The organism is Streptomyces sp. NPDC050264, from assembly GCF_040655895.1.
Lineage (GTDB): Bacteria > Actinomycetota > Actinomycetes > Streptomycetales > Streptomycetaceae > Streptomyces.
This window is the reverse complement of record NZ_JBFAKV010000001.1, coordinates 292,492-349,253: the sequence shown is the minus strand read 5'-3', so window position 1 is coordinate 349,253 and position 56,762 is coordinate 292,492. Positions and strand designations below refer to the sequence as shown.

Here is a 56,762-nt window from a genome sequence, read left to right as displayed (position 1 = left end):
GGCCCGCCCGTCGCCCCGCCGCACGCCGCCAAGTCGCTGCGCTGGGCCGAAGCGGCGGTCACGCTGATGCGGGGCGGCCTGCTCCCGGCCGAGGGCGTCCTGCACTGCACCGAGCACACCCAGGCACTGGTCCTGCTCCAGCCCGAGGAACTCGTCGACGACCTCACCCGGCGCGCCCTCGCCCCCCTCGCGCAGTGCGGGCCCACCCACGCCCGGCGCCTCGCCGAGACCCTGCTCGCCTGGCTGGAGACCCGCGGCGGTGCGCCCGAGGTGGCCGCCCGGCTCGGCGTCCACCCGCAGACGGTGCGCTACCGGCTGCGCCGGATCCGGGAGCTGTGGGGCGCCGAGGTCGACGACCCGGACCGCCGCTTCGAACTGGAACTGGTGCTGCGGGCCCGGCGGCTGCGTGGCGAGCTCGGCTCCTAGATCGGGCGCGGGCGGCTCTGAACTGGGCTTTCGGTGACCCCATTGCCCGGTCAACCCCGCTGTGCGTAGCCTACGTTCGTGATACCGACCGTCTGTTGAAATATCGAACATAGGAGGGGGCCGGTCGTGGGACGCCTCGTACCCGCCGTGACCCGGGCTCTGGACATTCTGGAGCTCTTCCTGGACGGGGACGGCGTGCTGTCCGCCCCCGACATCGTCCGCAAGCTACAGCTGCCGCGCACCACGGTCCACGAGCTGGTCACCACGCTCGCCGCCCGGTCGTACATCGTGCAGGTCCCCGGACAGCCCGGCCGCTACCGCCTCGGGGTCCGCCCCTACCAGCTCGGCAGCCGGTACGCGGAGCAGCTCGACCTGGCCGCCGAGGGCCAGCAGGTCGCCCGTACCGTCGCCGAGACCTGCGACGAGACGGTCCACGTGGCGATCCTGGAGGGCGCCGACGTCATCTACATCGCCAAGGTCGACTCCACGCACGCCGTGCGCATGGTCTCCGCCGCAGGCCGCAGGCTGCCCGCGCACTGCACCTCGGTCGGCAAGATGCTCCTCGCCTCCCTGCCCGAGGCCGAGCTGGCCGCCCGCGTCCCGGCCGACGCCGAGCTGATCGGCATGACGGAGAACAGCATCACCGACCCGGCCGCCCTGCACGCGCACCTGGCCGGCATCCGGCAGCGCGGCATCGCCGTCGAGAGCCGCGAGTCGAACACCGATGTGTCGTGCGTCGCCGCCCCCGTGCGCGACCGCGCCAACCGGGTCGTCGCCGCGCTCTCCATCTCCGTACCGATGATCCGCTGGAGCGACGCCCGCGAGGGCGAGCTGGCGCAGCTCGCCGTCAAGGGCGCGGCCGATCTCTCGGAGCGGCTCGGTCACCGGGGGCAGGCGTGAGCGTCGAGGTCGCCGTACGGGAGTCGGCGCAGCTGGGCGAGGGGCCGACCTGGGACGCGGCCGCGGGCCGGCTGATCTGGGTGGACATCCTCGGCTCCCGCGTCCACACGTACGAGCCGGGCAGCGGCCGCCGCACGGTCCTGGCCACCGAGCAGCACGTGGGCGCCGCCAAGCCGCGGACCGGCGGCGGCCTGGTCGTCAACCTCCGTGACGGCGTGGGAAGTTACTCGCCCGAGGGCGCCTTCACCTGGCTGCACCGCGACCCCGTCCCCGGACGGCGCGGGAACGACGCGGCCGTCGCCCCCGACGGCGCGCTGTGGGCGGGTTCGATGGCGTACGACGAGACGCCCGGCGGCGGCAACCTGATCCGGCTCGCGCCGGACGGGTCGGTGGAGACGGTCCTCGACGACGTCACCGTCTCCAACGGCACCGGCTGGAGCCCCGACGGCACGCTCATGTACTACGTCGACACGCCGACGCGGCGCATCGACGTCTTCGACGTGGAGGGCGAACGGGTCACCGGGCGACGGGAGTTGGCGACCGTCGAGGAGGGCGCCGGGTTCCCCGACGGCCTGACCGTCGACGCCGACGGCTGCGTCTGGGTGGCCCTGTGGGACGGCGCGGCCCTGCGCCGCTACACGCCGTCCGGCGCCCTGGACCGGGTCGTCCCGCTCCCGGTCCGGCGGCCCACGGCGTGTGCGTTCGGGGGTGCGGATCTGTCCGACCTGTACGTCTCGACGGCCCGAGTGGGCCTGAACTCGCCATCGCCGCTGGCGGGTTCGCTGCTTGTGCTGCCCGGCGTCGGGCGCGGGTCGGCGCAGGCCTCGTACGCGGGCTGACCCTGCCCCGTAAAGCCCTCTCAGCCCCCGCCGTCCGGCGGGGGCTGAAACTTTTCGCTGCGCGACCCATTGACGTCGAAGCGCTTCGAATCTACGGTCCGTTCGAAGTTACGGGCAAGAGCCGAAATTTCGAACAGCCACTTCCGAACAGTAAGGGCAGGGCATGGGACGACCTGGCCTGAACCGCAGGCAACTCCTCGCCGGGATCGGCGGGCTGACCGTCGCCGGAAGCTTCGGCTTCGCGGCGCTCGGGACGGGGGCCGACGCGCTCGCCTCCGGAGCGGACACCCGCGTGCGCTACTGGAACCTCTTCAGCGGCGGCGACGGCTACAACATGATCGCGATGCTGGACGCCTTCCGTAAGGCGAACCCCGGCATCGACGTGAAGGACTCCACCCTCCAGTGGGGCAGCCCCTTCTACACCAAGCTCGCCATGGCGGCGGCCGGCAACCGCGCACCGGACCTGGGCGTCATGCACCTGGGCCGGGTCACCGGATTCTCGCCGGGCCGCCTGCTCGACCCCTGGGACATCGGCCTGCTCACCAGATACGGCGTACGGGAGGCGGACTTCAACCCCGCGCTGTGGAAGCGCGCCGTCATCGACGGCAAGCTCTACGCCCTGCCCCTCGACATCCACGTACAGCTCAGCTTCTACCGCAAGGACGTGCTGAAGAAGGCGGACCTGCTCGGCGACGACGGCCGGATCGTGCCCGTGACGTCGACCGGCGACTGGTTCGACCTGCTGAAGAAGGCCAAGAAGGCCACGAGGAAAGGGCTGCAGACCCTCGGCCTGCACGCCAACGACCAGAACTTCATGTGGTGGTTCTTCGTCGCCTTCTACACCCAGCTCGGCGGCACCTACTTCAACGCCGCCAACACCGAGGTCACCTTCGACACCGACAAGGCGACCCAGGTCCTGGAGTTCCTGCGGCAGCACGTCACCGACGGGTACTCCGTCGAAGGCGCCGCCGACGGCGAACAGTTCATCAACGGCGCCCCCTTCACCTGGGAGGGCAACTGGTCGGTGCCGGTCTTCTCCGGAGCGAAGGTGGAGTACGGCGCGACCCCGCTGCCACCCGTCTTCGGCAAGCAGGCCACGCACGCCGAGTCGCACTCGTTCGTACTCCCGCACCAGGCCGACCGCGGCGGCCCCGCCAACGAGGCCGCGCACCAACTCGCCGCCTACGTCGTCAAGCACGCGCAGCAATGGGCGGCCGGCGGCCACATCCCCGCCTACACGCCGACCCTGTCCACGGACGCGTACAAGAAGCTCAGCCCGCAGAACGAGTACGTGTCGGCCATGGACCACCAGGCCACCGAGCCGAAGGTCTGGTTCGCCGGGTCCACCGGCATCCTCGCCCAGCGCGTCGGCCCGGTCGTCGTCTCCTCGACGATGGGCTCCGCCCGACCGGCCACCGCGGCCCGCCGCATGAAGAGCACGCTCACCCAGCTCCTCGCCATGAGGAACCCCATGGACGGCAAGACCGCCGCGCAGGGAGGCGCGCTCGCATGACGACGACCGGCGCAGAGACCGTCATCGCCCCGCCGCGCGCCAGGACCGCCGCGCCCAGCGCCACCGCCCGCCGCAAACAGGGCCTCCAGCACGGCGGCTGGTTCGTGGCCCCGTTCCTCGTCCTCTTCGCCCTGTTCGTGATCTGGCCGCTGCTGCGCGGCGTCTACCTCAGCTTCACCGACGCCAACATCTCCGGCGACGCCCCGGGCTTCGTCGGCCTCGACAACTACCGCGAGGCCCTGCACGACCCGCTGATGTGGGACTCGCTCGGCCACAGCGCCTTCTTCACCCTGCTCGTCGTGCCCTGCATCACGGTCCTCGCCTTCCTCCTCGCGATGCTCGCCCACCACATCGAGCGCGGAAAGTGGCTGTGGCGGCTCTGCTTCTTCCTGCCGTTCCTGCTGCCCTCCACCGTCGCGGGCAACTTGTGGCAGTGGCTGTTCAACCCCGGTACCGGCATGGTCAATCACGTCTTCGGCATCGAGACGCCCTGGCTGACCGACAAGTCGTACGCGATGCTCGCCGTCGTCATCACGACCCTGTGGTGGACGGTCGGCTTCAGCTTCCTGCTCTACCTCGCCGCCCTCCAGGGCATCCCCGCCCACCTCTACGAAGCCGCCAAGCTGGACGGCGCCAACGCCTGGCACCGCATGGTCCACATCACGCTGCCCATGCTGCGCAACATCACGGGGCTCGTCATCGCGCTGCAGATCCTCGCCTCGCTCCAGGTCTTCGACCAGGCCGTCACGATCATGGACTTCGGCCCAGGACCCGAGGACTCCACCCGCACCTTCGTGCAGTACACCCTCGAAGAGGGCTTCACCAGCTACCGCGTGGGCTACGCCTCCGCGATCTCCGTCATCTTCTTCGTGATCATCGCGGCCGTCGCCCTCGGGCGGATGTGGCTGCTGCGCAACCGAGAGGAGGGCGCGCGATGAGCAGCACGCACATCCGGCTGAAGCCCCGCAGTTCCTGGACGCCCAGCCAGATCGTCCTGACCCTGATCGGGACGGCCGTCTCCGTGGTGTTCCTGGCGCCGCTGGCCTGGGCCCTGTTCACCTCGCTCAAGTCGGAGACCGAGGCCGTCGAGGTGCCGCCGCACTGGCTGCCGAAGGAGTGGACGGGCCAGGCCTGGCAGGCCCTTTTCGAGTCCGGCAACATCACCAACTGGTTCGTCAACTCCCTGGTCGTCTCGGTGTGCGTGACGACCGTGGTGCTGTGCGTCGCCGCACTCGCCGGATACGGCTTCGCCCGCACCGAGTTCCGCGGCAAGAGCGTCCTGATGGGCGTCGTGATGGCGGGACTGATGATCTCCCCGGCGGTGCTCGGCGTCCCGCTGTTCACCACGGTCCAGCAGATGGGCATGGTCGACACCTACTGGGGCATGATCCTGCCCCAGTGCGCCCCCGCGGCCATGGTCTACATCCTCTACAAGTTCTTCCAGGGCATCCCCAAGGAGCTGGAGGAGGCCGCGTTCATCGACGGCGCCGGCCGCTGGCGGATCTTCTTCACCATCGTGGTGCCGCTCGCCCGCCCCTCGCTCGCGGCGGTCGGCATCTTCACCTTCATCGCGTCGTGGAACAACTTCCTGTGGCCGTACATGGTCACCAACAACCCCGACCTGATGACCATGCCGAACGGCATCGCGACCGTCATGAACTCCTACGGCATCCAGTGGGCCCAGCTCATGGCCGGCGGGCTGATGGCGGGCCTGCCGCTGATCATCGTCTTCGTCTTCTTCCAGCGGCAGATCGTGGCGGGCGTCGCCCACACGGGCCTTGCGGGCCAGTGACCGCCATCCGCACCTCGTACGAAAGGGAACCATTGCGCACCGCACGCTTCACCCTCGACCCGGCGTTCACCGTGGGCCAGGTCAACCCCCGGCTCTTCGGCTCCTTCGTGGAGCACCTCGGCCGCTGCGTCTACACCGGCATCCACGAGCCGGGCCACCCGACGGCCGACGAGTCGGGCCTGCGCACCGATGTCCTGGACCTCGTACGGGAGTTGGGTGTCACGGCGATCCGCTACCCCGGTGGCAACTTCGTCTCGGGCTACAAGTGGGAGGACTCGGTCGGCCCGGTCGAGGACCGCCCGCGCCGGCTCGACCTCGCCTGGCGCACGACGGAGCCCAACCGCTTCGGCCTCTCCGAGTACATCGCGTTCCTGAAGAAGGTCGGCCCGCAGGCCGAGCCGATGATGGCCGTCAACCTGGGCACGCGCGGCGTCGCCGAGGCCATCGAACTCCAGGAGTACGCCAACCACCCGTCCGGTACAGCCCTTTCGGACCTGCGGGTGGAGCACGGCGACAAGGATCCCTTCGGTATCCGGCTGTGGTGCCTGGGCAACGAGATGGACGGCCCGTGGCAGACCGGCCACAAGACGGCAGAGGAGTACGGGCGGATCGCCGCCGAGACGGCCCGCGCCATGCGCCAGATCGACAAGGACGTCGAACTGGTCGCCTGCGGCAGCTCGGGCCAGTCGATGGAGACGTTCGCCGAGTGGGAGGCGAAGGTCCTCGCCGAGACGTACGACCTGGTCGACCACATCTCGCTGCACGCCTACTACGAGGAGCACGACGGCGACCGCGACTCCTTCCTCGCCTCGGCGGTGGACATGGAGTCGTTCATCGAGAACGTCGTCGCGACCTGCGACCACGTGGGCGCCCGCCTCAAGTCGAAGAAGAAGATCAACCTCTCCTTCGACGAGTGGAACGTCTGGTACATGTCCCGCACCGACGCCGAGGTCTCCGCCCTGGACTGGCCCGAGGCGCCGCGCCTCCTGGAGGACGTCTACTCGGTCACCGACGCGGTCGTCTTCGGCTCGCTCCTCATCGCCCTCCTGCGCCACGCGGACCGCGTGACGGTCGCCTGCCTCGCCCAACTGGTCAACGTCATCGCCCCGATCATGACCGAGCCCGGCGGCCCGGCCTGGCGCCAGACGACGTTCTTCCCGTTCGCGCAGGCCTCGAAGTACGGCCGCGGCGAGGTCCTCGACGTCCGCGTCTCCGGACCGACGTACGACACGAAGCGGCACGGCACCGCGGACCTGCTGCACGCGACGGCGGTCCGCGCGGACGACGGCACGGTCACGGTCTTCGCGGTCAACCGCAGCCAGACGGAGCCGCTGCCGCTCGAAGTGCCCTTGCAAGCACTGGAGTTGACCTCCGTCATCGAGCACTCGGTACTGTCCGACGCGGACCCGGACGCCCGGAACACGCTCGCGGATCCGGAGCGGGTGGCGCCGCACGCGGGGTCGGGCACGACCCTCGCGGACGGCACGCTCAAGGCGACGCTTGAGCCGCTTTCCTGGAACGTGATCCGGCTGGGCTGAGGCGCCGGCGCAGCCGCCGGGCCGGGCTTTTGGCAGGTCTCCGGCCCGGTCGGCTACCGAGGAGCCGTTTCAGCCGTGTCGACCGGCGACAGACGCAGACCGATCCGGCGCTCCTGTGTATTCACGCTGAGGACGCGGACCACGACACGGTCCCCGACCTGAAGGTGTCGTTGCGGATCGTCGGCCTCGCTGTCCGGCAGCCGGGGGAGGAGGATGCCCGTGAGGCCGCTGCCGACGTCCGCGAGCACTCCTACCGGCCCGACGTGCGAGACGCGGGCCGGGACGGTCTCTTCCAGCTTCTCGCGCGCGAACTCCAACAGCGGATCCGGCGTCAGGGCCCGGAGCGACAAGCGGATCGCACCGTGTCTGACGCCGGTGTCCAGAACCTGCACCGTGACCTCCTGTCCGAGGCGCAGGAGGTCGGGCAGGTCCGGCTTTCGATCCCAGGAGACTTCCAGACGGTCGATCAGCCCCTCCGTATCCCCAAGTTTTACGTAGGCCCCGAAATCCACGATCCCTGAGACCGTCCCTTTGAGGATGTCGCCGGGCTGAAAAGTGGAGGGGCTCTCCGGGTTGTCCACTGGTGTTCCTTCACTGGCTTCTGTTGGAGTATCCGTCAATCGAATCCCACCAGACCGGCTCGCCGTCGATCAACTCATTGAAGCGGGGGATCTCGTCGACGGGTATGACCCACTCGTACTCATCTCGGCCGCGTGTGTTCTTGTGTGGCTGACGGTACTGGTCAGCAGGGAACGCTTCCTCGAACTCGGGCTTCATGCGGTACTCCCAGAAGCCCGGTTCGAACCCTCCTTCGCCCGCATACCGCGCAGCGACCACTTCGTCTTCGCCGAGGTAGGCAGTTCCTTCATGGAGCTTTCCGTCCGGGCTGCGGTTGGCTGGGTGCTCCGCCGGATTGAGCCCGTACTTGGCCGATTCGCGGAAACCCATTTTCGGTGACCGATAGAGGCGAATCGGGCAGTCGTCCGGCGCGAGGCCCAGAGGATCCGAAGACGCTGTGGGGTTCGTGACATACCCGACGGGGTTGGGCGACGGGGCGAGCCTCAAGGGATCCGCGGTCAGATACCGGGCGGTCTCCGGATCGTAGTGGCGGAAGTAGTTGTGGTGGAGGCCGGTCTCGGGGTCGTAGTACTGGCCGGGGAAGCGCAGTGGTGTGTAGGTGGTGGCGCTGGTGGCGTTCCAGGCGGTGGCGCCCCACAGGGTGCTGCGGGTGCGCCAGGCGACGGAGCCGTCCTCGCCGATGAGTTCGCGGGGCGTGCCGACCAGGTCGGTGACGATCGCGAAGAAGCGGGAGTCGATCTCTGTCTGTGGTGCGTCGGCCGTGGCCAGGTGCCGTTCGGTCTGGGCGATGGGGAGGGGCCCCTGATGGTCCCAGGTGAGCGCGATCGGGTTCGGCAGGTCGGCGGAGTACGTGGTCTGTTCGCACAGGGTCGCGCCGTCCCACGTGAACTCGGTGCGTTCGACGACGGTTTCGCCGTCGGCGGCGTAGCGGAGTTTGGCGGTGCGGCGGCCGAGGGGGTCGTAGGTGTAGCGCCAGACGGTGCCGTCAGGGGTGATGGCCTGGGCGAGACGGTCCTCGGCATCCCACGTGTAGCGCCAGGTGTCGGGTTTACGGGACAGGCGGGTCTTCTGGCGGAGGGTGACGCGGCCGAGGGCATCGTGTTCGTACCGGACGCTTCCGGCACGGGTGAGGTCGGTGCCGGAGTAGGTGCGCTCGCCGGTGGCTTCGTGGCCGGGGTGGGTGTCGGGCCAGTCGGCGTGGGTCTGGTTGCCGGCCGTGTCGTAGGCGTAGGTCTCGGTCCAGTCCTTGGCGTGGACGGTGGTGACCCGGCCTGCCGCGTCGAGGTCGAACTCGCGTCGCCCGGTCAACTGGTCGTCGACGGCGCTGAGATGACCGTCGGGGCGGTAGGTGTAGGCACGGTGCTGGAGGGTGCGGCCGTCCCCGGAGGTGGCGGACTGCGAGGTGAGACGGCCCAGCGGGTCGTAGGTGTGGTGCAGGGTGAGGAACTCGTCGATGTGCCGGGTGAGTTCACGGCCCGCGGCGTCGTAGGAGATGTCGATGGGGCGGCCCGAAGCCACCAGGTGGGTGCGTCGGCCCGCCGCGTCGTGATCCCACGTGGTGGTCGCGCCTGTTGGTGTCCTGCGTCCGTCGCGGCGCCCCAACGCATCACGTGAGTAGACGAGTTCACGACCATCGACGATTTCCGAGCGCACCTGTCCGTGGAGATCGCGGACAATGGTCAGGTCTGTGCCGTCGGGCCCCTGAGCCTGGACGAGGCGGCCGGCCACGTCGTAGGCGTAGGTGGTGACCTGGCCGTCCGCGTTTCGGCGGAGAGCCTGTCCCAGTGCGTCGCGCTCGAAGCCGGTGGTCTGCCCCAGGGGGTTGACGCGGGCTGCCAGTCTGCCCGCCGCGTCATGCCGGTAGGTCAGGGAACGGTCGTCGAAGTCGGTTTCGGCGATCAGCCGGCCCGCCGCGTCGCGGGTGTAACTCCACGTCAGTCCCTGCGGGTTGACGACCTCGGTGAGGTGCAGCTCGGTGTCGTGGGTGAAGGTGTAGCGCACGCCGTCGGGGTTCGTTCGCGCGGCGAGCAGGTCGAAATGGGTGTACTCGAAGTGGGTGACACCACCGAGCTGGTCGACGTGAGTGGTGCAGTTCCCCTCGCCGTCGTACGTCCAGGACTCCACGGTGCTGTCCGGTGCGGTGCGGCGGGTCAGTTGGCCCTCGGCCGTCCACTCCAGGCAGGTGGTGGTGCCGGTGGGGTCGGTGATCGTGACGGGACGGCCGAGTGCGTCGCGTTCGTAGCGGGTGAGTGCACCGAGAGGATCCGTGATCTCAACCGGAACGCCCGCTCGGTCGCAGCGGATGGCGGTGACGCTGCCGAGCGGGTCGGTGAGCGTGGTGGGGCGGCCCGCGTCGTCGTAGGTGAAGCGGGTGGTCAGACCGGAGGGGCCGGTCAGGGAGGTGCGGTTGCCGCGGCTGTCGTAGGTGTGCCGGGTGGTGTTCCCGTCGGGTGTCGTGATGCCGGTCAGCCGGGAGAGCTCACCGTACTCGGCGGTGGTCTCGGCGCCGTCGGGCCGCACGATGGTGACGAGGCGCCCCTCGGCGTCGTAGCGCCGGGTGACGGTGTGGCCCAGCGGGTCGGTGCGGGTGAGGAGGTGGTCGCGGCTGTCCCAGGTCTGGGTAGTGGTGTTTCCCAGCGGGTCGGTGATCGCGATGACCTGGCCGTGCGGGTTGGCGCGGTAGGTGGTGCTGTGGCCGAGGGAGTCGGTGTACCTGGCGGTGGTGCTGGCGTCGTCGTGCGGACCGGCGTAGCTGATCCGGGAGTTGAGGAAGCCGTCGCTGCCCTGGGTGGCGACGACCCGGCCCGAAGCGTCGTAGGTGTAGGTGAATTCGGTGTCGTTGCTGTCGCGCCAGCCGGTGACGCGGTGGGCGGCGTCGTAGGTGAAGCGGGTCGGGGCGTCGACGGCGTTGCGAACCTCGTTGAGATCGCCGGACTCGTCGTCGTAGGAGTAGCCGCGCAGGCGGAGTGGGCCGTCCTCGGTGAGGGCGTGCACGGCGGTGACCCGGTGGGTGTCCGGGGCGGTGGTCAGGGGCAGGCGGTAGCCGGCGGAGTGGGCGAGTTCCGACAGGGCGTCGTCCTCGTCCCGTTCGAGGGTGATGTGGTGGTGGTTGCGGTCCTCGATCCGGGTCAGCCACCACGTTCCCTCGCGTGCCTCGGCGGGTTCGAAGTGACGGGTCAGACCGGCCCGGGGGTCGTCCACGACCAGCATGTACGAGGAGCCCTGGGACAGGTAGGTCAGCGGAAGGCGTTCACCGGCGGCCGGGTCGACGCGGTCGCCGACGATGTCCGGAGTGCGCGGGTAGTACAGGCTGGAGCCGTCCTCGCGGCGCCACCACACACCCTCCCCTGCCGGGTCCTTCTCCAGGCGTTCGTCGAGGGTGGAGGCCCAGGACGGGCCGAAGCTGATGCCGTGGGCGTAGCCGGTCAGGTGGGTGCGGCGCAGCGTCAGCGGCAGGATGCCCGGCAGATCCACATCGGTCTGTGCCATGGCCATCTGGCCGCTGGCCATGTCGATGGGGTCACCGCAGAACTCCTTGTCCTTGAACGCGCGGGCGTCCTTGGCACGCTCCACCAGGTCGGGGTCGTTCTTCCGGGCCTCGTCGATCTTGAGGGGAGCCCCGGAGCCGGACGTGCCGTCGCCGGACCTGCCGTCCCCGTCCTTCTTGCCCCCGACGATGGCGTTGACCTTGTCACGAACGTCGTGGTCCTTGCCCTTGTGCAGCCGCGAGGCGCCCTTGACCCGCTCGGGCACGGTCTCCGTGATGTGCTTGGCGACTTTGCCGAGCGCTTTCTCGGAGCCCTTGAGCGCGCCGTGCAGCACGCTGTCGAAGGCCTGCGTGAACGGGTCGCGGCCCTTGCTCCGGCCGAACGCGCCCCGCGCCTTGCCCAGCGACGAGGTGCCGGCCAGATGGAGCTCGCCGCCGTGCTTGGAGACCTTGCCCGCGCCGTCCTCGAACTCGATGTGGTCGATCTTGGTGCGTTTCTGCGCGCCCCCGCCGGCCGAGGCGAGTTGCGTGGCGTCCCCGGCCGAGGCGATGTGCATCCCGCCCTTGCCGTCATGCCCGCCGCCGCTGCCGTCGGCGGCAGGCATCGAGAACGCGCCCTCGGCCAGGTCGAGCACCATGTCCTCGACCATCGCCTCCAGCTTGGCGTTGATCGGCTCGGTGATCTTGGCCAGGACCTCGTCGACGATCCGGTCCACGGCCTCGTCGATGATCCGCTTGACGACCTGGCGCATCGCCGCGACCTCACCGGCGCCGATCAGCGCGGACAGACCACCGGTGACCACGGCCAGACCCGCCGAGATCCCCACCGACGCGGCCATCACGCCGAGTTCGATCTCGGCCTTGGTCTTCATCCCGAAGATGATGTCGGCGAGCACGTCGCACGCGTCCGCGAACAGCCGCGCCAGCTCCGGGAGTTTCTCCAGGTGGCTGCCCTTGATCTGGTTCCAGTGCTTCTCCATCGAGTCGACGGCCCAGCCCTCGGACGACGACAGGATTCGTGAGAACGCCTTGTGCGCGTCACCGCCGTGCCCCTCGAACTGCTCCGCGAACTCCCGCATGGCCGTGGCCATTTCGCGGTAATCGTCCTCGTCGACGTTCGGGAAGTTGATCCCGATGAAGTCCAGGACATCGTCCAGCCAGCCCGGAATCGTGTAGCCCATCCCCCGTGCACCCCTCGTGATTCAGCCGTCCGGTTGCCGTATCCGCGTTCGAACCCTACTGGGGCGGACGTTCCCAGCGGGGTACCGGTTGCAGGGATCGTCCGTGGGCAGTTCGGGTGACCACAGGGCAAGTTGAAGGCACGGGCGGGAGTCGTGATCGGGGAGCAGGCGGACGCCGCGGCGATTGCCCGGACGGAGTTCCCGGACAAGGGGACTCCACGCGGTGGCCGGGCGCCTCACGTCCCGGACGCATCATCCCGCTGCGCCTACTGGAAGCTCAGCCGGTGCGGATGCGTGAGGTCGGCGGGGCACGTGAAGACGCGCATCAGGCCCCGGCCCAGGTACACGCCCATGGGCGTGGAGGCGCCCAGAACGCCGGTCAGGTGCTGATCCTCCAGTGGCACCCAGGTCTTGACGCCGCCCCACTCCCCGTCGTCGACGGTGAGCAGCGGACGCATCGGCGTTCCGCACGACGCGCAGTCGACGCGCGCCGGGTCGGTCAGGTGCCAGGTGGCGTAGCCGCCGGCCTTTAAGCCCGGGGCGATGGACAGGTCGTGCTGGTAGGACAGGGATCTCGGCGGTGCGGGGCGCGCGGCCATGGCCGCCTCGAACTCCGCGTGGCTGTCGTAGCTGCCCCACGGCTCCTCGGATGCCTCCAACGCCGCCTCCTCCAGGGCCATTTGTTCGTCCTCCCACGCGTCGACCGCGTCCCGCAGCTCATCGCTCAGCAGGTCGCCGTACTCGTGCTCCACGACCTGTTCCGGGTCGAGGACGCACGGGCTCGGCACGCACTCCCCGCGGCCCACGACGACCGGCTCCGGCTGGTCCGTGAGCACGTGCCGGACCTCCGCCGCGCGGCGCCACTTCAGCACCACGTCGATCGTCCGGCCGGGGCCGTGCGCCTCGAAGGGGCACCACAGGAACTGCAACAGGTCGGCGCCGTCCGGCCCGGCGGGCAGGTCGGGGATGTCGCGGGCGAAGAGCTGGGCGGCGGCCAGCAGCGGGATCGGGTCCTCGTCCGCGAATCCGGGCGCCCGCCGCACCCGGTAGTCCCCGCGCCGCGCCGTCTCGCCACGGCGCCGCGCGCGCAGGTCCGCGAGCCGGTACCCGGTGCCCTCGCGGTGCACGGCCGTGCACACCGGCCAGGGCTCGTCCGCCGGCCACGGCAGGGGACCGGCCACCGAACTCTGCGCGGGGCCGGGAGTGCCGGGGCGCGGGTGCGGCCGGGGCGTGGTGCGCCGGAACTCCCGTAGGCCCGGGAAGGGTTCCTCGGGGTCGATGGGCCGTGGGGGAGTCGTGCGGGTCACTCGGTTCCTTCCGGCCGTCGCGGTGACCGCATGCTGGGCCGAAAGCAGTGAGGTTCCTGTGAGGGGGGTCAACTACCGTTCATCTACTGCTTGTTGAAGTGATCGGAATCGGCAAAGCGGAGACCTGGAATCCACTGTCCACCTTGTTGAAGTGCTCGCGACAACGTGATGATCGGCCCGGCCGCCGGGGACGCAGGACCGGCGGTCGCACAGCACCCGCACCGCCCCTGTCCACCCTTCTCAGGAGGCAGTACGTTGCGCGACACACGACCCCACAGATGGCGCCGGGCCGGCGCCGCCCTCATCGGCACGGCGGCTCTCGCCCTCGCCGGATTCGGAGCCGCGGGCCAGGCGGACGCCGTCACCGCGTCCGCCACCCCCGCCGCCACAGCGCTCACCCCGCACGTGACCTGGAAGAGCGCCTGTGCCACGCCCGCCAAGGCGGGCGAGATGGGCTGCAAAGCCAAGCGGGTCACCGGCGGCACCACCGCCTACGCGGTGCAGCGCGCCAAGGCAGGGCACGCCGCACCCGACGCGGCCGACGCCTCGACCCCCTCCGGCTACGGGCCGAGCGACCTGCAGACCGCCTACGGCCTGACGTCCGCCGCCGCGTCCAAGGGCGCGGGCGAGACGATCGCCGTCGTCGACGCCTACGACGACCCGAACGCGGCGGCGGACCTCGCCAAGTACCGCTCGTACTACGGCCTTCCGGCCTGCACCGCGGCCAGTGGCTGCTTCAAGAAGGTGAGCCAGACCGGCTCCACCACGTCGCTGCCGACCGCCGACACGGGCTGGGCCGAGGAGATATCCCTCGACCTCGACATGGCCGGCGCGACCTGCCCCAAGTGCAACATCCTTCTCGTGGAGGCGAAGTCCGCGACGATGGCCAACCTCGGCACCGCCGTGAACGAGGCCGTCACCCTCGGCGCCAAGTACGTCTCCAACAGCTACGGCGGCTCGGAATCGTCCTCGGACACCTCCTACGACACCACGTACTTCAACCACCCCGGCGTCGCCATCACGGTCAGCGCCGGTGACGAGGGCTACGGAGCCGAGTACCCGGCGGCCTCCCGGTACGTGACCGCCATCGGCGGCACGGCCCTGTCCAGGTCCACCTCCACCAGTCGTGGCTGGACCGAGTCCGTGTGGAACACCAGCGGCAGCGAGGGCACCGGCTCGGGCTGCTCCGCGTACGACACCAAGCCCGCCTGGCAGACCGACACCGGCTGCTCGAAGCGGAGCATCGCCGACGTCGCCGCGGTCGCCGACCCGGCCACCGGCGTCTCGGTCTACGACTCGTACGGCATCACCGCCGGCTGGTACACCTTCGGCGGCACCAGCGCCTCCGCGCCGATCATCGCGGGTGTCTACGCACTCGGCGGCGTCCCGTCGAGCGGCTCGTACCCGGCGAAGTTCCCGTACACCAAGGCGGGCACGGCCGCGCTGAACGACGTCACGAGCGGCTCCAACGGCAGCTGCTCCGGCAGCTACCTCTGCACGGCGGGCACCGGCTACGACGGCCCGACCGGCGTGGGCACCCCGCAGGGCGTGAGCGCCTTCACCGGCTGACCCGGGGGGCCCACGGATACGGGGGATACGGGGGAACAGTGCGGGCCGCGGCGATCCAGCCGCGGCCCGCCGCCTCCGCGTTTCACATGCTGGGCCGCCCGACCCTTTTCATACCGTTCCCATAGGGAACGTGTGCACAGTGGTCGGCATGGATTTCTCGTGGACGATCGTCGTCGCCGGAGCCCTGGTCGGGCTCGCGGTGGGTCTCACCGGGATGGGCGGTGGCGCCCTGATGACACCGATCATGGTCATGTTCTTCGGGGTCAACCCGACCGCGGCCATCGGCAGCGACCTGGCGACCTCGCTGTTCATGAAGCCCTTCGGGGCCGCGGTGCACCAAAAGGCGGGCACGATCCGCTGGGACATCGTCCGCTGGCTGCTGCCGACCGCCGTGCCGGCCGCTTTCGCCGGGGCCCTGCTCCTGCAGGCGTTCGGGGACGGCGAGGAGCTTCAGACCCGGGTCAAGTACGTCATCGGCGGCGCTCTGCTGCTCGCCGTGGTCGGCATGGTCGCCAGAATGTGGCTCGACCGGCGCCGCGGCCTGGGCTCCGGTGCCGCCGAGGACGCGGACGTACGGGTCAGGCCGGTGGCGACGCTGCTGATCGGCCTGCTCGGCGGGCTCGTGGTCGGGATGACCTCGGTCGGCTCGGGCTCCCTGATCATCGTGATGCTGATGCTGGCCCACCCCCGGCTCCGGGCGAACCACCTGGTCGGCACCGACCTGGTGCAGGCCGTCCCGCTGGTCGGCGCCGCCGCCCTCGGCCACTACCTGGTCGGCGACGTCTCCCTCGGCCTCGCCGGCACCCTGCTGATCGGCGCCATCCCCGGCGTCCTGGTCGGCGCGCTGCTGTCCACCCGGGTCTCCGGCCCCGCCCTGCGCTGGGCCCTGGTCGTGCTGCTCTCCGGCTCGGGCCTGGCCATGTGGGGGCTCGGCGGCATCCCACTGGTCCTGGTCTGCCTCGTCCTCGCGGCCGTGGGCGTCGCGGTGACCCTGCGCACCCGGCGCACCGATGCCGCGCTCCCGGGGGACGACCGCACAGCGGCGCCGGAACGGACCCCGACAATGACCGCATGAGGATTTCAGCCCGAGCCGACTACGCGGTGCGCGCGAGTCTGGAGCTCGCCGTGCGCGGAGACGGCGAACCGGTCAAGGCGGAGATGATCTCCGCGGCGCAGGACATCCCGCACAAGTTCCTGGAGGGGATCCTCAGCGATCTGCGGCGCGGCGGCATCGTCGTCAGCCGGCGCGGCGGCAACGGGGGATATCTGCTGGCCCGGGCCGCCGACACGATCACGGTCGCCGATGTCGTACGCGCCGTCGAGGGGCCCATCGTGTCGGTGCGCGGCGAGCGGCCCAGCGCGCTCGCCTACACGGGCCCGGCGCAGCCGCTGCTCCCGCTGTGGGTGGCGCTGCGGGCCAACGTGCGCAAGATCCTGGAGGGCGTCACGCTCGACGACCTCGCCCGCGACCGGCTGCCGGACCCGGTGCGGGAACTGGCCGACGACCCGGCCGCCTGGCGCAACCCCTGAGCCCGCTCCCGCTCAGGAACCCGGGGCCCGCACCAGCCGGTCCACCGCCGCCGTGCCCGAGTTGTAGGACACGTCCCGCCCGGCCCCGAGCAGCGCTTCGAGGCCGGACACCAGGCGCAGGACATCCGGCTGCGGGCGCACGACGAGGCGCAGGAAGCTGCTGGAGGAGCCGATCTTGTTGCCGCACTCACGCACCAGCACCCCGTGCCGCGCGAGCAGCTGATCGCGGACCTCGACCCCGTCGACGCCGGCCGGCAGCCGTACGTACAGGAAATTGCCCTGGGACGGGTACACGGTCAGGGCGGGCAGGCGGGCCAGGTGCCAGCGCATGTCCTGCCGGTCCCGGCACACCTGGCGGATGCTGTCGGCGTACTCCTGGCGGTGCTCGCGCAGCATGAACACCACGGTCTCCGCGAAGGAGTTGAGGTTCCACTTGGGCAGCGCGGCCCGGATCCGCCCGGCCAGGGCCGGGTTCGCGACGAGGTAGCCGAAGCGGATGCCGTGCAGTCCGAAGTTCTTGCCGAGGCTGCGCAGCACGATGACGTTCGGGCGCAGGACGGCTTCCTGTACGAGGCTCGGGTCCTGGCCGCCCTCGGCGAAGGCGCCGGCGTCGGCGAAGTCCAGGAACGACTCGTCGATCACGACCAGGTCCAGGTGGCTCAGCGTGTCGACGAGGGCGAGCAGCGCACGGCGCGACAGCAGCCCGCCGTCGGGGTTGTTCGGATTGCAGATCACCGCCACCCGCGAGCCGCGCGCGCGGATGAACTCCGCGTACGCCGCCGGGTCGAGCGCGAATCCGTCGCGTTCCGGCAGCGGGAACATGTCGACCCGCTTGCCCGTCTCCATCGGCTGGTCCGTCCAGCGCCCGAACGTCGGCACCGGCACGGCCAGGGACTCGCGGACCAGCAAGTGATCGATCCAGGTGATGAGTTCGGTGGAGCCGTTGCCCATCGCGACCGTTGCCGGGTTGAGCCCGAGGACATGGCACAGCTCGGCGGTGATGGTCTCGGCGCTGCTCGGGTAGTACGTCAGGATCTCGTGCAGCCGCCCGCGCAGCGCGTCGAGCATCGCGGGCGTGGGGAAGTACGGGTTGCAGGGGATGCAGAAGTCGGTCACGGTGCCGCCGCCCGCGCCGGCCCGCGTCAGCTGGCCGTACGAGGGGCTGTGGGCCGTGCTGCTCTGGAACAGCGAGACGACGCCTGCGCTCATCAACTGCCTCCGCCCGTATGCGTGTCGGGCTCAGATACGGATACGGGCGGGGCGGCGTTCAAAGGCTGTTGCTCAGGAGGTGCCGAACGAGTGCACCGTCGTCGAGCGGTAGGTGTCGCCGGGCCGCAGCACCGTCGACGGGAACGCGGGCCGGTTCGGCGCGTCCGGGAAGTGCTGCGTCTCCAGGCACAGGCCGTCGCCCTGCCGGTAGGTGCGCCCGGACGGGCCGACGAGCGTGCCGTCGAGGAAGTTCCCCGAGTAGAACTGCACGCCCGGCTGATCGGTGGCGATCCTCAGGGTGCGCCCGGAGCCCGGGTCGCGGAGCGTCGCGAAGTGCACCGGCCGGCTGGTGACGCCCTTGTCGAGGACCCAATTGTGATCGAAGCCCTTCGCGGTGATCAGCTGCGGGTGCCCGGCGCGGATGTCGTCGCCGATCGCCTTGCCGGAGCGGAAGTCGAACGGTGTCCCGGCCACCTTCGCCAGCTCGCCCGTCGGGATGAGACCGGAGTCGGTGGGCGTGTACCGGGCGGCGGCGAGGGTGAGCTCGTGATCGTGGATGCCGCCGCTGCCCTCGCCCGCGAGGTTGTAATAGGTGTGGTTGGTGAGGTTCACGACGGTCGCCCTGTCCGTCGTCGCCGTGTAGTCGATGCGCCAGTCGCCGCGCGCGGTGAGGGTGAACGTGACCTTCACCTTGAGCGTGCCCGGGTAGCCCATCTCGCCGTCGACCGACGTGTAGTGCAGGTCGAGGCCCACGTCGGAGCCGGACGTGAACGGCTCCACGTCCCACACCCGGGTGTTGAAGCCCTTGGCCCCGCCGTGCAGCGAGTTGACCCCGTCGTTCACGGAGAGCTGGTACGCCTTGCCGTCCAGGGTGAAGCGGCCGTTCGCGATGCGGTTCCCGTACCGGCCGATGGTCGAGCCGAAGAACGTGGTCCCGGTGACGTATCGCTCGATGTTGTCGTAGCCGAGGGACACGTTCACGTACCGGCCGCGCCGGTCCGGGAGCTCCAGGGACTGCACGATGCCGCCGTAGGAGAGGACCTTCAGGCGGGTCCCGCCGTTCGCCAGGGACCACCGGTGGATCTTCGTGCCGTCGGCGAGCCTGCCGAAGAGCTCCTTCGTCGGCTTCCTGCCCGCCGAGGCGTGCGCCGTGCCGCCGAGGGCGGTGGCGGCGACCCCGGCGGCCGCCGCCGACGCGATGACCGTGCGTCTGCTCAGTTCCATGTACGACTCTCCCCTTGTCGACCTGCGAACCGTGAACCGACCTGTGAACCTGACCGGCGAGCGGGACTTACGAGCGGTCCTACGAACCGGACTTGCGCTTGTTCCATACGTCGAAGCCGACGGCGGCGAGCAGGGCGAGGCCCTTGATGACCTGCTGCCAGTCGGTGCCGACGCTGAGCAGGTTCATGCCGTTGTTGAGCACGCCGAGGACCAGGCCGCCGATGATCGCGCCGAGGACGGTACCGACGCCGCCGCTCATCGACGCGCCGCCGATGAAGGAGGAGGCGATGGCCTCGAGTTCGAAGTTGAGGCCGGCCTTCGGCGAGGCCGCGTTCAGCCGGGCGGCCACGACCAGGCCCGCCAGGGCGGCGAGCACACCCATGTTCAGGAAGACGGCGAAGGTGACCTTCTTGTCCTTGACGCCGGAGAGCTTCGCCGCGGGCAGGTTGCCGCCGATGGCGTAGATGTGCCGGCCGAAGATCGAGTTGCGCATGACGTAGCCGTAACCGACCACCAGCACACCGAGGATGAGCAGCACGATCGGCGCGCCCTCGTAGCTGGCGAGCAGCATCGTGACGGTGAGGATCGCGGCGATGATCGCGACCAGCTTCAGCAGGAACAGGTTGCGCGGCGGGACCTCGAGCGCGAACTCCTGCTGGCGTCCGCGGTCCCGTACCTCCTGCACGACCACGAAGACGATCAGCGCGAGGCCGAGCAGCAGCGTGAGGTTGTGGTAGTTGGTGTTCGGGCCGACCTCCGGCAGGAAGCCGTTGCCCATCTTCCCCATGCCCTCGGGGAACGGGCCGAGCGTCTGCCCCTTGAGGAGGATCTCCGTCAGACCGCGGAACAGCAGCATCCCGGCGAGTGTGACGATGAACGACGGTATGCCCAGGTAGGCGATGAGGAAGCCCTGCAGCGAACCCGCCAGGGCGCCCACCACCAGGCAGAGCACCAGGGCGAGCGGCCAGGCCATGCCGTGCTGCACCGTCAGGACCGCCGCGAACGCTCCGGTGAACGCGGTGAGCGAGCCGACCGAGAGGTCGATGTGGCCCGCGATGATCACCAGCATCATGCCGATCGCGAGGATCAGGATGTAGCTGTTCTGCAGCACCAGGTTCGAGACGTTGCGCGGCAGCAGCAGGTCGCCGTCGGTCCATACGGCGAAGAGGGCGACGATCAGGCCGAGCGCGATCAGCATGCCGTACTGGCGCATGTTGCGGCGCAGGCCGTCGAGCACCAGGTGCAGCAGACCGCCGGCCGCGGAACCGCCCGGCGGCGCGGCGGCCGGGCTCTTGTCGGTCACATCGGTGCTCATCGCGTTACCTCTTCGCCTGTCTTGTCTTTTGTCATCTGGCGCATCAGCACTTCCTGCGTGGCGTCGGCCCGCGCCACCTCACCGGTGAGCCGTCCGGCGGCCATGGTGTAGATGCGGTCGCACATGCCGAGCAGTTCCGGCAGCTCGGAGGAGATGAAGACGACCGCCTTGCCCTCCGCGGCCAGCTGGTCGATGACCGTGTAGATCTCGTACTTGGCGCCCACGTCGATGCCGCGGGTCGGCTCGTCCAGGATCAGCACATCGGGACCCGCGAAGATCCACTTGCTGAGGACGACCTTCTGCTGGTTGCCGCCGGAGAGCTTGCCGACCGGCTCGAAGACGGTCGGCGCCTTGATGTTCATCGACGTGCGGAAGCCCTCGGCGACCTGCCGCTCCTCGTGCTCGTCGACGACCCCGCGCTTCGCGACCTTCTTGAGTGCGGTCAGCGAGATGTTGCGATTGATGGTGTCGATGAGGTTGAGCCCGTAGTGCTTGCGGTCCTCGGTGACGTAGGCGATGCCGTGCCCGACCGCCTCCGCGACGGACTTCGTACGGATCTCCTTGCCGTCCTTGAGGACCGTGCCGCCCGCGTACCGCCCGTACGTGCGCCCGAAGACGCTCATCGCTAGTTCGGTGCGGCCGGCGCCCATCAGCCCCGCGATGCCGACGATCTCCCCGCGCCGCACCTGGATCGACACGTCGTCGACGACTTTGCGCTGCTGGTCGATCGGGTGGTGCACGGTCCAGTTGCGGACCTCGAGGGCGGGCGCGGTGCCCTCCTCCGGGTGGTGCGGGGTGCGCTCGGGGAAGCGGTTGTCGAGGTCGCGGCCGACCATGCCGGAGATGATCCGGTCCTCGGTCGTCTCCGCGGCCTTCACGTCCAGCGTCTCGATGGACCGGCCGTCCCGCAGGATCGTCACCGAGTCGGCGACGCGCCGGATCTCGTTGAGCTTGTGGGAGATGATGATCGAGGTGATGCCCTGCTGCTTCAACTCCAGGATCAGATCGAGGAGTTTGCCGCTGTCCTCGTCGTTGAGCGCCGCCGTCGGCTCGTCGAGGATGAGCAGCTTCACCTTCTTGGAGAGCGCCTTGGCGATCTCCACGAGCTGCTGCTTGCCCACCCCGATGTCGGTGACGTGGGTCTCCGGGTGGTCGGACAGACCCACCCGGCGCAGCAGCGTGCTGGCGTGCTTGAGGGTCTCGGTCCAGTCGATGAAGCCGCGCTTGGCGTGCTCGTTGCCGAGGAAGATGTTCTCGGCGAGGGAGAGGAACGGCACCAGGGCCAGCTCCTGGTGGATGATGACGACGCCGCGCTGCTCGCTCGCCCGGATGTCCTTGAAGTGGCAGACCTCTCCTTCGAAGAGGATCTCACCCTCGTAACTTCCGTGCGGATGGACGCCGGAGAGCACCTTCATCAAGGTGGACTTCCCGGCGCCGTTCTCCCCGCAGATGGCGTGGACCTCGCCCTGACGGACCGTCAGCGTGACGTCCGACAGCGCTTTGACACCGGGAAAGGTCTTGACGATCGAGCGCATTTCCAGGACGGGTCCCGCCATGGTCGTGCCTTCCAATCACTAGGTGGGTGCGGTTACTTGAGGTCGCCCTCGGTGTAGTAGCCGCCGTCCACCAGGATTTCCTTGTAGTTGGACTTGTCGACGCTCACCGGCTTCAGCAGGTACGACGGGACGACCTTGGCGCCGTTGTCGTAGGTCTTGGTGTCGTTGACCTCGGGCTTCTTGCCGTTGAGTTCGGCGTCGACCATGTTCGACGCGACCTCGGCCAGCTTGCGGGTGTCCTTGTAGACGGTCTGCGTCTGCTGCCCCGCGATGATCGACTTCACCGACGCCAGCTCGGCGTCCTGGCCGGTGACCACCGGCAGCGGCTTGGAGCCCGAGCCGTAGTTGTCGGACTTCAGCGCCGACAGGATGCCGATGGAGATGCCGTCGTACGGCGAGAGCACCGCGTCGACCTTCTCGCTCTTGTACGACTTGGTGAGGACGTCGTCCATGCGCTTCTGGGCGGTGGCGCCGTCCCAGCGCAGCGTGGTGACCTGGTTGAGCGCGGTCTGGCCGGAGCGGACCACGAGCTTCTTCTTGTCGATGTACGGCTTGAGCACGCTCATCGCGCCGCTGAAGAAGTACTTGGTGTTGTTGTCGTCGTTGGAACCGGCGAACAGCTCGATGTTGAAGGGGCCCTTGCCGTCCTTCAGGCCGAGCTTGTCGACTATGTAACCGGCCTGCAGCTCGCCGACCTTGGTGTTGTCGAAGGACGCGTAGTAGTCGACGTTCTTCGAGTCGAGGATCAGCCGGTCGTAGGCGATGACCGGGATCTTCGCGTCGTGGGCCTGCTGCAGCACGTTGGTGAGCGACTTGTTGTCGATGGCCGCCACGATCAGCGCCTTGACGCCCTGCGTGATCAGGTTCTCGATCTGCGAGACCTGCTGGTCGGGGTCGTCCTCCCCGAAGACCAGCTTGGTCTTGTACCCCTTGGACTGCAGGTTCTTGACAACGTTGTTGCCGTCGGCGATCCAGCGCTCGGACGACTTGGTCGGCATCGCGATGCCGACGGTGCCGCCCTTGGCGCTCGTGGCCTTCTCCTCGCTGCCGCCCTCGCTGCTCTGGCCGCAGGCCGACAGAGTGAGGGCGAGGGACGCGGTCGCGGCCAGTGCGGAGAGTGCGGCTCGGCGGTTTCGCATGGTCATCATCCTTGATGTGTGAGTGCAGATCTCGGTCCGGCGTAGCGAAGTCAGCTGCGGGAGAAGTGAGTTGACCGAGGCGAGGTGCGTTGGATTGTGCGCGGCCCTGTCGGGTTGTGTGAAGTTGTGTTTCCGGAACGTTATTCAGCCGTGTCGAACCGCCGCAGCTCACCCGGCAGCCGGGAGCCGAGCGGAGCCATCGATCCGTCCGCCCCGTGCCGTGCCAGCAGGTCCAGGGCGAGCCGCCCGCGTCGCACCCGCTCCTTCGCGGTGGCCAGGGTCAGCTCCCGCAAGTGGTGCCCGTACGGGTAGATGCCGGGCGTCTTGGACAGCCCGAACTTCAGGTACAGCGGGGCGCCCCGCCGGATCAGCTCGGCCACCTCGTACATGCGCACATAGCCGCCGAGGTCGTCCGGCGCCTCGATGTACATGTCCATGGGTGCGGCCGACACCCGGCGGATCTCGGTGAGGTGGTCCAGGGTGAGGTCGCTCGGCACGTTGAGGGAGTCGGCGCCGAGCCGCTCGAAGACGGCGTACGCGGCCGGGTTGACCGGCCCGATCAGCGCCGAGACCTTGAGCGTCGTGTCGGCGGGGATGATCCCGGCGACCCGGGCCCGGTGCAGCGTCCACAGCACGCCCTCGTCGGCGACGAGGAGGCACTTGACGCCCAGCTCGGTGGCCCGTACGGCGTCCTCGACGCAGCCGGCGACGGCGTTGTGCCCCCGGGCGCGCAGTCCGGCGCCGCCCGAGTCGGTGCGCACCGAGGCGCCGGTGTCCCAGGTGCCGCGCGGACCGGTGAACAGGCAGAGCTCGATGTCGCGTTCGGCGGTGGCCTCGACCATCTCGATGATCTCGGCGTCGGTGAGCATCCACACGCCGCTGCCCTGGCTGATCCGGTGGATCGGCACATCGAGCCGGGAGGACTCCTTGAGCACCACGGCCAGCGCCTCGGGGCCCTCGCACGACGGGATCTCGGTGCGCCAGCGGCCGCCGCCCGGGAAGGCGTGCGGGGAGGCGTCCGCCGGATCGGCGGCGGGGGAGGGCAGGCCAAGGGTGGAGAGTGCGGGTTCGCCGGGATGACGGGGTGAGTCGGTCACGGTGGTCCTTCGTGGTTGTTCGGTATGTCGGATGGGGTTCGGTTCCGTGGGTGGCGGGCCGGGTCCGCGGACGCGGGGACGCCGCGGAGCTCCGTCAGAAGGGCCTCAAGAGAAAGGCCTCAAGGCCGCAGCAGCACCTTCCCCACGTTCGGATCCCCGGCCCCCACCCACTCGATGGCCTCGGCGAACCGCTCCAGCGGCACCTCGTGCGTCACCAGCGGCATCGGGTCGAGCAGCCCCGCCCCGAACATCCGCACCGCGTGCGCCCACGCGTCGGGGCCGGCCCCGAACACGGTGTGCACCTCCAGCTGCCGCACCACCAGATCCGTCGGGTCGAGCCCGTCGGCGCCGGCCGCCGGAAGCCCGGTGAGCACCAGACGTCCGCCGCGCCGCAGCAGGCTCGCGGCGGTCCGTGCCGCGGCGGCCGAACCGGCGGCCTCGATCACCACATCGATGTCGTCGGGCAGCGGCTCGTCGTGCAGCCGGAAGTCCGTCGCGCCGAACTGCCGCGCCAGGGCTGCCCGTTCGTCGCGGGTGCCGATGACGAGCAGCTCCGCGGGCGAGTTCGCCGCGAGGAACTGCACGGCCAGCATCCCGAGCGTCCCGGTCCCGACCACCGCGACCCGCTCCCCGGGCCTGGCCCCGGCCTTGAGCGCCGCGGCGGCGATGCACGCGGCCGGCTCCAGGAGCGCGGCGGCACTCAACTCGGCGTCGTCGGGCAGCGCATGCAGCAGCCGCGCCGGCAGCACCAGTGTCGTGGCCATCGCCCCCGGCTGCGTGAAGCCCGTCTCCTCGTACCCGGCGGTGCACAGTGTCGTGTCACCGGCATGGCACCGCTCGCACACCTGACAGTTCCGGAAGCCCTCGCCGACGACCTTGCGGCCGACGAGTCCGTCCGGCACCCCGCCGCCCACGGCCTCCACGACGCCGGACCACTCGTGGCCGGGCGTCAGCGGGTAACGGACGTACCCCTCGGGCCGGTTGCCCTGGTAGACCTCGCGGTCGCTGCCGCAGATCCCCACGGCGTGCACCCGCACCCGAGCCTCGCCGGGCCCCGGCGGGGCGGGCTCGTGCGGGACGAGCCGGTGCCGGCCAGGACCGTCGACGACGACCGCGGAGCTCACTCGGTCCCCTTGGGCGCGCGCTTCTCCCAGCCCTCGGCCCACAGGTCGAACCGGGCCTGCTGCTGCGGGAACTCGGCCGCCGCGTCCACATCGAGCTCGACGCCGAGCCCGGGTTCGTGCGACAGCTCGAAGTAGCCGTCCACGACCTGCGGCGCGCCCTTCACGACCTTCTTGATGTCGGCGTCGGCGAAGTCGTTGAAGTGCTCCAGGATCTTGAAGTTGGGCGAGGTGAAACCGACTTGCAGCGAAGCGGCCGTCAGCACGGGACCGCCCACGTTGTGCGGGGCGACGAGCATGTAGTGCGTCTCGGCGGTGGCGGCGAGCTTGCGCGTCTCCCAGATGCCGCCGAGGTGGCCGACGTCGGGCTGGATGATGTCGACGGCCTGGCTCTCGAACAGCTCCCGGAACTCGATCCGGTCGTGGATCCGTTCACCGGTCGCCATCGGGATGTCGACCTTCGCGGCCACCTTCTCCAGCGCCTTGAGGTTCTCCGGCGGCACCGGCTCCTCCAGCCACGCGGGCTTGAACGGGGCCAGCTCCCTGGCGAGCCGGATCGCGGTGGCGGGGGAGAACCGCCCGTGCATCTCCAGCATCAGCTCGGCGTCGGGCCCGATGGCGTCGCGCACGGCCTCGATCAACGACACGGCGTACAGCGACTGTTCGTGATCAAGCTCGAAGTGCCCGGTCCCGAACGGGTCGATCTTCAGCGCCCGGTACCCGCGCTCGATCACCGCCTGCGCGGCCTTGTGGTACGCCTCCGGGGTCCGCTCGGTGGTGTACCAGCCGTTGGCGTACGCCTTGACCTTGTCGGTCACCTTGCCGCCGAGCAGCTGCCACACCGGCACCCCGAGCGCCTTGCCCTTGATGTCCCAGCAGGCCATCTCCACCACGGCGATGCCGGACATGACGATCTCGCCGGCCCGCCCGTAGTCGCCGTACTTCATCCGTCGTACGAGGTCCTCGACGGCGAACGGATCGGAGCCGACAATGTGGTTGGCCAGTGCCTCGTTCAAGTAGCCGATGAGCGCGTCGGTGTGGCCCAGCATGCGGGTCTCGCCGACACCGGTGATCCCCTCGTCGGTGTGCACCTGGACGTAGGTCAGGTTCCGCCATGGCGTTCCGACCACATGCGTGCTGATTCCCGTGATGCGCAAGGCAGTTGCCCCCTGTGCCGTTCGATATTTCGTCACTCGTTCGAAATGCTGGCGTGACAGTAAGGACGGCTCGGTGGAGGTGTCAATGGGTCTGCGCGGAGGAACTCCGAGGTCTCTCGCTCGGCAGAACACGCTGTTCGACACAGAAGATTCACAGCACCGGCTTTTTCCGTTACCTGCCGGGCGCTTAGCCTCCGTACGTCATGGACTACTGCCACCCGTGCCGAAGGCACCTCAACGGGGCCCTGGCCTGCCCGGGCTGCGGAACCCCCGCCGACGCCGTGCGCGCCTACGCCGAGGCGCTGGCCGCGCAGGAGGCGGTCGAGGAGCCGGCGACGGCCCCGGGCGGCGAACCCGCCCGGCCGCACCGCCGGCGCCGCCCCCGCAGGGCGCACCGCCGCCGCCGGGGACGCATCCTCCTCGCCACGGCCGGCCTCGCCCTCGCGGCGGGCGGCCTCAGCCTCGCCGAACTCGGCACCGAGTCCTCCGGAGGCGGTGACGCCCAGGCGGCGCCGGACACCGCCGACGCCACCGACACCGTGACGGAGGCGGACGCCACGTCCCCGTCCGGCCCGGCCGCGCCCGCCTCCGGCGCACCGACATCGGCCTCGGCCTCGGCCTCGCCCGGGGCGTCGGCGTCCTCGTCGGCGTCACCGGACGCGGAGCAGAGCACCGGCTCCCCGTCGGCGGACGCCGGCAGCGGCAGCGGTGCTCCGGTGAACGCCCCTTCGTCCAGGGCCGGTTCGCCCCAGGACTCGCCGTCGGCGGCGCAGCCGACCAGCGCGGACCCGAGCCCGACGCCGGCGTCCCCGACCCCCGAGCCGACCCCTTCGCAGACGTGCGACCGTTTCCTGTGGTGGTGCACGTAGCGGGACTACCGGTGCGGGGTCACTCCACCCCGACCATGGTCCGCAGCATGTCCCGCAGGACCAGGCGCTGGTCCCGGGAGAGCCCGGCCAGCGGCTCGCGCGCGAAGTCGAGAGAGTCCCGCAGGCTCCGCGCCATGAGCGTGCCCTCCGCCGTGGGCGCGGCCACCTTCACCCGCCGGTCGCCGGGGGAGGGCTGCCGCTCCACGAGCTCCCGCGCCTCCAGACGGTCCACGATGCCGGTGATGTTCGACGGCTCGCACTTCAGCCGCTGCGCGATCTGCCGCATCGGCAGCGGTTCGAGCGCCAGCAGGCTCAGCACCCGCGCCTGCGCCCCGGTCAGCCCGTGCCGCGCGGCCGCCTCCTCGTACTCCTGGTGGTAGCGCGCGACGACGGCACCGATCAGCTCGACCACTTCGAGCGTGAGCGGGTCGGTGCGGCGCGGACGGGTGGCGGTCATGGCTCCAGGGTACCCAGTTACTTGACATCCTGAAATATTCAGGAGCATGGTTGTTTCACATACTGAAGTACTTGCCAAGTACTTGTAACCCCCACCTCTGCGACGAAGGATCAGCGCATGCCCGCGGACACCCCCCAGATCCCCGCCACCGGCCGCGAGTGGGCCCTGACCAGCCGTCCCGTCGGCTGGCCCGAGCCCACGGACTTCGAGCTGCGGGAGGCCCCGGTGGTCGAGCCGGGCCCCGGCCAGGTCCTGGTCAAGAACCTCTATGTCTCGGTCGACCCGTACATGCGCGGCCGGATGAGCGCCGCGAAGTCGTACGTGGCGCCGTACGAGCTGGGCAAGGCCATGCAGGCCGGCGCGGTCGGCGTCGTCATCGCCTCGAACGACGAGGGCGTCGCGGTCGGCGACCACGTGCTGCACTTCTTCGGCTGGCGCGAGTACGCGACGTTCGACGCGAAGCAGGCCGTGAAGGTCGACCCCGAGGCAGCGCCCCTGTCGACGTACCTCGGCGTGCTCGGCATGACCGGTCTCACCGCGTACGCGGGCCTGCTGCGCACCCTCTCCTTCAAGGAGGGCGACAGCGTCTTCGTGTCCGGCGCGGCGGGCGCGGTCGGCGGCCAGGTCGGCCAGATCGCCAAGCTCAAGGGCGCCTCGCGGGTCATCGGCTCGGCCGGCTCGGACGAGAAGGTCAAGCTGCTGATCGAGGAGTACGGCTTCGACGCGGCCTTCAACTACAAGACCGGCAGCGTGCACGAGCAGCTGAAGGAGGCGGCCCCCGACGGCATCGACACGTACTTCGACAACGTCGGCGGTGACCACCTCGAAGCCGCCATCTCCCGCCTCAACCGCGACGGCCGCATCGCCATCTGCGGCGCGATCTCCGTCTACAACAGCACCGAGCCGGCCCCCGGCCCGCGCAACCTCTCCCGCCTCATCCAGACCCGCGGCCGCATCGAGGGCTTCCTCGTCGGCGACCACTACGACCTGCAGCCGCAGTTCGTGCAGGAGGTCGGCGCCTGGGTCCGCTCCGGCGAGCTCAAGTACCGCGAGACGGTCGTCGAGGGCATCGAGAACAACCTGGAGGCCTTCCTCGGCGTCCTGCGCGGCGACAACACCGGAAAGATGGTCGTGAAGCTCTGACCTTCGGCGTTCATTCCGGGGTGGCCCTCGTCCTCTGTGACGGGGGCCACTTTCGTTCCCGGGGGTATTCGATACGCTGCTTCCATTAAACGGATGAAGTTTTCCGCATTCTGGAATTAGGGAGCACGGGTATGGCCATCACGCAGTCCGACGTCGTCTACACCGCCGTAGCCACCGCCGAGAACGGCCGCGACGGCCGCGTCGCCACCGACGACGGCAAGCTCGACGTCGTCGTCAACCCGCCCAAGGAGCAGGGCGGTTCGGGCGCCGGCACCAACCCCGAGCAGCTCTTCGCGGCCGGCTACAGCGCCTGCTTCCAGGGCGCCCTCGCCGTCGTCGCCCGCCAGGAGGGCATCGACATCGCCGGCTCGACCGTCACCGCGAAGGTCGGCATCGGCAAGAACGACGACGGCTTCGGCCTGATCGTCGACATCTCGGCGGCCATCCCGAACACGGACACGGCCACCGCCACGTCCCTGATCGAGAAGGCCCACCAGGTCTGCCCGTACTCGAAGGCGACCCGCGGCAACATCACGGTCACGCTCTCGGTCTGACCGGGCTCGGCCGGCCGACGGCCCCGGCCCGTCCCGTAAGGTTTGCGCCATGCGTGATCTCGGGGCGGGCTTCGGCTATTTGATGAAAGGGCAGCGCTGGGTTGCCCAGCACGGCAAGCAGTTCGGCTGGAGCCTGCTGCCCGGTCTGATCACCCTCGTCCTGTACGCGGCGGCCCTGGTCTGCCTCGCCATATGGGGCGCCGACTTCGTGGGCTGGGCGACCCCGTTCGCCGACGACTGGTCGTCCCCGTGGGGCGGCGTGTTCCGTGGCTTCCTGACAGCGGTCCTCTTCGCCCTGGCCCTGCTGCTCGCGGTGCTGACCTTCACGGCCGTCACGCTGCTGATCGGCCAGCCCTTCTACGAGTCGCTCTCCGAGCAGGTCGACCTGGCCGAGGGCGGTCACGCCCCGGAGTCCGGCCTGCCGCTCTGGCGCGACCTGTGGATCTCGGCACGCGACAGCCTGCGCATCCTGGTCCGGGCGGGCCTGTGGGGTCTCCTCCTCTTCGCGCTCGGCTTCGTCCCCTTCGTCGGCCAGACGGTCATCCCGGTCCTGGGCTTCTTCGTCACGGGCTTCTTCCTCGCGGAGGAACTCACCTCGGTGGCGTTGCAGCGACGTGGCGTCCAACTCCGCGACCGCCTGGCCCTGTTGAGGTCGCGCAAAGGCCTGGCGTGGGGCTTCGGGGCACCCCTGGCGGTGGCTTTCCTCGTCCCGGTCGTGGCGGTGTTCCTGATGCCGGGAGCGGTGGCGGGCGCGACGCTCATGGTCCGCGACATGGAGGGTGACCTCGCGCAGGCGCCGCCCGTGCATCACCCGCGCATGGCACCAGAAGGTGACGGGACGGACGAGAACTCGCGAGGACTGACCGCATGAAGACAGCGAACCTCGGCGTCCTGTTCGCCATAGAACTCGTCGCGCTCGGCGCCGTCGGCGCCTACGGCTTCACCCGCGACGTCTCGGCACCGCTGGCCTGGCTGCTCGGCATGGCGGGCCTGGCCCTCATGATCACGACGTGGGCCCTCTTCGGCTCCCAGAAGGCCCGCCACAAGACCCGCGGAGCGACCCGCGTCGCCTTCGAGATCGTCTGGTTCGGCGCGGGCGTCGCGGCCCTGGCGCTCTCGGGCGCGTACCTCTGGGCGGCGGTCTTCGCGGTCGTCTGCGCGCTGAGCAAGGCACTCGCCGTGCAGTGGAACCAGTAGCTCAGCCCTGCGGCGCGGCCTCGCCCAGCAACGTCAGGAAATCGCGGAACGCCCCCGGCATGTCCACCGACTCCGGGTCGAGCAGCCACTGGTACTGCAGTCCGTCCATCACCGCGACGAGCAGCGGCGCGGCCCGCTCCGGCGTGAGCCCGCTCGGCAGCCGCTCCCCGTACTCGGCGCGCAGCACCTCCGCCATCGACTCGCGTACGCCGACGTAGCGCCGGGTGAAGAACCCCCGCGCCGGATGCCCCTCGGTGACCGACTCCCCGAGCAGCGCCGAGAAGGTCTGCACGATCCCCGGCCGCATCGCGTTGTACTCCACGAGCGAGCCGAGCAGATCGAGCCGCCACCGGCTGTCCGGCACCGCGTCCCACCGGTCCCGGTCCGCCAGGACCGCGACGAGCAGCGCCTCCTTGGTCGGGAAGTGGTGGAGCAGCCCCTGCTGGGTGAGTCCCACGCGCTCGGCGACCGCCGAGAGGCTCGCGCCCCGGTACCCGCGCTCGGCGATCACGTCGAGCGCGGCCCGCAGGATCTCGGCCCGCCGTTCCTCGCTCCTGGCGGTTCTGGTGCTGCTCATGCGGTCACCGTACGACATCGCGAGAGCGCTCCCGGGCTGCACTTATAACGCCGAGGTAACGAAACCTACCGCTCTACAGGTAGGAGGTGCAGGATGGAGGTGCTCAGACTCGATGACCTCGACCAGGAGGGCCGGTATGGCGACCCAGGCAGACGGTTTCAGCGGCGACGACGGGGCCTCGGCCCGCGAGGCGGTGGTCGAGGCGGCGCTCGGCAAGCTCGACCTCGACACCAAGGCGCGGCTGCTCGCCGGGCAGGACATGTGGTCGTTGCCCGCGATCCCCGAGATCGGCCTGGCCCCGCTGGTCATGTCAGACGGCCCGATCGGTGTGCGCGGGGTGCGCTGGAGCGCCGACGACCCGTCGATCGCCCTGCCGTCCCCGACGGCGCTCGCCGCCACCTGGGACCCCGCGCTCGCCCGCAGGGCAGGCGCCCTGCTCGCCCAGGAAGCCCGCCGCAAGGGCGTCCACGTCCTCCTCGCCCCGACCGTGAACCTGCACCGCTCCCCGCTCGGCGGCCGCCACTTCGAGGCGTACAGCGAGGACCCGTACCTCACCGGCGCCATCGGCACCGGCTATGTACAGGGCGTCCAGTCCGGCGGCGTCGGCACCACCGTCAAACACTTCGTCGCCAACGACGCCGAGACCGACCGCTTCACCGTCGACAACCTCGTCTCCGCCCGCGCCCTGCGCGAGCTGTACCTGGCCCCCTTCGAGACCATCGTCGCGAACGCCCACCCGTGGGGGATCATGACCGCCTACAACACGGTCAACGGCACGACGATGACCGAACACCGCTACCTCGTGAACGAGGTCCTGCGCGGTGAATGGGGCTTCGACGGCTTCAACGTCTCCGACTGGACGGCCGCCCGCTCCACCACCGGCGCCGTCAAGGGCGGCCTCGACGTCGCCATGCCGGGACCGCGGACCGTGTACGGGCCCGCGCTCGCCGCCGCCGTCCGGGCAGGCGAGGCCGAGGAGTCCGAGGTCGACGCCGCCGTGCGCAACGTACTGCGGCTCGCCGCCCGCGTCGGCATCCTCGAAGGCGCCGAGCCGGTCGTCGGTGAGGTGCCGGGGGAGATCGACGGCGTGGCCCTGGCCCGCGAGGTCGCCCGCCGCGCCTTCGTCCTCGTACGCAACTCCGGTGTCCTGCCGCTGCGCCCGGACGCGAAGACCGCCCTCATCGGCGCCGCCGCCCGCGACGCCCGCATCCTCGGCGGCGGCTCCGCCACCGTCTTCCCCGACCGCATCGTCTCCCCGCTCGACGGCCTCACCGCGGCGGTGGACTCCCTCACCTACACCGTCGGCGCCGACCCGAGCGACGAACTCGCCGCCGCCGACAAGGGGTTCGAGCTGCGCGCCGTCTGCCGCGACGCCGACGGCACCGTCATCGGCGAACGCTCGCTGCCGAGCGGCCATCTCCAGTGGATGGGCGACGACCTGCCCGCCGGCGTCACCCACGAGACGCTGCACAGCATCGAGATCAAGGGCACCTTCACCCCGCGCGTGAGCGGCGACCACGCCTTCGGCACGCGTGGCCTCGGCGCCTTCACCCTCACCGTCGACGGCACCGTCCTCTACGACGGCGTCCAGGCGATGGGCGACGAGTCCGACCCCTTCGAGGCGTTCGTCGGCGCCCCGCTGGAGCGCGGCAAGGCGACGCTCACGGCCGGCGAACCGGTGGAGGTCTCCCTGCTCCACCCGCTGGACAAGTCCCTCGCGATGCCGCTGCCCGCCGTGATCTTCACCTTCACGCACCTCGAACCGCGCCGGGACGGGGACACCCTGATCGCCGAGGCGGTCGAGGCCGCGCGGGACGCCGAGGTCGCCGTCGTCGTGGTCGCCACCACCGAACGCGTCGAGTCCGAGGGCTTCGACCGCGCCGACCTCCGCCTCCCCGGCCGCCAGGACGAACTCGTCCGCGCCGTCGCCGCCGTCAACCCGAACACCGTCGTGGTCGTCAACTCCGGCTCCCCGGTGGAACTTCCGTGGCGCGAGGACGTCGCGGCCGTGCTGCTGAGCTGGTTCCCCGGCCAGGAGGGCGGCGACGCGCTCGCCGACGTACTGCTCGGCGCCGAGGAGCCGGGCGGCCGACTGCCCACGACCTGGGGCTCGTTCGAGGACGCCCCGGTCACTCAGGTCACCCCGGTCGACGGCCAACTCCCGTACACCGAAGGTGTGTTCATCGGTTACCGCGCCTGGGACAAGTCCGGGGCCGTCCCCTCGTACCCGTTCGGCCACGGCCTCGGCTACACCGACTGGACGTACGAGTCGCTCGACGTGACCGGCACGACCGCCACGGTCCGCGTCCGCAACACAGGCCCCCGCCCCGGCCGCGAGGTCGTCCAGCTCTACCTGTCCCCGAACGAGCCCGACGCGGCCCGCCCGGCCCGCTGGCTGGCCGGCTTCGCGAGCGTCACGGCCGCCCCCGGCGAAATCGTCGAGGCCGTCGTCGAACTCCCGCGCCGCGCCTTCGAGATCTGGGACGAGAAGGCGGGCGCGTGGGCGCACCAGCCCGGTTCGTACGAGCTGACGGCCGGCCGCTCGCTCACCGACGGCCGCGTCAGCGAGACCCTGGTCGCCTGACGGCCGGGCCTCAAGACCCAGGGGCGGCGGCTCCTGACCCCGCCGCCCCTGCGCCCGTCTCCCGCGCCCCTACCGACGGCGCCCCTACCGACGCACTCCGAACCCGTAGACCGTCTCCGAGCGGTACACGTCGCCGGGCCGCAGCACCGTGCTCGGGAACTCGGGCCGGTTCGGCGAATCCGGGAAGTGCTGCGTCTCCAGCGCGATCCCGGCGCCCGGCGCGAACGGCAGCGCCTCATCGAAACCGTCCGCGGTGTAGAGCTGCAGCCCCGGCTCGGTCGTGGCGACGCTCAGCACCCGGCCCGACGCGGGATCGTGTACCTCGGCCACCTCCTCGGGCGCCGCGGTGACCCCCTTGTCGAGCACGTAGTTGTGGTCGTACCCCGCCCCGACCTTCCGGCTCTCCCGGAAGTCGAACCGGGTCCCGCCGACCTCCGCCACCTCACCGGTCGGAATCAGCTCGTCGTCCACGGCGGTCACATGCCCGGCGTCGATCCGCACCTCGTGACCGCCCGCCGCGCTCCCGGAATCCGCGCCGCCGAGATTCCAGTAGCTGTGATTGGTCAGGTTCACGATCGTCGGGGCATCGGTCACCGCCTCGTAGGAAAGACGCAGCACCCCGCCCTTCTCCAGCGCGTACGTCACCGAGACGTCGAGCCGTCCCGGGAACCCCTCCTCGCCGTGCGGGGAGACCCGGGTCAGCCGCAGCGCGTGCTCGCCGACCGCCTCCGCGTCCCACACCCGCTTGTCGAAACCGCGCTCACCGCCGTGCAACGAGTTCGCGCCATTGTTCTGCGCGAGGTGGTAGACCCGCTCGTCCAGCAGGAAACGGCCCCCCGCGATCCGGTTCGCGTACCGGCCGACCGTGGCACCCAAATAGGGCTCGGGGAGGGTCAGATACGTGGCCAGATCGGGGAATCCGAGCACGATGTTCGCCAGGACCCCCTCGCGGTCGGGCACCTCGACCGACTGCAGGACGCCCCCGTACGTCAGGACACGTACCCGCACCCCGTCCCGTTCCAGGGTCCAGCGGTGGACGTCGGTGCCGTCGGGAAGGGCGTCGAAGAGTTCGCTGCGCATGATCGAGACCCTACGCCCGCCCCCTGGCCCCTCAGACGAGAGGCTCCTTCGCGGTCACCCCGCGATACGCCAGCGCCGCGAGCCGCGCCTGCCCGTCCCTGCTGGGATGGAACCAGTCCCAGTGACTCAACTGGTCCTCGTCGAACCGGTACCCGAAGACCGCCCCGTCGTCGGACCGGCACCGCCGGTCCTTCGCGCAGACGTCCTTCAGCACCTCGTTGTACGCCTCGACGCGCTGCTGCACCGCGTCGCGCCGCGCGGTGGCCGCGGCGTCCATGGCATCCGGATCGGCCAGCATCGACGAGCAGATCCCCAGCTTCCACACCTGCTTGCCCAGCGGATTGGCCCGCCCCTCGGACCAGAGCCGCTTCAGGTCCGGCACGCTCATCACGTACACCTGCGCCTTGGGAGCCGCCCGCCGCAACTGCCGCAGCGCCTCCTCGAAATCGGCCCGGAAGCCGGCCACCGGCGTCATGGCCCCGGCCGTCGCCCGGCACGCGTCGTTCGCCCCGGCCATCACCGCCACCAGCTCAGGCCTGGCGGCACCGGCCCGCGCCATCTGCGCCGGCAGATCGGCCATCCGCGCCCCGGTCCGCGCGTAGTTCCAACTGTGCGTCCGGGCCCGGCTCTTGCCGAGCAGCCGTACGGCCAGACTCTTGACCTGCGCGTCGGAGCCGGTCGCCCACGACACCTCGGGGCAGTCGGACAGCACCGTGCAGGCGTCGAACCCGCGCGTGATCGAATCACCCACCGCCGCAACGGAACGCGGACTCGTGTCCCATGCCGGAGTGGGCTTCGGCGACGGCTTCGCGGCGGCCGTGGATCCCTTGGGACCGGGGGAGTTGCCACCGGAGGCGTCACACGCGGTGAGCGTCGCGACACCGAGCACGGCCGCCGTCACAGCGGCGACCGCGGCCCGAGAGGCAGTTGACCGGTGGTTTCGCTTCCGCATCCTTGGTCCCCTCGGTTCGTCCGCTCGCTGTCGCCTGCCCCGGCGCTGCCGTACGCGTGCTTTTGTACCCGTTGGCGCCGTACGGGGGACCGGGGTTGCGCCCCGCCGGGTGAAAGGTCGGTGTTTGTGGGCCCCGGGACCGACAGTACGTCACACTCCTTGCACCGCTGCGCGATAGCCTCGCCCCGGGGTCCCCGGTCGACCCGGTGAGACCCCGCTGTACCGGTTCCGCTAAATTACAACACGTCAGATGTGTCCCTTTTTGTCTGGACCTTTTCGATCCGGGCAACAGGGGAAGAAGGCTCGGCACGGGCGCGAGGCCGCTGGGGAAGGCGAACCTCGACCCACACTGGAGGTCCGGTGACGACACGTGGAGTTCTGTACGTGCACTCCGCGCCGCGCGCGCTGTGCCCGCACGTCGAATGGGCGGTCGCGGGTGTACTCGGCGCGCGCGTCAGCCTCGACTGGATCAGGCAGCCCGCGGCGCCTGGCACCTGGAGATCCGAGTTCTCCTGGCGGGCCGAGGCGGGCACAGCCGCCAAGCTGGCCTCGGCGCTGCGCGGCTGGCAGTTGCTGCGCTTCGAGGTGACGGCCGAACCCTGTCCGACCGCCGAGGGCGAGCGCTACAGCGCCACTCCCGAACTCGGCATCTTCCACGCCGTCACCGGTATCCACGGCGACATCCTCATTCCCGAGGACCGTCTACGGGCCGCCCTGGCCCGCTCCAGGGGCGGCGAGACGGACCTGGAGTCCGAAGTCGCCGAGCTCCTCGGCAAGCCCTGGGACGACGAACTGGAGCCGTTCCGCTACGCCGGAGAAGGCGCCCCCGTCCGCTGGCTCCACCAGGTGGTGTAATCCGCGGGGTGAACAACGCGGGGTGAACAACGCGGGGTGAACAACACAGAGTGAAGAACGCGGCGAAAGAAGTGGGCCCGCCCGGGAATTCCCGGGCGGGCCCACTGCGCGTTCACGTCACCTTCGCGGCCCGTCGGCCGCCGGCCGGTGACTCAGACCGAACGGAACGCCAGAACCACGTTGTGGCCACCGAAGCCGAACGAGTCGTTCAGCGCGGCGATCCGGCCGTCGACGGGCAGCTTGCGCGCCTCGCCCCGGACGATGTCCGCGGCCGCCTCGGCCTCGGGGTCCAGGTTCTCCACGTTGATCGTCGGCGGAGCCAGCCGGTGGTACAGGGCCAGCACCGACGCGACGCTCTCGACGCCACCGGCGCCGCCGAGCAGGTGCCCGGTCATGGACTTCGTCGCCGAGACGGCCATGTGGTCGGTGTCGTCACCGAAGACATTGCGCAGCGCCTTCAGCTCGGCCACGTCTCCGGCCGGCGTCGACGTCGCGTGCGCGTTCACGTGCACGATCTCGGCCGGATCCAGGTCGGTGTTGGCCATCAGGTTCTGCAGGGCCTGCGCGATGCCGCGGCCCCCCGGCTCCGGCTGCACGATGTCGTGGCTGTCGGCGGAGATGCCCTGGCCGACCGCCTCCGCGTAGACGCGGGCGCCGCGCTGGGCGGCGTGCTCGGCGGACTCCAGGATGATGACGCCGGCACCCTCACCGAGGACGAAGCCGTCCCGGGCGGTGTCGTAGGGGCGCGAGGCACCCTGCGGGTCGTCGTTGTTCTTGGACATCGCCATCATGTTGCCGAACGCGGCGATGGGCAGCGGGTGGATGGCCGCCTCGGTGCCACCGCAGACGACGACGTCGGCGCGGCCGGTGCGGATCATCTCGATGCCGTAGCCGATGGCCTCGGCGCCCGACGCGCAGGCGGAGACCGGGGTGTGCACACCGGCCCGGGCGTTCACTGCCAGGCCCACGTTGGCCGACGGGCCGTTGGGCATCAGCATCGGCACGGTGTGCGGGGAGACACGGCGGACGCCCTTCTCCTTCAGCACGTCGTACTGGTCGAGAAGCGTGGTCACGCCGCCGATGCCGGACGCGATGACGGCGCCCAGACGCTCGGGCTCGACGGCCGGATCGTCGCCGGCCTTGTCGGTGAAACCGGCGTCGGCCCAGGCTTCCTTGGCGGCGATCAACGCGAACTGCGCCGAGCGGTCCAGCTTGCGGGCCTGCGGGCGAGGAATGACCTCGCTCGGGTCCACGGCGGCCGGCGCCGCGATACGGACCGCCTGCTCGGCGGCCCACTCCTGCTCGAGGGGCTTGACACCGGAACGTCCGGCGACCAGGCCCTCCCAGGTGGTCTTCGCGTCGCCACCCAGCGGTGAGGTTGCGCCGATACCGGTGACGACCACGGTGCGATTGGTCGGGCTCACAGGAATTCTTTCTCCAACGGATGCGAGGGATTCAGCGGCGCCACCGCCGGGTGGCGGAGCGACTGACCGGTCTGCGGAGGCCCGTACGGGCCTCCGGGATCAGGCCTGGTGCTCGAGGATGTACTTCGTGGCGTCGCCGACGGTCTTGAGGTTCTTGACGTCGTCGTCCGGGATCTTGACGTCGAAGCGCTCTTCGGCGGCGACGACGACCTCGACCATGGACAGCGAGTCGACGTCCAGGTCATCGGTGAAGGACTTGTCCAGCTGGACGTCCTCGGTGGGGATCCCGGCGATCTCGTTCACGATCTCGGCGAGACCGGCGACGATCTCTTCCTGAGTGGCGGCCATTGTGGCGCTCCTTCGGTGTGTTTCCAGAGGGTGTGGCGGCATCCGTACGGACCAGGTGATCCGGACAGGACGCCTAGGGGAGGGTAACGACCGTGGCGGCGTACACGAGACCCGCCCCGAAGCCGATGACGAGCGCGGTGTCGCCGCTCTTCGCCTCGCCGGTCGCCAGGAGCCGCTCCATCGCGAGCGGAATCGAGGCGGCCGACGTGTTGCCGGTGGTACGCACGTCGCGGGCGACCGTGACGTGCTCCGGCAGTTTCAGAGTCTTCACCATCGAGTCGATGATCCGCTCGTTGGCCTGGTGGGGAATGAAGACATCCAGGTCGTCCGGGTGGATCCCGGCCGCGTCCAGCGCCTGCTGGGCGACCTTCGCCATCTCGAACACGGCCCAGCGGAACACCGCCTGGCCCTCCTGCGTGATCGCAGGGAACTTGACGTTGCCCTCGGAGTCGAGAGGCAGCTGCGACACGTCGCCGACGTGGAACTTGTCCCACGGCACGGTCTGCTTGATGGTCCCGGCCTTGTCGCCCTCGGAACCCCACACGGTGGGGCCGATCGCGGGCTCCGTGGAGGGGCCGACAACCACGGCACCGGCGCCGTCACCGAACAGGAAGGCCGTCGCCCGGTCCTCCAGGTCGGTCAGGTCCGAGAGCCGCTCCACGCCGATGACGAGCACGTACTCCGCGCTGCCCTCGACGATCATGCCCTTGGCCAGGGTCAGGCCGTAGCCGAACCCGGCGCAGCCGGCGGAGATGTCGAACGCGGCGGCCTTCTGCGTACCCAGCTTGTCCGCGATCTCCGTCGCGATGGCCGGCGTCTGCGAGAAGTGCGAGACGGTCGACACCACCACGGCGCCGATCTGCTCGGCCCCGATGCCCGCGTCTGCGATGGCCTTGCCGGACGCCTCGACGGACATCATCGCCACGGTCTCTTCGTCGTTCGCCCAGTGGCGGGTGGCGATGCCGGAGCGCGAGCGGATCCACTCGTCGGACGAGTCGATCTTCTCGAGGATCACCTCGTTCGGCACGACCCGCGTCGGCCGGTAACCGCCGACACCGAGGATGCGCGCGTACGGGGCACCCTTGCTGGGCTTGATCTTCGACATGCTGCTCGGATCTCCTTGTCAGGCCGTTGCTGTGGCTTCGGCGATCAGGGCGCGGGCTGCGTCGAGGTCGTCGGGGGTCTTCAGGGCGAGGGTCTTGACGCCGGGCAGGGCGCGCTTGGCGATACCGGTGAGAGTGCCGCCAGGGCACACCTCGATCAGCGTCGTCACGCCGAGCTCCTGGAACGTCTCCATGCACAGGTCCCAGCGGACCGGGTTCGCGACCTGGCCGACCAGGCGGGAGAGCACCTCGGCGCCGGTCGCGACCGTCTTGCCGTCCTTGTTCGAGACGTACGTGATCGCGGGGTCGGCCGGGGACAGCTCCTTCGCCGCCTCCTCCAGCTTCGCCACCGCGGGGGCCATGTGCCGGGTGTGGAACGCACCGGCCACCTTCAGCGGCACCACGCGGCGCACGCCCTCGGGCTTGTCGGCCTCCAGCGCGGCCAGCTCCTCGAGCGTGCCGGCGGCCACGATCTGGCCCGCGCCGTTCACGTTCGCCGGGGTCAGGCCGAGCTTCTCCAGGTGCGCCACGGTGACCTCGGGGTCGCCGCCGAGCAGCGCCGACATGCCGGTCTGCGTGATCGACGCGGCCTCGGCCATGGCCAGACCGCGTCCCCGTACGAGCCGCAGCGCGGCGGTGTCGTCGAGCACGCCCGCGAAGGCGGCCGCGGTGATCTCGCCGACGCTGTGCCCCGCCACCGCACCCGGCGTGACCTCGCCGAGCGCGGACGCCGACAGGAGCCCGGCCGCGACAAGGAGCGGCTGGGCCACGGCCGTGTCACGGATCGCGTCCGCGTCGGCCTGCGTGCCGTAGTGGACAAGGTCGAGTCCGATGGCGTCGGACCACGCGGCGAGGCGGTCCGCCGCGCCGGGAAGGTCGAGCCAGGGGGTCAGGAAGCCGGGCGTCTGAGCGCCTTGGCCGGGAGCGACGAGTACGAGCACTCTCACACTCTCTCTTGTGGACGGTGCGGGCCGCCCGTGGGGACAGGGACGAAGAACCGAAGGGGGAATTGTAGACCCCCGACAAAAGCCTACGACTGGGGATCTGCGTGGGCCAGACGCCCCAGGATGAGCGCGATGCGCAGGGTGAACGCCGAGCGGACGTCGGACGGCGACCACCCGGTGACGTCGGTCACACGTCGGAGCCGGTAGCGGACGGTGTTCGGGTGTACGAAGAGCATCCGGGCCGCGCCCTCCAGGCTGCTCGCCTGCTCCAGATAGACGCTGAGCGTCTCCAGAAGTGCCGAGCCCGCTTCCTCCAGCGGTCTGTAGATCTCCTCCACCAACTGGTCCCGCGCGGAGGGGTCGCCCGCGATCGCGCGCTCCGGAAGCAGATCGTCCGCCAGAACCGGACGCGGGGCGTCCTGCCAGGCCCCGCACGCCTTGAGTCCGGCGGCCGCTGCCTGGGCGGACCGGGTGGCGGCCTGCAGGTCCGGCACCACGGGGCCGGCGACCACGGCCCCCGCCGCGAACGGCCCGATCAGCGACTTCGCCACCGCCAGCGGATTGTCGCTGCCGCCCGCGATCACCACGAGCCGGTCCCCGAGCACCCCGGTCAGGACCTGCAGCTTGGCGTGGCGCGACGCCCGCCGGATCGCCTCCACGGTCAGCTCGCTGTCACCGTCGGGCGCGGTCCCGAGCACCACGCACACATGCTCCGGGGAGTTCCAGCCGAGCGCCGCGGCCCGGCTGACCGCGCCCTCGTCGGCCTCCCCGGAGAGCACGGCGTTCACCACGAGGGACTCGAGCCGCGCGTCCCATGCGCCCCGCGCTTCCGCTGCCTGCGCGTACACCTGGGCGGTCGCGAACGCGATCTCCCTCGCGTACACGAGCAGCGCCTCCCGCAGAACGCTCTCGTCGCCGGGTGCGGCCACCTCGTCGATGGCCGATTCCATGACCTCGATGGTCGTCCGCACCATTTCCACGGTCTGGCGCAAGGTGATCGCCCGGGTCAACTCCCGTGGCGCGGTGCCGAAGACGTCCGTCGAGATGGCCTGCGGGGCGTCCGGGTGCCGGAACCACTCGGTGAACGCGGCGATACCCGCCTGCGCCACCAGGCCGATCCACGACCGGTTCTCCGGAGGCATGGCCCGGTACCAGGACAACGTCTCGTCCATGCGCGTGATCGCCTGCGCGGCGAGCGCCCCGGATGACTTCTCCAGGCGCTTCAGGGTCGCCGAGTGCGGGTGGGGATTCGCACGGGCGTCCGGGCGCCGGTCCGCTGGTGCGTTCGCTGAAGGCTGCGCTGATTCCGATGGGGGCACGGGGACAAGACTGCCTTATCGGAACGGCTCAGCGGAGTGGAGGGTCCGAGGTGCCCGCGGCGGGCGGCCGGAAACGGGGCCGCGAACGACGGATACCGTGTATCGCGTGATTGATGTACGCCGCTCCGGCGACCGGTACCAAGGTGGCGAACCCGACGCGGGGATCGCGTCCTTCCACGCGTTCTCCTTCGGCTCGCACTACGACCCGGACAACCTGCGCTTCGGCGCGATCCTCGCCTGCAACGAGGAACGTCTGGCACCCGGCGCAGGCTTCGACGAACACCCTCATAGTCACACCGAGATCGTCACCTGGGTCGTCTCCGGCGAACTCACCCACCGCGACTCCACAGGGCACGAGTCCCTCGTGCGGCCCGGCGACGTCCAGCGCCTCAGCTCAGGCGGCGGCGTCCGCCACGTCGAGCGCAACGACGGCGTCGAACCCCTCACGTTCGTCCAGATGTGGCTGGCCCCCCGCACCCCCGGCGGCGAGCCCACCTACGAAGTGGTGCGCGGCATCGCCGACTCGACCCCCTACGACGTCCCCGCGGCGGGTGCCATGCTCCATGTGCGGCGCCTGGCCGAGGGCGAGCGGACCGAACTCCCGACCGCCCCGCACGTCTACCTCCATGTGGTCCACGGCGAAGTGCGGCTGGGTGATACGGAGTTGGGTCCGGGTGACGCCGCCCGCGTCACCGAGACGGTCGGCCCCGAAGCGCTGGCGACCACGCGCGCCTCGGTGCTGATCTGGGAGATGCACGGCTGACCCCCGGGCGCGGGGACCGCCGCGACCGCTGCCCGGCCCGGTGCTCAGAGGCTCTGCGGGGCCTGTCCTGCCCTGCTTCGGCCTGCTTCGGCCCGGTCCGGCCCTGGTCCGGATCGCTCAGATCTCCGCGAGTACCGCGTCGGTGAACGGCGGCCAGGCCTCGGCCGCCCAGGGCCCGAACGCCCGATCCGTCAGCGCGACACACGCCACCCCGGCAACGGGGTCGACCCACAGGAACGTGCCGGACTGCCCGAAGTGCCCGAACGTCCGAGGCGACGAGGAACTCCCCGTCCAGTGCGGGGACTTGTGGTCCCGGATCTCGAACCCGAGCCCCCAGTCGTTCGGGTTCTGGTGCCCGTACCCCGGCAGCACGCCCTTGGTCCCCGGGTACTGCACCGTCATCGCCTCGGCCACGGTCCGCGGGTCGAGCAGCCGGGGGGCCTGCACCTCCGCGGCGAACCGCACCAGATCATCCACGGACGACACCCCGTCCTTGGCGGGTGAGCCGTCCATCGTGGTCGCGGTCATCCCTAGGGGTTCCAGCACGGCCTGCCGCAGATACTCGGCGAACGGAATGTCCGCCGCCTTCGCGATGTGGTCCCCGAGCACCTCGAAGCCCGCGTTCGAGTACAGCCGCCGCGTCCCCGGCGCCGAGGTCGTCCTGTGCTCGTCGAAGGCGAGCCCACTGGTGTGCGCCAGCAGGTGCCGCACCGTGGACCCCTCGGGGCCGGCCGGCTCGTCGAGCTCGATCGCCCCTTCCTCGTACGCGACGAGCGCCGCGTAGGCCGCGAGCGGCTTGGAGACCGAGGCCAGCGGGAAGCGGTGGGCCGTGGGGCCGTGCGTGCCCAACACCGTGCCGTCCGCCCGGACGACGGCTGCGGCGGCGGTCGGGACCGGCCAGTTGTCGATCAACGAGAGGCTCTGCATGCATACGAGCCTAGAGCGTCAGTCTCATCGAGGGTGCGGGGGTACGGGCGAAGCCGAGGGACGTGTACAACGGTTCGCCCTGCGCCGTCGCGTGCAGATCGATCCGGCGCACACCGCGCTCCCGGTACCAGCCCAGGAGCGCCTCCATGCAGGCCCGCGAGAAGCCCATCCGCCGGTACTCCGGGTCGGTGCACACATTGAAGACGTGCCCGGAGGTGCCGGAAGGGTTGCCCGGGCCGCCCAGACCGCGGTGGACGGTCCCCGTCGCGCAGGCCGCGAGACGCCCGCCTGCTGGAGCGTCGACGACGAACGCCGCCAACTCGCCGTCCGGATCGGCGAGATGGTCACGCAGCGCCTCGATCGTGACCGGCTGCCAGCTCACATCGGTGCTGGGACTCATCGAGTCGAGCATGATCTTGCGCAGGCGGACCAGCTCTTCGGCGTCTCCGGGGACGGCACGGCGGACGAGGGACATGATCCACACCGTAGTGGGGTCACCGCGCGGCTGTCGTCGGGAATTCCCCCGCGATTGCTTGCTTGGAGCGCACTCCAAGGTTCTAGCGTGGGGGCCATGACGGTGATGGAGACCACGCCCGCATCCACCCGGACCGAGATCGACCGGACCGAGATCGACCGGACCAAGGTCGATGTCTGTGCCTCGGCACCCAGCGCCCACCCGCGTCCGGACGGCCAGGACCGGTACACGATCAGTGAGGTCGTCGCCTTCACCGGACTGACCGCGCACACCCTGCGCTGGTACGAGCGGATCGGGCTGATGCCCGATGTCGACCGCTCGCACACCGGCCAGCGCCGCTACAGCAACCGCGACCTGGACTGGCTCGCCTTCGTCGGCAAGCTGCGGCTCACCGGCATGCCGGTCGCCCACATGGTCCGCTACGCCGAACTCGTCCGCCTGGGCGAGCAGACCTTCGAGGAGCGGCGGGAACTCCTCGAGTCGACCCGCCGCGACGTCCTGCACCGGATGGCCGAACTGCACGACACCCTGGCCGTACTCGACCACAAGATCAACTTCTATGCGGGCGCCCAGTAGGCGTCGGAGAGGACCTGACCCGCATGACCGGCACGGAACGGACGTCGCACGTGAGCGAAGAGCGCATTTCCACTGTTGAGTTGGGAAACAACGGGCCCGTGGTGGGCATTCAGGGCCTCGGCTGCATGGGAATGAGCTGGGCCTACGGTCCGACGGACGCCGACGAGGCACGCGCCACCCTGGAGCGGTCCCTGGAACTCGGCGTCACCCTGTACGACACCGCCGACGCCTACGGTGCGGGAGAGAACGAGAAGTTTCTGGCTCCTTTCGTCAAGGCGCACCGGGACGAGATCGTCCTGGCCACCAAGTTCGCCATCGGGACCGCTCCCGGTGACCCGTACAAGCGCGTCATCAACAACGACCCCGCTTACATCCGGACCTGCATCGACGCCAGCCTCCAGCGCCTGGACGTCGACTCGGTCGACCTGTACTACATGCACCGCCGTGACCCGAAGGTCTCGATCGAGGAGACCGTCGGCGCGATGGCCGAACTCGTCGCCGCCGGCAAGGTGAAGCACCTCGGCCTCAGCGAGGTCACCGCCGACGAACTGCGCGCCGCGCAGGCCGTCCACCCGATCGCGGCCGTCCAGTCCGAGTGGTCGCTGTTCAGCCGCGACATCGAACGGTCCGTGGTGCCGGCCGCCGCGGAGCTCGGCGTCGCGCTCGTCCCCTACTCCCCGCTCGGACGCGGCTTCCTCACCGGCGCCTTCGTCAGCGCCGACAAGGAGCTGTCCGCGGACGACTTCCGCCGCCAGCAGCCCCGGTTCACCGGCGACAACGCCGCCGCCAACGCGGCCCTTCTCGAACCGGTCCGCCAGGTCGCCGGCACTCACGGCGCCTCCCTCGGCCAGATCGCGCTGGCCTGGGTACAGCGGCAGGCGGAGACCTTCGGCCTCGCCGTCGTCCCGATTCCCGGCACCCGCAAGCGCGGCCGTGTCGAGGAGAACACCGCGGCGACCCGCATTGCCCTCACCGAGGACGACCTGGTCCTCCTGGAACCGATCGCCTCCCAGGTGTCCGGTGACCGCTACGCCGACATGGCCTTCACGTCGGCGGGTCGCGAGTAGCCGCAGAGCCGGTGCCCCGACGGCCGACCGTCGTCGGGGGCCCAGCCGCAGGGAGCGAGGAACGCGGAGCGCCCGCCCCTGTCCGCCTCCACAGCCGGCCGGGGGCATTCGGTATGCGGGTCGTTCGGCCGGACCAGCCCGGGTCCGCCCTTACTGTCCTGGCTGTTCGGTCTTGCCGACAGTGAGGTCCGTGCGGGCCCGTCATGCCAGCCCCAGTGCGAACACCGTGAACCCGGCGGCGAGCAACCCGGCCAGCGCCCGGAGCCCCCGACTCGTTCGCTTCCAGGGCGACTCGAAGCCTCGCGCGTAGCGACCTATCAGGGTGAGCAGGGCCGCGAACAGGGGCAGCCATGCGAGGCGGGCCGCTATCCAGGACAAGGTGTCCGGTCCCGCCGTCAGACCCGGTATCGCCCCGGCGAAGGACGCGGGGACCGCCGCCGCGAGCATCGCCGTCTGGTGCCAGCACAGGATGGTCATCGCCGACAGATTGATCACCACGACCGGAGCCCACAACGCGGGCCGGCGCAACATGCGGCCGATGCGGTCCCGCAGCAGTATCGCGGCGCCGCTCTGCGCGGCCGCCAGAGCGAGGACCAGAAGAGACGGCGGATGGGAGTTCGTCCGTGCCTCGCCCGGCACCCCGACCATCGACGCCGGGTAGTGGAAGGCGAGCAGGAGCGCCGCGAACAGTGCCGACCCGCCGACGAGCAGCACCCACGCGCCCTGCCGCCCCAGCCTCTTCTCGCCCCAGCAGACGCCCAGTTGGTAGGCGAACAGCCAGCCCGGGAGCAGATTCAGCAGACTCAGCCAGGACGGCATCGACGAAGCGAAGGGCCCGTACCGAAGGAAGTCGACAGCGGCGACCGACCCCAGGAGCGGTGCCGCGGCCCAGGCCCCGAGCCTGCGGGAGGCCCGTATGCACCAGGGTGTGAGCCCGGTGATCACGGTGTAGACGCCGACGAACCACAGAGGCTGTATCACCAGCGTGGAGCCGGTCCGCAACGTCGTCCCCGGCACTCCGAGGGCGTACAGCACCGGAATCATCGCGGCCCAGACCGCCGTCACCCCCAGAACCGGACGGCCGAGCCGGGCCAGCCGGCCGCGCAACCAGCGGGCCGTCGATGTGCCGTGCTCCCGCGCCCGGCGGTAGGACAGGACCGACGCGTAGCCGCCCACGAGGAAGAACACACCGAGCATCTGCAGCACCCAGCTCAGCGGGGCGAAGAAGCCGAACGCGGACAGCGGACTCGCATTGTGCAGGGCGCCTTGGGCGTCCAGGGTGAAACCTCCGAGGAGCCAGTGGCCGGTCGGAACAGCGAGCAGGGCCAGGGCACGCAGCCCGTCGACCGCCCGGTCGCGGTGGGCCGGAGTCTTGGCGTCGATCGTGGCGACAGCCGCATTGGCGGAAGACCGCAAGGTGGCGAGGGTCATGAGGACGCTCCGATGGCGATGTCGGTGAAGGCGCGCAGCGAGTCCGTGCCGGGCGCGAAGTAGCCGGTGTGGCCCTGGGCCCGCTCAGCCGGCACCCGTCGGGCTCCGAAGGAGGGATCTGTGGGGTCGGCCCCGTGTCCCAGGCCGAGCAGCTCGACATGGGGGACTTTGGCGATCCAGTCGCTGTCGTCCCGCGCGGCCCACACGCGGGCCCGGGTGTGCAGATCGGACACGCTGTTCGCGCGTAGCCCGGGTGACCCGAACACCACCAGGTCCGACGCGGGCAGCCGGGACGCGGCGAGCCCGCACACCACCGACCCGTAGCTGTGGCAGAAGACGGTCGGCTTCGGCGTGCCCGCGGCCCTGAGGCCCTGTGCGAAGCGGGCCAGGCGGGGAGCTCCTGCCTCGGCGAGCCGGCCCGTGGCGGCGTCCGGGCCGAGCCCGACCGGAGTGGTGTACCCCACCCACGCCACCACGGCCGTACGCCCACGCGCTGCCGCGTACAGGGACTTCGCCATTCCGGCGGGCGTCCCGTACACATCCTTGGTCGTCCGGTCGAAGGAACCCAGGTCGATGTCCGAGCCCGGAACTACCACGGAGACATGCCGGGCAGACCGCAAGTCCCCGTATACCTCGGCCACTTGCCCTCGTCCCCGCGGGTCGAAGGCGAGTATCCGACGGCCGCGGGCGAGCAGATCCGCGCAGCGCTCGGCGAGATCGCGCGCCGCGGCCCGTGCCCGCGGGGTCAATGTCGCGTTCCGTGCCTCGCCCCGGGCGCGGGTCTTCTCGGCGCGCAACGCCAGCGCGTTTGCCTCGTAACGCAAGGGGATCGGCGCGCCGTCCAGGTTGCCGACGACCGACGGGTGCCGGACGGCCAGCTCGTGCTGATCCGTCGCGCTCAGCCCGCGGAAGAAGGCGGCCATGTGCGAGGGGCCGACCGCCTCAGGGTCGGGCAGGGCTCTCCCCAGCGTGTCGTCCGCGCGCCAGGACGCGGTGCCCGGGGGCGGGCCCGTGAGCGGACGCTGCTCATGCCCCGAGGCCCATCCGGCGGTGCCCGCGACGATTGTCGTCGTGAGCGCGGCGGCGACCAAGGTGCGTCGGCCGCGTCGTTTCCATGAACCCAGGCCCATCGCCCGTCTCCCCTTCGCCCGTTGACTTGACGAGAGGAAGGTAGAAAGCCGGCATGGGTCGGCACGTCACACTGGGGAGCCAACTCGCAACCGATACCTGGGTATTCACACCTCATACCGCAGTAGGGGGTGCCGCGGCCGCGGGCCGCTGAACTCGCAAGACGCCGTGCCACCCGGGGAGTTGCCCGGGTGACAGCTGACCGGGTGCACGGCGCGCGTCGGGAGGATCAGTACTCAGGTATCGGGGGTCACTGGTCGCCGGGCGTGATGAGCCCGGACTCGTAGGCGAAGATCACAGCCTGTGCGCGGTCACGCAGCCCCAACTTCGCCAGCACCCGGCCGATATGGGTCTTCACGGTCTGTTCGGCCAGGACCAGTTTTCGCGCGATCTCCTGGTTGGAGAGGCCGCGCGCGATCAGCTCCAGGACTTCCGACTCGCGGGGCGTCAGACTCTTGAGCCGTGGAGAACGGTCCCTGCGGGCCGGTCGCGTCTTGGCGAAGTCCTCGATGAGGCGCTTGGTGACCGTCGGCGCGAGCAGCGCTTCCCCGGCCGCGACGACACGTACCGCCGAGATCAGATCGGCGGGCGGTGCGTCCTTGAGCAGGAAGCCGGACGCGCCCGCGCGCAGCGCGGCATACACATAGTCGTCCACGTCGAAGGTGGTGAGCATGAGGACCTTGGGGCGGTGCACCACGCCCTGTGGCGGATCCAGCAGCTCGCGCGCCGCCGCCAGCCCGTCCATCTCCGGCATTCGTACGTCCATGAGGACCACATCGGGATGGGTGGACCGGCTGACGTCGACGCCCTGTCTGCCGTCCGGGGCCTCGCCCACGACGTCGATGTCGCTCTGCGCGGACAGCAGGGCGGCGAACCCCGCCCGCACCATGCTCTGGTCGTCGACGATGATCACGCGGATGGTCATGCGTGCGGAAGTCCTTTACGCCGAGGGGGAGTCGGGCACGACGAGTGGGAGCCGGGCCGCGACACGGAAACCTCCGTCGGGCAGCGGCCCCACGTCCAACGTGCCGCCGACCAACCGTACGCGCTCGCGCATCCCCACCAGTCCGTGCCCCGTGCCGGTGGACTCGATCGGGGAGGCGGGCTCTCTGCTCGGTCCGTTGACCACGATCACCAGCAGGGCGTCGTCGTCCAGGCCGACCGAGATCTGCGCCCGTGCGCCGGGTGCGTGCCGCACCACGTTCGCGAGTGCTTCCTGCACGATGCGATACGCGGAGAGGTCCACCGTGGGCGGCACATCGGCCAGTTGACCGACGAGCGCCAGCTCCGGGTACGACAGCTCGGCCGGAACGCCGCCTCGTATCGTCGCCTCCACCAACTGCCGCAGGTGTGCGAGGCCCGGCTGCGGCACAAGGTCGCCCTGTGCGCCCTCGCTGCGGAGTACGGCCAGAAGACGCCGCATCTCCGTCAGCGACTCGCGCGCGCCCGCGGCGATGGACTCGAACTCCGCTCGTGTCTCGCCGGTAAGGCCCTGCAGCCGGTAGGGCGCCGAGTCGGCCTGCACCGTGATCACCGACATGTGATGGGCCACGACGTCATGCAACTCGCGGGCGATTCTGGCCCGCTCCTCCAGCAGCGTGCGGCGGGTCCGCTCGGCTTCGCTGATCGTTTCCTGCTCGACGAGCTTGCGCCGGGTCTCGCCGCGCTCTCTCAACAGGGCGCCCAACAGCAGCACTCCGCCGCTCAGGACGATGAGCAGAACGCCCGAGTCCTGGCTGGTTCCGTCACTGAAGAGACTCAGGATGATGCTGGTGAGGACGGTGATCAGCCAGATTCCGACGAGCGTGCGACGACTCTCCCGCAGCGCCAGGGCGATGCAGAGCACCACATAGCCCACGACGATCATGGGCGTCCACGGCGATGGATTGTGTGCGTCGCCTTGGAGGGCAGGGATCGTGCCCAGTACGGCAGCGACGATCGTGACGTACCAGGCGGCCAGCGGACGGCTGACCGCGAGGAGCAAGGGGGCGGACTGCGCGACGCCGATGGCGCCGGCGAGACCGCCGTTGACCCCGTAGTCGTTCGACAGGACCTGCGTCGTGACCGGGATGAGGACCACGACGAAGCCCAGCGCGACCAGATACGGCAGCAGCCGCATCCAGCGCTTGGGTGCCCGGGCCAGCAGCGGCTCGGCGCGGTCTGCACCCATGGCGGCCGTGAGCGCCGAACCGGCCGCGGCCAGCGTGCCCCGGGCGCCGCGCGGATCGCGAACCTGCCCGTCGGACATACGCCTTCGCTCCGCTCGTCCGGAGTCTTCGTCGGGTGAGCGGGGTGCCTGTTCGGGAGGAGGTGGAATGCTCATGGCCAGATCAGCGTAGGCAATGAGCCCTGCGCGTGCCGTCATACCGTGGTGCTCAACCGCACCTCATACCCAGGTATCACCGGTCGTGCGTGTGCCCGGCTGTCACAGCTCCGCGAGGAGTTCGGCCTTCTTCGTCGTGAACTCCGTGTCCGTGACCAGGCCCGCCTGGTGCAGCTCGCCGAGGTGGCGGATGCGGTCGGCGATGTCCGCCGGGTCGCGGCGCCGGGACGACGCGGACTCGGCGCGCAGCTGTCCGCCCGGCGACGGAGCGGGGCTCGTGGACCGTACGGCGGCGAGAACGGAGGCGGCGAACGGCAGGGACTCGTGCACCGGTCCGTACCCGAGTCCGAAGACCACAGCGGCCGGATCCTGGTCGGCCTGCCCCGACTGCCCGTCGGCCGGATCACGGGGCAGCAGACGCAGATGCCCCTCGAACAGCTCGGGCGAGCGCCATTCCACGCCGCTCAGATCGGCGATGGGGAACGTCTTGTCCCCGGATTTCCATTTCGCGGACGAGGCACCCGTCCAGAACCAGCGGAAGGACACCGACGCCCCGTCGAAGGATGCCTTGCCGTCGTACGCCTTGAACTGCAGCGGTGCCTCGGGCGGCGCCACCAGATATCCGTCCGGCCAGATGTCCTCGTCGGTGACGAGCTTGCCGCGCAGCTCGTCCGCGTAGTACTCGGCGAGCGTCTCCCGCTCGGCGGGCAGGACCAGGCGATAAGGGTCGCTGTTCTCCTTGAGCTGGCCCGCCGCGGCGTCCATGAGCGGGTCGACACCCGGTCTTGGTACGGCGTGCAGCACTACCGTCCCGCGCTTGCCAGGAGTAAGAGTCACCGCCGCGATCGCTTCCAGCGGGATACGGCGCTCACCGAGTGCCTGAAGCAGCTTCGGCGTGCGGATCCCCCGTTCGAAGCGGATGAGCACGGAGTCGGACTCGAACTCCCAGGCGGCATGAAATCCGGCCAGTACGTCACCCATGCGGCTCATCGTATGCGGCACGCGCGCCTCCGTCGCCTGTTGCGTCGGACCACTGTTTCACCGATTTCTACGCGCGTCAGGCAGAGGCACCACCGGAAAATCCCTCCTGACAGTGCTGATTCGCGTCCGCACAGCGCACCGATCGGTACGAGCCAGTCCCGATCTCGGCGAAGTTGCTGAGGCTCTCGGTGCCCGGTTCGAAGTAACCGGTGTGGCCCTTGGCATGCGCTGAGGAGACGACCCGGGCGCCGAAGTCCGAGGAGACCGGGTCGGCACCGTGTCCGAGGCCGCCCAGCTCCATGTACGGAACGTCCTGGATCCAGTCGTCCTTGTCGCGGGTGGCCCACACGCGCGCGTGGGTGCCCAGGCCGGAAGCGCTCTCCGCACGCATGCCCGGGCTGCCCGCGACCGCGATGTCGCTGACCCGCGAGGGCAGGTGGCGGGCAGCCACCCCGCACACCACGGAGCCGTAGCTGTGGCAGTACAGAGCGACGGGGGAGCGGCCCGGCAGACCGCGCAGCATCGCGTTGAGCCGGACGGAGCCGTCGTCGGCGCGCATCGACGTGGCGGCGTCCACGCCGAGTCCGATCGGGGCCGTGTAGTCGGCCCACGCGATGACCGCGGTGCGGGTGTGCGGGCTCGCCGTGCGCTCGGCGTCGTACAGCGAGCGGGCCATGCCCACGGGGGCGGAGTATTTGCGGAATGTGCGTTGGAACGTCAGCACATTCGTGTCGACGCCCGGCACCACGACGGAGACACGCTGTGCCTTGTCGAGGTCACCGAAGACCTCGGCGACCCGGCCGTTGCCCATGGGGTCGAAGGCGAGGATCTTGCGGTCGGAGTGGGCCAGCAGCGCGAAGCGTTTCATCCGCTGCTTGGCTTCGCTGTGGCCGAGGTTGGAGAGCCGGACGTCGTGCACACGCTTGGCCTCGACCTTGCGGGCCTGGTCGAGGGCGAGGCGATTCGCTCGGTAGCGCAGGTCGACCGGTGCGCCGTTCATGTTGCCGACCGCTAGTGGGTAGCGGGCGATGAGCCGACTTCGCTGGTGCGGCGGCAGCGAGGCGAAGAAGTGCGCGAGGCGGGTGGGGGAACCGTCGGGCGCGGGCAGAGCATGCCCGTTCAGTCTGCCGTGCTCCCATTTCGAGAGCGCGGACTGGAGCGGCGACGAGCCGCCTCGGTGCTGTTGCACCGCGGTCCAGCCGGTGGTCGCCAGCATGACGAACACGACGGACAGCGCAAGCAGTGCGCGCCAAACGTTGAGTTGCGGAGTCGAGTCGAAGGAAGTCACTGCGGAACACCCTAGGAGAAGCGCGAGGGGCTCCGTGCGGCGGGTGAGGCAGATCACGTTTTCATCCGGGTAATTGGGTAGAACCGGGCGTAGTTGAAGTCAGGCCATCACGCTACGTAAGGAGGTGAGACGCCCACGCGCGCGGGTGTGCGACCGCGGTCACGTGACGGCGCTTACGTCGGTCACGCTCGGTCATGACTCCATCGCTCGCTCAATGACGGCTTCAGGTGGTCGAGATACGACTCGGTCAGCGCCCGGATGGCGTCGACGCTCGCGTCCTCGCCGGCGCCCCACAGCCGTCCCGTCATCCGCATCACACCACTGAATGCGGCCACCGCCACGCGTGGTCGGGGATCGGCGTCCACGTCGAGCCCTTCCCGCTCGGCGATCACCCGCGCGACCTGCTCGTCCAACTCGGTCGAGCGGCGCAGGTGGGCGGCGAGCAGGGTCGGTGTCGACTCGATCATCTGGTAGGTGCGCATGTGGAGTTCGGCCGGGATGACTTCCTCCACCGAGCGGCTCAGGGCCTCCCAGGTGCCGAGGACCGTGTGGCGCAGCGCCTCGAACGGGCTCTCGTTGGCGGGCCGTTCACGCAGCGCGGCGACGAATCGGGACTCCACCATCTCCTGTACGGCGAAAGCGGCCTCTTCTTTGTTCGCGAAATAACGGAAGAAGGTGCGCTGGGAGACCTCGCAGGCCTCGGCGATCTCGTCGACCGTGGTGCGGTCGAACCCCTGGGACGTGAAGAGCTCAAGTGCGGAGCGCAGCAGTGCGTTTCGGGTGCGCTGCTTCTTGAGTTCACGCAGGTTCAATCGAGTCGCCATGGTCCACTTTCTCGCTGTTTGTGCAGCCCACAGTAGTGTGAGCGACGTGACAGTTACCGACTTGTGAAATGCTTTGTCAACTGTCAGGGACTGTCACTAGCCTCGAACACATGACTAGTCAGACCACTGTCGACAAGGCGGACCGGGTTCCGGAGCCCGATCCCGTCCCGGCACCGGCCAAGGGGCTGCGCGGCCACCCCTGGCTGACCCTCTTCTCCGTCGCGATCGGCGTGATGATGGTTGCCCTGGACGGCACCATCGTCGCCATCGCCAACCCGGCCATTCAAAAGGACCTCGGCGCGAGCTTCGCCGACGTCCAGTGGATCACCAACGGCTACTTCCTCGCCCTCGCGGTCACGCTCATCACCGCGGGCAAGCTCGGCGACCGGTTCGGCCACCGGCAGACCTTCCTCATAGGCGTGGTCGGTTTCGCCGCCGCCTCGGGAGCCATCGGTCTGTCCGACAGCATCGCGTTCGTCGTCACGTTCCGTGTGCTCCAGGGTCTGTTCGGCGCGCTGCTCATGCCTGCCGCGCTCGGCCTGCTGCGCGCCACCTTCCCCGCCGAGAAGCTGAACATGGCGATCGGCATCTGGGGCATGGTGATCGGTGCGTCGACCGCGGGTGGCCCGATCCTCGGCGGTGTGCTCGTGGAGCACGTCAGCTGGCAGTCCGTCTTCTTCATCAACGTTCCCGTGGGCGTCCTCGCGCTCATCCTCGGGCTCGTCATCCTCCTCGACCACCGCGCCCAGAACGCGCCGCGGTCCTTCGACATCGCCGGCATCCTGCTGTTGTCCGGCGCGATGTTCTGCCTGGTCTGGGCCCTCATCAAGGCGCCCGCGTGGGGCTGGGGCGACGGCTTGACGTGGACGTTCCTCGCCGCGTCGGTGCTGTGCTTCGCGCTGTTCGCGCTCTGGGAGACCCGCGTCGCCGAACCGCTCATCCCGCTGGGCCTGTTCCGCTCCGTGCCGTTGTCGGCCGGTGTGGTGCTGATGGTGCTCATGGCCATTGCGTTCATGGGCGGCCTGTTCTTCGTCACCTTCTACCTGCAGAACGTGCACGGCATGAGCCCGATCGACAGCGGTCTGCACCTGCTGCCGTTGACCGGCATGATGATCGTCGCCTCGCCGCTGGCGGGCGCGATGATCACGAAGGTCGGCCCGCGCATCCCGCTCGCGGGCGGTATGGCGTGCACCGCCATCGCGATGTACGGCATGTCCACGCTGGAGGCGGGCACCGGCAGCGGCATCATGTCCGTCTGGTTCGGGCTGCTCGGTCTCGGCCTCGCGCCCGTGATGGTGGGCGCCACCGAAGTCATCGTGGGCAACGCGCCGATGGAGCTCTCCGGCGTCGCCGGCGGACTCCAGCAGGCCGCCATGCAGATCGGTGGCAGCCTCGGCACCGCAGTCCTCGGTGCCGTCATGGCGTCGAAGGTCGACAACGACCTCGCGGGCAACTGGGCGGACGCCAAGTTGCCGCCCCTCTCCTCGAGCCAGCTGGACCAGGCGTCCGAGGCCGTCCAGGTCGGTGCCGCCCCGGTGCCGCCCGGCACCCCGGCCGCGCTCGCCGAAAAGATCACCGGTGTCGCGCACGACACCTTCATCTCCGGCATGAGCCTCGCCTGCCTGGTCGCCTCGGGGGTCGCGGTCGTCGCGATCTTCGTCGCGATGCTGACCAAGCGTGGCATCAACGCGGAGGCGGGAGCGGGCGTCGGGCACATCTGACGCCGGCCGGGCGCCGCGTCCGAAGTCCCAGCTCATGGGCGTCGGACGGCAGCGCCCTTGGTCGTGGACAAGGCGCTCAAACCGCCCTTGCGAGGGAAGCCCCCGGGGAACTATCCGGGGGCTTTCGCTTATCCGGGTGACGTCGCCCGACAACCCTTCCCGGAACCAGATCCTCCGGGCCAGAGTGTGAGGCAAGCGATCAGTCGCGAACGCAACTGGTCGACATGACACGGGGGTTGAACCACATGCGTAAGTCCATGCCCATGACCGTTGCCGCAGTCGCACTCGCCACGGCGGCACTCACACCCGGCCTCGCCACCGCGGCGGCGCCACCGACACTCAGCGGCTGCGCGGCGGGGGAGCTCTGTCTGTGGGGCAAGACCGGGTTCAAGGGGCCCCGGCACACCTACGAACTGGCCCGGATCGATATCGAGAGTTGCGTCGCGCTGCCGGAGGGGAGCAGCGCGGCGTCTCTCGCCAATCGCACCGGTCGTCCCGTCACCACGTACCAGTCCGGCCACTGCGCCGAGACCGGGGAGTTCCAGACGTACCCCGGCAGCGGTACGTGGGAACCGGAATCACCGTATCGCGCACGGGCGTTCAAGGTCTGGGAGAGATGACGGAAGGTGAATGCCGCTGCGATAGACAGCGGTAGACGGGGTACTCGAAGTATCGCCCGAGTCCGGACGAACTCGAGGAGTGATGATGGCGGGCTTCGGACACACCACGCGCAAGCACCCCCGTTCACGCAGCCGCACAGGTTCGCGGAGCGGGCCGGACCGCGCGACGCTCGGAATCATCGGACTCGTCTGCGCGATCGTGGGGCTCTTCACCCTGGGGATCGTGCTGGGACCGGTCGCCCTCGTCTGCGGCTGGCTGGCCATGGGCCGACGCTGGACCGGTACACGGTCGGTACCTGCGCTGGTCGCCGTCGTCCTCGGGGCGATCGAGACCCTGCTCGCGATCGTCTGGCTGGCCTCGGCGGCCGGCTCCGCCGCGGGCGGGCTGTTGTGAGTCCGAGCATGAGCGACTGACCGCTCCGAGCGGTCAACTCCGTTCGGCCCCGGGACAGTTCCCGGGGCCGACTCGGGACGGCCCTGCGCCGACTGCCGGGCTGCCCGGCTACGTCGAACGCGCCGTCGCCATGTCCACCTGCCTCATGTGGGCCCTGCCGCCTCGACCTTCACCACCGGGTGAGCGCGAGCAGGCCTCCTGCGATCTGCCCGGCTGTACGGCTGCCCGGCTGTGCTCCCACTCCAGCACCTCATTGATCGTCGGTACGCCTACCCGAGGCACGTCACGCGGCTCACGCCTGCACGCGGCTCACGCCTGCACGCGGCTCACGCCTGCACGCGGCTCACGCCTGCACGCGT

General features: G+C 70.1%; 52 protein-coding genes (1 of these 52 running past the window's edge). 23 read left to right on the top strand and 29 right to left on the bottom strand.

The features are described 5' to 3' along the window. From AB0J02_RS01640 to AB0J02_RS01610, 7 genes are all read left to right on the top strand, one after another. Positions 1 to 426: the final stretch of a helix-turn-helix domain-containing protein gene (locus tag AB0J02_RS01640; protein ID WP_363191492.1), read on the top strand. It extends 801 nt beyond the left edge of the window; only the last 426 of its 1,227 coding nucleotides appear in the window; its start codon lies beyond the left edge, outside the window; the stop codon is at positions 424 to 426. A gap of 126 nt (positions 427 to 552) precedes the next feature. Next, positions 553 to 1,326 (top strand): IclR family transcriptional regulator, encoded by a 774-nt coding sequence (locus tag AB0J02_RS01635; RefSeq protein WP_363191491.1) that lies wholly within the window; start codon positions 553 to 555, stop codon positions 1,324 to 1,326. Next, positions 1,323 to 2,165, top strand: coding sequence for an SMP-30/gluconolactonase/LRE family protein (locus AB0J02_RS01630; RefSeq protein ID WP_363191490.1), 843 nt, complete (start codon positions 1,323 to 1,325; stop codon positions 2,163 to 2,165). The genes AB0J02_RS01635 and AB0J02_RS01630 overlap by 4 nt, the downstream gene beginning before the upstream one ends. Before the next feature lie 163 nt (positions 2,166 to 2,328). Then, complete coding sequence (locus AB0J02_RS01625; RefSeq protein ID WP_363191489.1) at positions 2,329 to 3,678, top strand: extracellular solute-binding protein; 1,350 nt, start codon at positions 2,329 to 2,331, stop codon at positions 3,676 to 3,678. Then, on the top strand, positions 3,675 to 4,616 hold the full coding sequence (locus AB0J02_RS01620; RefSeq protein WP_363191488.1) for a sugar ABC transporter permease: 942 nt from the start codon (positions 3,675 to 3,677) through the stop codon (positions 4,614 to 4,616). The genes AB0J02_RS01625 and AB0J02_RS01620 overlap by 4 nt, the downstream gene beginning before the upstream one ends. Continuing rightward, positions 4,613 to 5,470 carry a carbohydrate ABC transporter permease gene (locus AB0J02_RS01615; protein ID WP_363191487.1) on the top strand — a complete coding sequence of 286 codons (858 nt, stop codon included), beginning with the start codon at positions 4,613 to 4,615 and terminating at the stop codon, positions 5,468 to 5,470. Before AB0J02_RS01620 ends, AB0J02_RS01615 begins: the two co-directional genes overlap by 4 nt. 32 nt (positions 5,471 to 5,502) lie before the next feature. Next, the gene (locus AB0J02_RS01610) at positions 5,503 to 7,008 is read left to right on the top strand and encodes an alpha-N-arabinofuranosidase (RefSeq protein ID WP_363191486.1); all 1,506 of its coding nucleotides are present in this window, start codon (positions 5,503 to 5,505) and stop codon (positions 7,006 to 7,008) included. Between the two features lie 53 nt (positions 7,009 to 7,061). On the opposite strand, the gene AB0J02_RS01605 is transcribed toward AB0J02_RS01610, so the two are convergent. From AB0J02_RS01605 to AB0J02_RS01595, 3 genes are all read right to left on the bottom strand, one after another. Continuing rightward, positions 7,062 to 7,589, bottom strand: a complete 528-nt coding sequence (locus tag AB0J02_RS01605; protein ID WP_363191485.1) for a S1 RNA-binding domain-containing protein — start codon at positions 7,587 to 7,589, stop codon at positions 7,062 to 7,064. A gap of 10 nt (positions 7,590 to 7,599) precedes the next feature. Further along, entirely contained in the window at positions 7,600 to 12,255 is a 4,656-nt protein-coding gene (locus AB0J02_RS01600) for a DUF6531 domain-containing protein (RefSeq protein WP_363191484.1), read from the bottom strand. A gap of 266 nt (positions 12,256 to 12,521) precedes the next feature. After that, the gene (locus AB0J02_RS01595; RefSeq protein ID WP_363191483.1) at positions 12,522 to 13,562 is read right to left on the bottom strand and encodes a hypothetical protein; all 1,041 of its coding nucleotides are present in this window, start codon (positions 13,560 to 13,562) and stop codon (positions 12,522 to 12,524) included. A gap of 255 nt (positions 13,563 to 13,817) precedes the next feature. Between AB0J02_RS01595 and AB0J02_RS01590 the strand changes: the two genes are divergently transcribed. The 3 genes from AB0J02_RS01590 to AB0J02_RS01580 all read left to right on the top strand — a co-directional run bounded on the left by AB0J02_RS01590 (position 13,818) and on the right by AB0J02_RS01580 (position 16,661). Next, the gene (locus AB0J02_RS01590) at positions 13,818 to 15,131 is read left to right on the top strand and encodes a peptidase S8 (RefSeq protein ID WP_363191482.1); all 1,314 of its coding nucleotides are present in this window, start codon (positions 13,818 to 13,820) and stop codon (positions 15,129 to 15,131) included. A gap of 148 nt (positions 15,132 to 15,279) precedes the next feature. Beyond that, positions 15,280 to 16,206, top strand: a complete 927-nt coding sequence (locus AB0J02_RS01585) for a sulfite exporter TauE/SafE family protein (protein ID WP_363191481.1) — start codon at positions 15,280 to 15,282, stop codon at positions 16,204 to 16,206. Continuing rightward, positions 16,203 to 16,661, top strand: coding sequence for an Rrf2 family transcriptional regulator (locus tag AB0J02_RS01580; RefSeq protein ID WP_363191480.1), 459 nt, complete (start codon positions 16,203 to 16,205; stop codon positions 16,659 to 16,661). Before AB0J02_RS01585 ends, AB0J02_RS01580 begins: the two co-directional genes overlap by 4 nt. A 12-nt stretch (positions 16,662 to 16,673) precedes the next feature. Here the strand turns inward: AB0J02_RS01580 and AB0J02_RS01575 are convergent, their stop codons facing one another. From AB0J02_RS01575 to AB0J02_RS01540, 8 genes are all read right to left on the bottom strand, one after another. Continuing rightward, positions 16,674 to 17,870 carry a histidinol-phosphate transaminase gene (locus tag AB0J02_RS01575; RefSeq protein ID WP_363191479.1) on the bottom strand — a complete coding sequence of 399 codons (1,197 nt, stop codon included), beginning with the start codon at positions 17,868 to 17,870 and terminating at the stop codon, positions 16,674 to 16,676. A 72-nt stretch (positions 17,871 to 17,942) separates the two neighbouring features. Beyond that, the gene (locus tag AB0J02_RS01570) at positions 17,943 to 19,094 is read right to left on the bottom strand and encodes an aldose epimerase family protein (protein ID WP_363191478.1); all 1,152 of its coding nucleotides are present in this window, start codon (positions 19,092 to 19,094) and stop codon (positions 17,943 to 17,945) included. A gap of 79 nt (positions 19,095 to 19,173) precedes the next feature. Continuing rightward, a complete protein-coding gene (gene mmsB, locus AB0J02_RS01565; protein ID WP_363191477.1) occupies positions 19,174 to 20,409 on the bottom strand; it encodes a multiple monosaccharide ABC transporter permease in 1,236 nt (411 codons plus the stop codon). Further along, a complete protein-coding gene (gene mmsA, locus AB0J02_RS01560; RefSeq protein ID WP_363191476.1) occupies positions 20,406 to 21,965 on the bottom strand; it encodes a multiple monosaccharide ABC transporter ATP-binding protein in 1,560 nt (519 codons plus the stop codon). The genes mmsB and mmsA overlap by 4 nt, the downstream gene beginning before the upstream one ends. Positions 21,966 to 21,997: 32 nt before the next feature. Then, positions 21,998 to 23,104, bottom strand: coding sequence for a multiple monosaccharide ABC transporter substrate-binding protein (gene chvE, locus AB0J02_RS01555; protein WP_363191475.1), 1,107 nt, complete (start codon positions 23,102 to 23,104; stop codon positions 21,998 to 22,000). Between the two features lie 140 nt (positions 23,105 to 23,244). Continuing rightward, positions 23,245 to 24,201: a hypothetical protein gene (locus AB0J02_RS01550; RefSeq protein WP_363191474.1), complete on the bottom strand. Its 957-nt coding sequence runs from the start codon at positions 24,199 to 24,201 to the stop codon at positions 23,245 to 23,247. Positions 24,202 to 24,320: 119 nt separating this feature from the next. Beyond that, a complete protein-coding gene (locus AB0J02_RS01545) occupies positions 24,321 to 25,325 on the bottom strand; it encodes an alcohol dehydrogenase catalytic domain-containing protein (RefSeq protein WP_363191473.1) in 1,005 nt (334 codons plus the stop codon). Then, on the bottom strand, positions 25,322 to 26,479 hold the full coding sequence (locus tag AB0J02_RS01540; RefSeq protein ID WP_363191472.1) for a mandelate racemase/muconate lactonizing enzyme family protein: 1,158 nt from the start codon (positions 26,477 to 26,479) through the stop codon (positions 25,322 to 25,324). The genes AB0J02_RS01545 and AB0J02_RS01540 overlap by 4 nt, the downstream gene beginning before the upstream one ends. 203 nt (positions 26,480 to 26,682) lie before the next feature. On the opposite strand from AB0J02_RS01540, the gene AB0J02_RS01535 reads away from it, so the two are divergent. Further along, on the top strand, positions 26,683 to 27,348 hold the full coding sequence (locus tag AB0J02_RS01535) for a hypothetical protein (RefSeq protein ID WP_363191471.1): 666 nt from the start codon (positions 26,683 to 26,685) through the stop codon (positions 27,346 to 27,348). Positions 27,349 to 27,367: 19 nt separating this feature from the next. On the opposite strand, the gene AB0J02_RS01530 is transcribed toward AB0J02_RS01535, so the two are convergent. After that, entirely contained in the window at positions 27,368 to 27,805 is a 438-nt protein-coding gene (locus AB0J02_RS01530) for a MarR family transcriptional regulator (protein WP_363191470.1), read from the bottom strand. A 117-nt stretch (positions 27,806 to 27,922) separates the two neighbouring features. Here AB0J02_RS01530 and AB0J02_RS01525 point away from each other — a divergent pair, with 117 nt between their 5' ends. From AB0J02_RS01525 to AB0J02_RS01510, 4 genes are all read left to right on the top strand, one after another. Continuing rightward, positions 27,923 to 28,948, top strand: coding sequence for an NADP-dependent oxidoreductase (locus AB0J02_RS01525; RefSeq protein ID WP_363191469.1), 1,026 nt, complete (start codon positions 27,923 to 27,925; stop codon positions 28,946 to 28,948). A gap of 131 nt (positions 28,949 to 29,079) precedes the next feature. Next, entirely contained in the window at positions 29,080 to 29,502 is a 423-nt protein-coding gene (locus tag AB0J02_RS01520; RefSeq protein WP_363191468.1) for an organic hydroperoxide resistance protein, read from the top strand. Between the two features lie 49 nt (positions 29,503 to 29,551). Beyond that, a complete protein-coding gene (locus AB0J02_RS01515; protein ID WP_363191467.1) occupies positions 29,552 to 30,373 on the top strand; it encodes an EI24 domain-containing protein in 822 nt (273 codons plus the stop codon). Next, positions 30,370 to 30,699, top strand: a complete 330-nt coding sequence (locus AB0J02_RS01510) for a YrdB family protein (protein WP_363191466.1) — start codon at positions 30,370 to 30,372, stop codon at positions 30,697 to 30,699. The genes AB0J02_RS01515 and AB0J02_RS01510 overlap by 4 nt, the downstream gene beginning before the upstream one ends. 1 nt (position 30,700) lies before the next feature. Here AB0J02_RS01510 and AB0J02_RS01505 read toward each other — a convergent pair whose 3' ends face one another. Next, complete coding sequence (locus AB0J02_RS01505) at positions 30,701 to 31,294, bottom strand: TetR/AcrR family transcriptional regulator (protein ID WP_363191465.1); 594 nt, start codon at positions 31,292 to 31,294, stop codon at positions 30,701 to 30,703. 118 nt (positions 31,295 to 31,412) lie between these two features. On the opposite strand from AB0J02_RS01505, the gene AB0J02_RS01500 reads away from it, so the two are divergent. Beyond that, positions 31,413 to 33,860 (top strand): glycoside hydrolase family 3 C-terminal domain-containing protein, encoded by a 2,448-nt coding sequence (locus AB0J02_RS01500; RefSeq protein ID WP_363191464.1) that lies wholly within the window; start codon positions 31,413 to 31,415, stop codon positions 33,858 to 33,860. An 84-nt stretch (positions 33,861 to 33,944) separates the two neighbouring features. Here AB0J02_RS01500 and AB0J02_RS01495 read toward each other — a convergent pair whose 3' ends face one another. Both AB0J02_RS01495 and AB0J02_RS01490 read right to left on the bottom strand, forming a co-directional pair. Continuing rightward, positions 33,945 to 34,940, bottom strand: coding sequence for an aldose epimerase family protein (locus tag AB0J02_RS01495; protein WP_363191463.1), 996 nt, complete (start codon positions 34,938 to 34,940; stop codon positions 33,945 to 33,947). A gap of 31 nt (positions 34,941 to 34,971) precedes the next feature. Beyond that, complete coding sequence (locus tag AB0J02_RS01490) at positions 34,972 to 35,892, bottom strand: SGNH/GDSL hydrolase family protein (RefSeq protein WP_363191462.1); 921 nt, start codon at positions 35,890 to 35,892, stop codon at positions 34,972 to 34,974. Positions 35,893 to 36,252: 360 nt separating this feature from the next. Between AB0J02_RS01490 and AB0J02_RS01485 the strand changes: the two genes are divergently transcribed. Then, a complete protein-coding gene (locus AB0J02_RS01485) occupies positions 36,253 to 36,747 on the top strand; it encodes a DUF3145 domain-containing protein (RefSeq protein WP_363191461.1) in 495 nt (164 codons plus the stop codon). Positions 36,748 to 36,899: 152 nt separating this feature from the next. Here the strand turns inward: AB0J02_RS01485 and AB0J02_RS01480 are convergent, their stop codons facing one another. The 5 genes from AB0J02_RS01480 to AB0J02_RS01460 all read right to left on the bottom strand — a co-directional run bounded on the left by AB0J02_RS01480 (position 36,900) and on the right by AB0J02_RS01460 (position 41,885). Further along, positions 36,900 to 38,171, bottom strand: coding sequence for a beta-ketoacyl-[acyl-carrier-protein] synthase family protein (locus AB0J02_RS01480; protein WP_363191460.1), 1,272 nt, complete (start codon positions 38,169 to 38,171; stop codon positions 36,900 to 36,902). A gap of 99 nt (positions 38,172 to 38,270) precedes the next feature. Further along, positions 38,271 to 38,519: an acyl carrier protein gene (locus AB0J02_RS01475; RefSeq protein WP_351591842.1), complete on the bottom strand. Its 249-nt coding sequence runs from the start codon at positions 38,517 to 38,519 to the stop codon at positions 38,271 to 38,273. Between the two features lie 73 nt (positions 38,520 to 38,592). Next, a complete protein-coding gene (locus AB0J02_RS01470) occupies positions 38,593 to 39,624 on the bottom strand; it encodes a ketoacyl-ACP synthase III (RefSeq protein WP_363191459.1) in 1,032 nt (343 codons plus the stop codon). A gap of 18 nt (positions 39,625 to 39,642) precedes the next feature. Beyond that, a complete protein-coding gene (locus tag AB0J02_RS01465) occupies positions 39,643 to 40,563 on the bottom strand; it encodes an ACP S-malonyltransferase (protein ID WP_363191458.1) in 921 nt (306 codons plus the stop codon). Positions 40,564 to 40,652: 89 nt separating this feature from the next. Continuing rightward, positions 40,653 to 41,885 (bottom strand): helix-turn-helix domain-containing protein, encoded by a 1,233-nt coding sequence (locus tag AB0J02_RS01460; protein ID WP_363191457.1) that lies wholly within the window; start codon positions 41,883 to 41,885, stop codon positions 40,653 to 40,655. Between the two features lie 106 nt (positions 41,886 to 41,991). Here AB0J02_RS01460 and AB0J02_RS01455 point away from each other — a divergent pair, with 106 nt between their 5' ends. Next, the gene (locus tag AB0J02_RS01455; RefSeq protein WP_363191456.1) at positions 41,992 to 42,648 is read left to right on the top strand and encodes a pirin family protein; all 657 of its coding nucleotides are present in this window, start codon (positions 41,992 to 41,994) and stop codon (positions 42,646 to 42,648) included. 117 nt (positions 42,649 to 42,765) lie between these two features. Here AB0J02_RS01455 and AB0J02_RS01450 read toward each other — a convergent pair whose 3' ends face one another. Beyond that, positions 42,766 to 43,575 (bottom strand): serine hydrolase domain-containing protein, encoded by an 810-nt coding sequence (locus AB0J02_RS01450; protein WP_363191455.1) that lies wholly within the window; start codon positions 43,573 to 43,575, stop codon positions 42,766 to 42,768. Between the two features lie 10 nt (positions 43,576 to 43,585). Next, complete coding sequence (locus tag AB0J02_RS01445) at positions 43,586 to 44,050, bottom strand: GNAT family N-acetyltransferase (RefSeq protein WP_363191454.1); 465 nt, start codon at positions 44,048 to 44,050, stop codon at positions 43,586 to 43,588. A 96-nt stretch (positions 44,051 to 44,146) separates the two neighbouring features. Here AB0J02_RS01445 and AB0J02_RS01440 point away from each other — a divergent pair, with 96 nt between their 5' ends. Continuing rightward, positions 44,147 to 44,626: a MerR family transcriptional regulator gene (locus AB0J02_RS01440; protein WP_363191453.1), complete on the top strand. Its 480-nt coding sequence runs from the start codon at positions 44,147 to 44,149 to the stop codon at positions 44,624 to 44,626. 50 nt (positions 44,627 to 44,676) lie between these two features. Next, positions 44,677 to 45,693 (top strand): aldo/keto reductase, encoded by a 1,017-nt coding sequence (locus tag AB0J02_RS01435; protein ID WP_363191759.1) that lies wholly within the window; start codon positions 44,677 to 44,679, stop codon positions 45,691 to 45,693. A 201-nt stretch (positions 45,694 to 45,894) separates the two neighbouring features. Here the strand turns inward: AB0J02_RS01435 and AB0J02_RS01430 are convergent, their stop codons facing one another. The 7 genes from AB0J02_RS01430 to AB0J02_RS01400 all read right to left on the bottom strand — a co-directional run bounded on the left by AB0J02_RS01430 (position 45,895) and on the right by AB0J02_RS01400 (position 53,668). Continuing rightward, positions 45,895 to 47,124, bottom strand: coding sequence for an acyltransferase (locus AB0J02_RS01430; protein WP_363191452.1), 1,230 nt, complete (start codon positions 47,122 to 47,124; stop codon positions 45,895 to 45,897). Continuing rightward, positions 47,121 to 48,254, bottom strand: coding sequence for an alpha/beta hydrolase (locus AB0J02_RS01425; protein WP_363191451.1), 1,134 nt, complete (start codon positions 48,252 to 48,254; stop codon positions 47,121 to 47,123). Before AB0J02_RS01425 ends, AB0J02_RS01430 begins: the two co-directional genes overlap by 4 nt. Before the next feature lie 248 nt (positions 48,255 to 48,502). Beyond that, positions 48,503 to 49,177, bottom strand: coding sequence for a response regulator transcription factor (locus tag AB0J02_RS01420; RefSeq protein WP_363191450.1), 675 nt, complete (start codon positions 49,175 to 49,177; stop codon positions 48,503 to 48,505). Positions 49,178 to 49,192: 15 nt separating this feature from the next. Next, the gene (locus tag AB0J02_RS01415; RefSeq protein ID WP_363191449.1) at positions 49,193 to 50,500 is read right to left on the bottom strand and encodes a sensor histidine kinase; all 1,308 of its coding nucleotides are present in this window, start codon (positions 50,498 to 50,500) and stop codon (positions 49,193 to 49,195) included. 177 nt (positions 50,501 to 50,677) lie between these two features. Continuing rightward, the gene (locus AB0J02_RS01410) at positions 50,678 to 51,556 is read right to left on the bottom strand and encodes a DUF4429 domain-containing protein (protein ID WP_363191448.1); all 879 of its coding nucleotides are present in this window, start codon (positions 51,554 to 51,556) and stop codon (positions 50,678 to 50,680) included. 76 nt (positions 51,557 to 51,632) lie between these two features. Then, positions 51,633 to 52,844: an alpha/beta hydrolase gene (locus AB0J02_RS01405; RefSeq protein ID WP_363191447.1), complete on the bottom strand. Its 1,212-nt coding sequence runs from the start codon at positions 52,842 to 52,844 to the stop codon at positions 51,633 to 51,635. A 182-nt stretch (positions 52,845 to 53,026) separates the two neighbouring features. Beyond that, positions 53,027 to 53,668, bottom strand: coding sequence for a TetR family transcriptional regulator (locus tag AB0J02_RS01400; RefSeq protein ID WP_363191446.1), 642 nt, complete (start codon positions 53,666 to 53,668; stop codon positions 53,027 to 53,029). 110 nt (positions 53,669 to 53,778) lie between these two features. Between AB0J02_RS01400 and AB0J02_RS01395 the strand changes: the two genes are divergently transcribed. The 3 genes from AB0J02_RS01395 to AB0J02_RS01385 all read left to right on the top strand — a co-directional run bounded on the left by AB0J02_RS01395 (position 53,779) and on the right by AB0J02_RS01385 (position 56,403). Then, complete coding sequence (locus AB0J02_RS01395) at positions 53,779 to 55,389, top strand: MFS transporter (protein WP_363191445.1); 1,611 nt, start codon at positions 53,779 to 53,781, stop codon at positions 55,387 to 55,389. A 263-nt stretch (positions 55,390 to 55,652) separates the two neighbouring features. Continuing rightward, positions 55,653 to 56,009 carry a peptidase inhibitor family I36 protein gene (locus AB0J02_RS01390; RefSeq protein WP_363191444.1) on the top strand — a complete coding sequence of 119 codons (357 nt, stop codon included), beginning with the start codon at positions 55,653 to 55,655 and terminating at the stop codon, positions 56,007 to 56,009. 85 nt (positions 56,010 to 56,094) lie between these two features. Further along, positions 56,095 to 56,403, top strand: a complete 309-nt coding sequence (locus AB0J02_RS01385; protein WP_363191443.1) for a small hydrophobic protein — start codon at positions 56,095 to 56,097, stop codon at positions 56,401 to 56,403. Positions 56,404 to 56,762: the final 359 nt, after the last annotated feature.

Coding starts and splice junctions, on each gene's coding strand:
- AB0J02_RS01580 (WP_363191480.1), top strand. CDS start 16,203: ATGAGGATTTCAGCCCGAGCCGACTACGCGGTGCGCGCGAGTCTGGAG.
- AB0J02_RS01430 (WP_363191452.1), bottom strand. CDS start 47,124: ATGACCCTCGCCACCTTGCGGTCTTCCGCCAATGCGGCTGTCGCCACG.
- AB0J02_RS01415 (WP_363191449.1), bottom strand. CDS start 50,500: ATGTCCGACGGGCAGGTTCGCGATCCGCGCGGCGCCCGGGGCACGCTG.
- AB0J02_RS01600 (WP_363191484.1), bottom strand. CDS start 12,255: ATGGGCTACACGATTCCGGGCTGGCTGGACGATGTCCTGGACTTCATC.
- AB0J02_RS01450 (WP_363191455.1), bottom strand. CDS start 43,575: ATGCAGAGCCTCTCGTTGATCGACAACTGGCCGGTCCCGACCGCCGCC.
- mmsB (WP_363191477.1), bottom strand. CDS start 20,409: ATGAGCACCGATGTGACCGACAAGAGCCCGGCCGCCGCGCCGCCGGGC.
- chvE (WP_363191475.1), bottom strand. CDS start 23,104: ATGCGAAACCGCCGAGCCGCACTCTCCGCACTGGCCGCGACCGCGTCC.
- mmsA (WP_363191476.1), bottom strand. CDS start 21,965: ATGGCGGGACCCGTCCTGGAAATGCGCTCGATCGTCAAGACCTTTCCC.
- AB0J02_RS01385 (WP_363191443.1), top strand. CDS start 56,095: ATGGCGGGCTTCGGACACACCACGCGCAAGCACCCCCGTTCACGCAGC.
- AB0J02_RS01420 (WP_363191450.1), bottom strand. CDS start 49,177: ATGACCATCCGCGTGATCATCGTCGACGACCAGAGCATGGTGCGGGCG.
- AB0J02_RS01515 (WP_363191467.1), top strand. CDS start 29,552: ATGCGTGATCTCGGGGCGGGCTTCGGCTATTTGATGAAAGGGCAGCGC.
- AB0J02_RS01525 (WP_363191469.1), top strand. CDS start 27,923: ATGCCCGCGGACACCCCCCAGATCCCCGCCACCGGCCGCGAGTGGGCC.
- AB0J02_RS01615 (WP_363191487.1), top strand. CDS start 4,613: ATGAGCAGCACGCACATCCGGCTGAAGCCCCGCAGTTCCTGGACGCCC.
- AB0J02_RS01445 (WP_363191454.1), bottom strand. CDS start 44,050: ATGTCCCTCGTCCGCCGTGCCGTCCCCGGAGACGCCGAAGAGCTGGTC.
- AB0J02_RS01390 (WP_363191444.1), top strand. CDS start 55,653: ATGACCGTTGCCGCAGTCGCACTCGCCACGGCGGCACTCACACCCGGC.
- AB0J02_RS01520 (WP_363191468.1), top strand. CDS start 29,080: ATGGCCATCACGCAGTCCGACGTCGTCTACACCGCCGTAGCCACCGCC.
- AB0J02_RS01510 (WP_363191466.1), top strand. CDS start 30,370: ATGAAGACAGCGAACCTCGGCGTCCTGTTCGCCATAGAACTCGTCGCG.
- AB0J02_RS01500 (WP_363191464.1), top strand. CDS start 31,413: ATGGCGACCCAGGCAGACGGTTTCAGCGGCGACGACGGGGCCTCGGCC.
- AB0J02_RS01400 (WP_363191446.1), bottom strand. CDS start 53,668: ATGGCGACTCGATTGAACCTGCGTGAACTCAAGAAGCAGCGCACCCGA.
- AB0J02_RS01535 (WP_363191471.1), top strand. CDS start 26,683: ATGGACTACTGCCACCCGTGCCGAAGGCACCTCAACGGGGCCCTGGCC.
- AB0J02_RS01395 (WP_363191445.1), top strand. CDS start 53,779: ATGACTAGTCAGACCACTGTCGACAAGGCGGACCGGGTTCCGGAGCCC.
- AB0J02_RS01410 (WP_363191448.1), bottom strand. CDS start 51,556: ATGGGTGACGTACTGGCCGGATTTCATGCCGCCTGGGAGTTCGAGTCC.
- AB0J02_RS01570 (WP_363191478.1), bottom strand. CDS start 19,094: ATGGAACTGAGCAGACGCACGGTCATCGCGTCGGCGGCGGCCGCCGGG.
- AB0J02_RS01505 (WP_363191465.1), bottom strand. CDS start 31,294: ATGTCGTACGGTGACCGCATGAGCAGCACCAGAACCGCCAGGAGCGAG.
- AB0J02_RS01575 (WP_363191479.1), bottom strand. CDS start 17,870: ATGAGCGCAGGCGTCGTCTCGCTGTTCCAGAGCAGCACGGCCCACAGC.
- AB0J02_RS01495 (WP_363191463.1), bottom strand. CDS start 34,940: ATGCGCAGCGAACTCTTCGACGCCCTTCCCGACGGCACCGACGTCCAC.
- AB0J02_RS01490 (WP_363191462.1), bottom strand. CDS start 35,892: ATGCGGAAGCGAAACCACCGGTCAACTGCCTCTCGGGCCGCGGTCGCC.
- AB0J02_RS01475 (WP_351591842.1), bottom strand. CDS start 38,519: ATGGCCGCCACTCAGGAAGAGATCGTCGCCGGTCTCGCCGAGATCGTG.
- AB0J02_RS01425 (WP_363191451.1), bottom strand. CDS start 48,254: ATGGGCCTGGGTTCATGGAAACGACGCGGCCGACGCACCTTGGTCGCC.
- AB0J02_RS01585 (WP_363191481.1), top strand. CDS start 15,280: ATGGATTTCTCGTGGACGATCGTCGTCGCCGGAGCCCTGGTCGGGCTC.
- AB0J02_RS01625 (WP_363191489.1), top strand. CDS start 2,329: ATGGGACGACCTGGCCTGAACCGCAGGCAACTCCTCGCCGGGATCGGC.
- AB0J02_RS01470 (WP_363191459.1), bottom strand. CDS start 39,624: ATGTCGAAGATCAAGCCCAGCAAGGGTGCCCCGTACGCGCGCATCCTC.
- AB0J02_RS01620 (WP_363191488.1), top strand. CDS start 3,675: ATGACGACGACCGGCGCAGAGACCGTCATCGCCCCGCCGCGCGCCAGG.
- AB0J02_RS01530 (WP_363191470.1), bottom strand. CDS start 27,805: ATGACCGCCACCCGTCCGCGCCGCACCGACCCGCTCACGCTCGAAGTG.
- AB0J02_RS01440 (WP_363191453.1), top strand. CDS start 44,147: ATGACGGTGATGGAGACCACGCCCGCATCCACCCGGACCGAGATCGAC.